The organism is Kitasatospora sp. NPDC033851, assembly GCF_055576085.1.
The window spans coordinates 172,388-227,636 of record NZ_JBVIRL010000007.1 but is presented as its reverse complement, the minus strand read 5'-3'; the positions used below and the strand labels follow the sequence as shown (position 1 = coordinate 227,636).

Here is a 55,249-nt window from a genome sequence, read left to right as displayed (position 1 = left end):
CGCGGCCCCCGCCCTCGGCGCCGGCGCCTTGCCGGGCGCCGGGGCCCCCCCCCCCACCCGCGCCCGCCGGGCCCCGGGGGGGGGGGGGCCGGCCCCCCCCCCCGGGGGGGCCCGGGCCCCCCCCGTCCCAGGCGAACACCCGCGCGTCATCCCGTCCACTGCGCACGTCCCCCACCGTTCCCCACCATCCACCCCCCACCCGCCTGCCGGCGGGTGCCCGCCCCCGCCCTCGGTGCGACAGGCGCCACCACACAACTCCTTCGACCGATGGAGAGGTTCGCTCGGCAGCAGGTTGACGGCCTCTACCCAATCAGGGCGAGCTCTGCCTCCACTGCCGTAGAGGTAGCACGCCGTGCTCCCGGTGCAGCCGGACGGCCGTACCCCCTCATTCGCCGCCCTCGGACCGCCCGGGACACACGGGCGGACCCTGTGGCGCCGGGGCCCCGACGACACCGAGTCGAACGGCGCGTCGGCTGTAACCGGTCCCGCCCGACGTCCACCGCTCGATCGACGAGGAAGCGGCCCACCAGCGGAGCATGCGCGACGACGGCGCTCCGTACCTCCTCAACTTCGGCTACAGCTACGGCTTCGCGTTCGTCAGCCCCGAACACCGCGAGGGCCGCTTATTCCGGGAGTGCCCGCAAGAGTCCGGCCAGTGCCGAGAAGAGGTCGGCACAGGAGTTCGGCCAGTTGCTGCGGCCCGTAGGCGGTGAGCGCGGCGACCGCGCTCATTCGGGACGCGCCGACCCACAAGCCGCCGTTCGGGACTGCGAAAGGCCGAAGCTCGATGGCGGCGCGGTCGAAAGCAGCAGGCTCGATGTAGCGCATTCCGCCCGTCCCGCAGAGATAGGTGCCGGCACCGACCGCCGAGCAGAGTTCTGCCAGGCGCTGGGAGCGGCCGGCACTCGCGTCAAGGTCGCTGCTGACCACTACCCGGCCGGTCCAGCCGACCATCGACAGGAGCAGAAGTGTGGATTCCTGCGCCACGATCCCCGTCCGGTCGGTGCGTTCGAAGACGTCGAAGAATCGATCCAGCCGTTCCTTGAACCCCGCCCAGTACGGAGCGGTCCGGTAGTGCTCGCGCAGCAGGTCCGCGGTTCGACGGCGGCTGCGCACCGGTTCGGTCATCCGGGCGTCCCGGATCAGGGTCGCCCGCCCTGCCGGAAGGTGAGTGGGGACACTCAGCCACCGGGTCGGGCCCGGCACGCCTACGGCCCGTGCGAGGCGGGCGCGGTGCTGGTAGTCGCGGCGGGCGAACTGCACGTCGTCCAGGACGATCCACACGTCCGCCGTGAACAGCTTGGCGAACGTGGACAGGCGGGGAAACAGGTTCGGCTGATGGACGGCACACACCAGCCCGTCAGATGATTCAGCCTCAGGTGAGCAACTTGCTGTCGAATCCGTCGGCCAGAAGCCGCTGATACGCGCCACGGACTGTCTCCGGAACATCCTGGGCGACGGCGAACCCGAGCCCCGGGTACTCGATCACCCGCTGGAGGTCGCCCACGAGGCCGTCGATCACGAGGGCGTCGTCGCCGATCGTCTTCACGTAGTCGTTCAAGTTCATCGGGGTCGAGGCGCACACCGCCTCGACCTGCGGCCACACTTGGCGGCACGTGGCGTACGCTCGGCGCTCCATGTACGGCATGCTCACCAGCAGTACCGAACGCACGTCGAGACCAGCAACCTCCAGAACCTCCCGGGAGAACTGGATGTTCTGCCCGGTGTTGCGGGCCCGCGGCTCCTGGAGGATCGCGTGACCGGGCACGCCGAGCGCGAGGGCGTGCTCGGTGAAGTGCGCGGCCTCCCCCCGGGGGAAGTGATCAGGCCGGGAGGGGTTCGGCCCGCCGGTGAACACGATCCTGGACACCAGACCGTCCAGGTACAGCGCGGCCGTCTCGGCGGCGACCCCGAGGTCGTGGCAGCCGAGGCCGATCGCCACATCGCACGGTTGCCGCCGGTGCCCCATCTGGTGGTACTCCCAGATCAGCGTGGCGTCCGCCCACTGCCGGTCGGTGATCTCGCGCTGCCGAGTGTCCGCCACGTCGTTCTCCTGCTCAATGGAGGCACGGTGCCCGCTGGAAGCCGGTCCGAATGCCTTGGATGCTCCTCTGCTGGTGGGTCATACCGTACTTGGCCGCCAATGCCTCGGCCCGGTCCAGCAGGGCGAGCCCCTCCCCGGCCGTCGCACGGTCGCTGAGCAGGATGTGCCCGTGAGCAGTGGTCAGCCGAACGTCCTGCATCGGAACCGCAGCGGTCGCGTTCAGCCGCGCGATCTCTATCTGTCGCACCGCCTCCCCCAGGTTCCCCGTCCCCCGGTGCGCAAGCGCAAGTTTCTGGTGCGCTGTCGCCCAGTCCTCCACTTCGCCGAGGTTCTCGAACGCCAGGATCGCCGACTCCGTGATGCCGACGGCCTGCTCGTGCCGCCCTTGCTTGTCCAACGCGGTGCCGACCCAAAGTGCCGCCCTCGCCCGGTCCCGCGGACTGAGCCGGAAATCGCCGGCCAATTCCGAGTACCGGGACGCCGCCGCATCGAGCTTCCCCGACATTTCCGTGACGACTGCCAGCGATAAGTCCAGCTGCGCGATCCGCCTCGGAATATCGAGTTGAGTGAACAACGACCGCGCCTGGCTGTACGACGTCGAGGCCGACAACGGGCCGAGCAGCACCCCTTGGTCGCGGCGCAGGTCACCCACGAGCGCGCTCGAACGGGCCAGCAGATAGAGACCTCGCTCGTCGAGCTCCCGCACGGCCCAGCGCGATCGCCAACGTTCCAGCAGGCTTCCGGCGAACACGAAGTCCTGCCGAGCCGCAGCAAGGACCGCTCGCTCGATGTCCTCCGTCCACGATTCGTACTCCCATGCCCGAGGCCCTGCCTGCATCTCCGCATGCATCGGAGCACCGGTCTGCTGTGCTACGAGAGTTTCGAAGCGTATCCGGGCTCCCGGATCGCACTGCCGCAGCACGGTGTCAAAAATCGCCTGAGTGTCCGGCCGGGGCTGGGTTCCCGCCCCCAGCCTCTCCCAGTTCGTCACCGCCCGCACCGACATGCCGAGGAGTGCAGCGAAGTCCCGCACGGACTTGCGGCATGCCACCCGCAGAGCCTTCGCTTCGAGCCCGGTCCACACGATCACTGCTGCCATCGCCACCTCCTGCTCCGGAAGTCATGGAAGCACCAGAAGCGGTGACTGTGCGCCAGAACTGCCACGGAACTGCCACGGCACGCGATTCCGTGACGTCCCGGGTTCGGGCAGCCTCAAAGCAGACACCCTCAGTGACCCGGAAGGAAGCGGATGCTGACCGAGCAACTCTCCGTCCCTCAGCCCGTGGTGGTCGGGCTCCTACGTGAAGCCGTCGCTGCGGGACTGCCGCGTCGGCGGGCGCTGGCCGGGGTCCTCGGCGACTTCTGTGAGCGGCGGGAGCTTCGTCTCGCCGAGGTGATCACGGATGACGGCACCGGGCCTGATGCCCTCCTCGCCCGCATCGAGGCGCGAGCCGACCTGTACGCCGTGGTCCTGCCCACGATCGCGCACCTGGGCAGCCACGCCGACGCCGACCGCCGACTCAGGTGCCTGGCCGACGCCGACATACGGCTCCTCGTCGCACGAGGCCCCAGGACCCTTTTCCGCCCCCGAGCAAGTGAGGCGCCCCATGGAACCACGAACCATCACGATGAGGTTTCCGGCCGACCGGGCGAGTATCGGCTCCCTCCGCCGCTGGGCGCAGCAAGTGATCGATGAACTCGGCCTGGGTGACGATGAGTTGGGTGACTTCGTGGGCGATGTGAAGGTCGTGCTGTCCGAGCTCGCCACCAATGCGGTCGTTCACGGCTGCGGGGGCGGACGGCCGGGTCTGGCGCTGAGTGCGGCACTGGGGCTCACCGAGGACGGTGCGCTGCGGGCGTGCGTCAGCGACCCCGGGCCCGGGCGGCCCGAATTGCGGGCGGCGGACGGGGAAGCCGTCGGCGGGCGTGGGCTCGCGCTCGTCCTCGCTCTGACGGACCGGTCCGGCGTCGACTCCCTTGCCGGGGGCGGGAAGTCGGTGTGGGCGGAATTCGACCTGTCCGCCCCGACCCGGGCCACGCCGTTCACTGTGGCCACTGCGGCTGCCACGCGGGCGGACCGGCGCCGGCGGGCGGTGTCGGCGCCGTTGCAGGGCCCGGTGGCGCTGGAGCGAATACCGGCGGCGTGACCGCATGACCCCAGTACCCCCGCCTCGGCAACCACCGCACGCCGGCCCGAGGCGGGACCGGCGGCTCCGGGTGAACCCCCGCAGCTGGAGCCGCCCACATTTCGCCGGCCTCGGCGACCCGCCAGGCCGGAAACCCGTCACGCCAAAGGGAGATTCGCCGTGCCGCGAACCGCCGCTCCGATCCTGGAGGCTCCCCAGCCTCCGCCGACCCCGCCGCCTCCGCCCCCGGCCCCGCCGACCCCGCAGCCGCCGTACCCGGGCCGTTAGCCCGATCCGGCTCTCGGCCGGGCGCCCCGCGGCGTCCGGCCGAGAGCCGCCAAGTGCCCCACCGTCGTTGTGCACCACCCGGAGGAAATCGTGTCCGTCTCCCCTGAGCACGACCCCACGTACGCCTCCGACGTCCGGGCCGCCGAGGCGGCCGAGCACGGCATCGTGCTCCTTCACGACGACGACCCGGTGATCGGCACTTCCCGAAGCCTCTCCCACGAGCGGCACGTCACCCCGGCCTACGCCGACTACCAGCGGCACCTCCACCTACAGATGCACCAGCTCGTTGCCGAGGGCAGGTGGGCGGAGACCGTCGTGGTCGGCGAGCACCGGGTCATGGCCGTCCAGGACGCCATCCGCCAACACCTGCACCCGATCGCCCCGCTCGTGCCGCCCCGAGCCCTGCCGGGGGTTCGGGTGGTCGCGCTCGGGGGCATGTCGGAGAGCGGCAAGAGCACGGCGGGCGAGTACCTGCGGGTCAGGCACGGATACGCCCGCCTCAAGATCGGCTACCTGATCGACGATGCCGCCCAGCGCGCGGGCATCGCCGACCCGTACGCGATCCCGGCCGTGGTGCGGGCCGAGCTGCTGGTCGACGGCCTCGACCGGTTCTGCGCGGCCCACCAGTTCCTCGAACACGTCACCATCGAGTCGCTGCACGACCAGGACGCGGCCGCCGAGTTGCGACGGATGCTCGGCGAGCAGCTGACCGTCGTGTATGTCGACGCGACGCCTGAGGTCCGCGCCGAACGCGGCACCGCCGGGCACGAGGACGTGGTCGAGCGCGACGCCGTGAAGGCCCGCCGTGGCGCGGCCGGGATCGCCTCGCTCGCGCAGGAGGTCATCGACAACAACCACAGCCGCTCGCACCTTGAACGTCGCCTCGACGGGATTGCCCTGGCTTGCCGATGGCCGCTGCGCAGGCCGTCCACGACGCCGGTGAACACCCTGGGCCTGCCCGTCCACCTGGAGTCCTACCTGTCCGAGTTGCTGGACCGCACCACCCTCCAGGTGCCGCCCGTCATCGACCTCCTCGCCGTGACAGGCAGCGGAGCCCGAGGCAAGTACCAGCACGGCTGGTCCGACCTGGACGTCTTCGTCATCGCCGAGCAGGACAGCCTTCCCGAGCTCCGACGGGCCCTCGCCGACCTCGAAGCCGAACTCGGTGGCGTCAAGCTCGGCCTGACCGTGCTGACACAGGAGGAGTGCTGCACCGGGGCGGTCACCTCCCGCCTGCTGCACGTCCTCATGCTGATCGGCTCCGGTGCCCTCGCGCCGCTGTGGTGCCGCCCCGGCCTGGGCCTGCCTGCTCCGGACGCGGCCGACGACGTCGCGGCCAGTGTCGAGGCCGGAGTGCAGGCCGCCATCGAGATCCGTCGCCAGCTCCTCAAGGGCGCTCCCGACCTCCGTGCCCTGTTCAAAGTCACCGCCCTGTTGGCCAAGGTGATGCTGCGCTTCGAGGACACCGAACGCGCTTCCGACGACGACGCGCTGGGCGTCTTCCTCGACCGCGAGCCCGACATCGACGCCGACCTACGCCCCCGGGCCCGCGAGGACCGCGAGAAGGCGGTGGAGCTGGCCAACACCGTCCTGGGCCACTGGCTGGCCACCATCTCCCTGCCGACGAGCCGCGCATGAACGGCCCCGCCGCCCCGGGTCCGGTCTTCCGCAAGATCCTCTCCCCCGCCGCAGCGGAGGCCGAGGTCCAGGGCTGGCAGGTCGCCGCCCGCACACTGCCGGTGCCCCGACTACTGGGCCGCAGCCAGGCGGCAGGAAAGCACGTCGTGGCCTACGAGGACGTGTTCGCCACCGGCCGGTGCAGCATGCTGCTCGGCGACGTCATCGCCACCGCCGACCGGCACCCGAGCGCCCTGCCCCGGGTCACCGCGCTGATCGACGCTGTCCGCGACAGCCTGCTGGCCGCAGTCGCCGACAGCGGCCGAACCGAGCCGCTCTCGTCCTGCGTGCCCGGCCTCTACCTGGACCGCATCCGCCCCGGCGGACGGATCGACAACTGGTACCTGTCCGGCGACCCCGCCGTCCCTGCCCCACGCACTGACCGGCCGATCCCCGTGCACGCCCTCACCGGCCACCTCTTCGTCGTCAACGGCATCCCGATGCGCCTCGACCTGCCCGCCATCATCTGGGAAGTCCGCGAAGCACTCTGCTCCGCCTGCACCTGGATCACCGCGCTCACCCAGGGCGACCCGACCGAACCGAACATCGCCGACCCGCTGTGCTGGCTCGACTTCCAGTACGCCGGCCGCAACACGCTCGCCGGGGAAATCGCCATCCTCCTCTGGTACTTGCTGGGCATGGGCGGCTGGCTCGTACCGACCTACCAGCCCGACGTGTACACCCGCACCCTGCCGCTCCACCTGCCACCGGTCACCACCCCGCACCTCGAACAGGTCGACCACGACGAGCGCCACCGCCGACTGGAAGTCCGCTACACCTGGCCCGTAGGCGCCGGACGCCAGGCCGCAATCACCCGCCTGTTGAAACGTGTTCGTGCTGACCTCGCCCCCGCCGCCGGGCTGGACCCGGACCGGTTCCTCACCCAGATCCGCCACTTCCTCACCCTACGAATCCTCGGTGTGATTCCGCCCGACCGCCTCAGCGGCCACGACCTCCTCCTGCTCCTGGCCAAACTCGCCGAAACCCAGCAGCCCGAGACCGTCTGCGAGACCTTCACCCGCGCCCAGCCTGTGCCGGCCACCAGCCCCGACGATCGGACCGACGATGACCACACCCACGCCGCTTGAACTGCCCATCGCCGCCCTGCTGCTCCAAGGCCGGGTGGCCCTGGTCACCGGCGGCGCCACCGGGATCGGAGCCGCGATCAGCCGAGCCCTGGCCGCCGCCGGAGCTGCCGTCGCCGTCAACCACCTCGCACAGATCCACCAGGCCCGCACCGTGCTCGCCGACGTACGACGCGAGGGCCGCAACGGCATCGAGGTCAGCGCCGACCTCACCGACGAACGCCGTCGCCGCGCTGGCCAGCCAGGTCGAGTCCGAACTCGGGCCGGTCGACGTTCTCGTCAACAACGCGGGCGCCTACCCGCGCATCCCATGGGGCAAGCTCGGCGAGGACGAGTGGGCGCGCGCCATCGAGTCCAACCTGACCATTCACTACCGCACTTGCCGGGCAATCAGCCCCGGTATGAGCTCCCGTCAATGGGGCCGGATCGTCAACATCGGCAGTGTCAACGCCCGCGCCGGCCGCGCCGGACTCACCGCCTACAGCACCGCCAAGGCCGGACTCCTCGGCCTCACCAGGTCGCTGGCCAGGGAACTTGGACCGGCCGGGATCTGCGTGAACACTGTCGTACCCGGGGCCATCCAGGTCGAGGCGGAGAACGACCTGCCCACCCACCACCGCGCCCGGCCCGAGGACCAGATCCGTCGCCAGTGCGTCCAGCGCCGAGGCCGACCCGAGAACGTCGCCGCAGCGGTCGCCTTCCTGGCCGGCCCCAGCGCGTCCTTCATCACCGGCCAGTCGTTGCACGTCGACGGCGGCTGGCTCCTCCACTGACCCGCCCATCCTACCGAACAGGAAGCAGGCCACCATGCAGCACCGCGTCCGCGCCGTCCTCCTCACCCCGAACGACACCATGCTGCTGATCAAGCGCATCCGCCCCGGCCTCGACCCGTACTGGGTGATCGTCGGCGGCAAGACCGAACCGACCGACGCCAGCCCCAAGGAGGCCCTGCTGCGCGAGGTCCGCGAGGAGATCGCGGGCGAGGCCGAGATCGTCAGCCTCCTCCACACCATCGAGACCGCCGACGAGCGCCAGGACTTCTACCTCGCCACCATCGAGAAGTGGAGCTTCGAGGACCGCACCGGGCCCGAGTTCACCCAGGAGGGCCGAGGCGAGTACCTCCTCGAAGAGATCCCCCTGACCGCCGACGCCCTCGACGCGGTCAACCTCCTGCCCCAGGGCTTCGCCACCGTCCTGCGCGCGGCCGTCGAGTACGGGGAACTCCTCCCGGCCCGGTAACCACGGGAGCGGCAGTAGGGAAGGCGTCAACACCGAGCGGGCGGCCCCCACCCCAGCAGGCCCGCGAATTCTGACGCCGCACCATCGCCTGGTCACGTTGCAACCGCGACCTGACCACCCGCGAGGTCGACCGACCCGGCCTACGAGGACTTCCGGGCGGGGAACGTCCTGGAGTGGAACATCGGCTCGATGCTGGACCGCGCCCATCCCAACAGGCCCTGGCCACCGCCCTGTCCGATACCGTCCGCGAGGAAAAGCCGCATGGCCCTGGGCGAACTGCTGGCCGCCAGCAACACGGCCGTCGTCGCCCATCTCACCGGCGTCGCCACCGTGACCGGCCCCACCGCCGGGCCGTTCGACAAACGGCCTGCCTGGGACAACTGGTCGAACAAGGGCAAGTAGCGCCACCCCCGAACACCCTGGGCCTGCACCAGCGGTGCAGGCCCGGCCCGACCATCGAGAGAGCGGAGCCCCTCATGGACAGCATCACCTTCGGCCGTATCACCGTGACCCTGCCCCACCTGGACGAGCCCGGCCTGTACCTGTCCAACGTCACTACCCTCGACTCCGCCCGCGGTATCGTCCAAGACTTCCAGTACGGCGACGCCGACCTGCGGGACCTGGATCTCGCCGAGACCCGTCTCATCACCGGCCGCGTCTCCAACCTGCGGGTCAACCGCATGCAGATCGACCAAGTCCGCCTCGACTCTGTCGAGTTCGACACCTGCGACCTCGCTGCCGCCCGCATCACCGACAGCAAACTCTCCCGGGTCGTCTTCCGTAACTGCAAGATCATGGGCGCCGGGCTCATCGACGTGACGCTGGACAACGTCCTCTTCGACAACTGCAGGCTCGACTACGCGACCTTCGAGCAGACCCGCGCCACCGGCCCGGTCGCCTTCTCCAAGTGCGCGCTCACTGAGGCGTCGTTCACCGGTTGCGACCTCGGCGGCGCAGTCCTCGACACCTGCAACCTGCGGCTGACCGAGTTCGGCCGGGGTAAGTACCAGGACCTGGATCTGCGGGGCAACGACCTCACCACACTGCGGGGCGTCGCCAACCTCGGCAAGGTCCTCATCGACCGCACCCAGCAGGCCGAACTCGCCGAAGCCCTGGTCGCCGAGCTGGATGTGACCTTCGCCGACGACCTCGACGACCTGTGAGCCCAGCCCGGGAGGAATGGAGGCAGCAGGCTCGAATCCCGGGGCCGGCCCAGCCGGGTTTCCCCGCACTGGCCACGCACGGAATGTCGCGAACGGCTCACACTGTGTCAAATGCCGTGGTACGTTTCGTAATCCAACCAAAAACAGGTGACCCCGGCAGCGCGCCAACGCTCCGGGGTCCGGCAACAGGAGTCCACCTCCCGATGCGAGTACATCGTAGCGCCCACGTGCGCAACTTCACCGTGCTACCCAACGCCCTACTCCAGTACCGGCGGCTGTCCTACACCGCTCGCGGCCTGCTCGCCGACCTCCTCTCCCGCCCCGACGGCTGGCGCGAGGACGGGCGGCACATGGCCGATACCAGCCCCCAGGGGCGCGGCGCGGTCCGTAAGGCGCTCAAGGAGTTGACCGACGCCGGGTACTACCGGGTCGAGAAGATCCGGTTGCCGGACGGCACGATCATCACCGAGACCCACGTCTACGACACCCCGCAACTCCCGCGACCGAGTGCCACCCCTCCGGCCTCCGGCGGAGGGGCCACCGGTCACGCTGACGGCCCTGTAGTAAAGAACCGGCAGCAAGAACCCACCCTCCCCGCACCTCCGGATTCCGAGAGCGAAGCGGTCACCACCCTGTTCCGGGCGATCCAGCCCGAGCCCCGACTGCGTCTCGGCGAGGCCGAAGCGCGCGAACTCGCGCCCCTCGTCGCGTAGTGGCTGCAACGCGGCGCGACCCGGGCCGACCTCGCCCACGCCCTGCTGCCGGGCCTGCCCGTCCCGATGCACTCAGCGGTGGCCGTGCTGCGCTACCGCCTGGAGCACAAGATGCCTCCCGTCCCGGGCGCAGCGGCACCCAGGTACTCCGAGTGCACCAGGTGCCACGATCCCGTGCCCCGGCCCGGCATCTGCCGCCCCTGCGCCGGTCTGACCACCCGACCCCCCACGGCCGGCCAGGGCGCGGACGTGGCAACCGCAGGCGCCGCCCGAGTCCGAACGGCCCTGCACACCGCACTTACCGGCAGCCGGCCCGCACACATCGCCGCCTGAGACACCCTGCCGTGTGCCGCCTGGCCCGGCGGCACACGGCCAGGCCCAGGGGTGGGGGGCGGATGGTGGGGAACGACGGTGAACCTAGTCAACGAAGCAGATCGAGCGCGGGTGGCCACCCGCCCGAGCAGTGCTCGGCGCCTACGGACTCCAGGGCTTCCAGGCGTCGGTGTCGATCTCGACGCCGAACGGCTCCGGCAGGCGGACGGATTCACCGAACTTCCATTCGCCCAGGGATTCGTACGTGCCCTTGGCCTTGTCAGGCGCGCCGAACAGGGTGACTCCGGGCTGCCGCGGGTCACGGTCGACCAGGAGGTAGTACGGCACTCCTGTCCTCGCGTACCCGCCCCACTTCGTGGGCTTGACCTGGCGACCGAACATGGGCCGACGGTCGTGACGGGCGTTGGATGCGGAGGTCACCTCGACGACGAGCGCCAGATCGTGCGGGTGCAGGTGCAGGACGTCGTCTGCACGCTTCTCCGCGTCGATGTCCTTCTGCACGACCACCAGGTCGGGGACGTAGCCGTCGCCGATCTCCAACAGATCCAGGTTGACGGCCTGCACGGCTCGCCACTGGAAGCTCGCATCGACGAACCACGCACGCTCGTAGCCTCGCTGGATGTCCGAGAGGATTCCTGCGTGGGCGTACACCGGCGCCGGTGACCCAACGATCTCCCCTCCGATGACCTCAGCCCGCGTGTCGTCGTCCGGGAGCCGGAGGTACTCCTCCAGTTCTCCCCGGACCCACATGGCGTACGGCGAGTCAGGCAGGAGCAACTGCGCAAACGCAATGACCGACATGACTTCGCTCCCTCCGAGGTCGCGGCACCAGCCTGGCCGCCCAGTCGCAGATATACCACTGCCGCACAAACCTTTCCCCCGAAGGAGAGGTTTGCGCGGCAGCAGTTGACGCGTCAGGTTGCCCTGCTACCCGGCCAGGACCAGCACGGACGTGCAACGCGTCACCGACGCCGTCCACCCGTTCGGACCTGACCGCGCTGGACCGGCCGTCAGAACACGGGCGGTCGGCCCAGCTTCGCCATCCGCCACACCGTGCTCCACCGCATCGGACGACGCGGAGGACACGCGGTGCGAACTCCCTCGAAGAAGCCGGACCACCACGCCTTGAGACCGGACAGCGGCGGCCGGCGGACCAGCGTGTACAGGGCCCAGGAAGTGAGGTAGACAGGCACGAGGACCGCAGGAAGGTGGCGCTTGGCCAGCCAGACCCGGTTCCGCGCCGTCATCCGGTAGTAGGCGGCGTGACGAGCCGGGTCGGTGCGAGGATGCTGCAGCACCATGTCAGCGCGGTAGTCGATGCGCCAGCCCGCGTCCAGCGCGCGCCAGGCGAAGTCGGTCTCCTCGTGCGCGTAGAAGAACTCGGCGGGGAAGAGCCCGACCTGGTCGATCACGTTCATGCGGATGGCGTGGCCGCCGCCCAGGAACGTGGTGACCGGTCCGGACTGCATCGGGTCGCTGGCGCCGAGGCGGGGCACGTGGCGGCGCTGGGTGCACCCGGTCTCGTCCGCGATCCGGAAGGACACGATCCCCAGCTGCGGGCCCTGCTCGAAGGCTTCCCGGATCAGCCGGAAGGTGTCGGTGCGAGGCAGCAGGCCGTCGTCGTCCAGGACGACCAGCACGTCCGTGCCGCCCAGCTCGCGCAGCCGCTCGACGCCGGCGTTGCGGCCCCCGGGGATTCCGAGGTTCTCCGGCAGTTCCACGGCGTCCACCCAGTCCGGCAGCTCGGGCAGCTTCACGCCTTGCCCAAGCACCACGGTCCGAACGCCGTTGTCGCCGCCGACCTGGGCCCGCACCGAGTCCAGCAGGGCCATCAGCTCCGCAGGCCGGTTCCCCATCGTCAGCACCACCACGCCCAGCGTGACGCCCATCGCACCCGACCTCATCAGGAATCGTTCATGATCTCGTCGACACCGCAGCCCGGGAAGACGCCGCTGCGCGTGCTGGCCGACGCAGGCCGACTCCCAGACCACCAGTACATGGACCGGACCACGCTGGCCTGGATCGCCGGCAACCGTCCCACCGGTCCGGGTGTCCGGGTGTCCGGGTGTCCGGGTGTCCGGGCCACCCTGCCACACCGTCCGCTCCTGCTGGTACCCGAAGGCTCTTGGTTCGCCCGCAGGGAGGCGGTCGACTGCATCCACGGCGTCCGGGTCGCGCTCCTGGTGCAGTTCATCGCCCACCACAACAGCATCGACCCCAGCCGCTTGCGGGCCCTCGCCGTTGCGGCGGCCTACCACGACTGCCGCCGCCACCACGACCGCGACGACCCGGGCCACGGACAGCGTGCGGCCCGCCGGCCCGCCGCGAACACCACCACCGTGGCGGCCCTGTCGCTTCCGGCAGGTACGTCGCCCTGCCCATCGCTCCGGCCAGTACGTAGCTCTGCCATCTCGCCGCGCGTGCCACCCGGTTGGCCGGGCAGCACGCGGCCACGCCCGGGGCGGGCACCCGCCGGCAGGCGGGTGGGGGGTGGACGGTGGGGAACGGCGGTGGACTTACCCAACGCACCAGATGACGCGCGGGTGTAAACGCCGCTGCCCGGGACTTCCGAAGAAGTCCCGGGCAGCGGCGTTCGTACGGACGGACCTCAGACGTTGAAGCCCAGCGCCCGCAACTGTTCGCGGCCGTCGTCGGTGATCTTGTCGGGGCCCCACGGCGGCATCCAGACCCAGTTGATGCGCAGGTCCTGCACCAGGCCGTCGGTGGCGGTCTTGGCCTGGTCCTCGATGACGTCGGTCAGCGGGCAGGCCGCCGAGGTGAGCGTCATGTCGATGGTGGCCACGTCGGACTCGTCGATGTGGATGCCGTAGATCAGGCCCAGGTTGACGACGTCGATGCCCAGTTCGGGGTCGACGACGTCCATCAGGGCCTCGGTCAGGTCCTCGACGGAGACGGTGCCGGCGGTGGTGCCGACGATGAGGCCGGTCGGCTGCTCCTCCGCAGCGGAGGGGGTTTCGTCAGTCATGGTCATTCCTCCTCTGCAGGATCAGTCGTTCACGACGGGGTGCTGGGCGAGCGCCTGGGCGGTCGCGTCCTTCCAGGCCATCCAGCTGAGCAGGGCGCACTTGACCCGGGCCGGGTACTTGGAGACGCCGGCGAACGCGACCGCGTCCTCCAGCACCTCCTCGTCGCCCTCGCCCTGGCCCTTGCTCTGCATCAGCTCCAGGAAGGCCTCCTGGACGGCCTGGGCCTCGCCGACGGTCTTGCCGACCACCAGGTCGTTGAGCACCGAGGCGCTGGCCTGGCTGATCGAACAGCCCTGGGACTCGTACGAGACGTCGGTGACCGTCGCGCCGTCGAGCTTCACCCGCAGGGTGATCTCGTCGCCGCACGTCGGGTTGACGTGGTGCACCTCGGCGTCGCCGTCCCGCAGCCCCTTGCCGTGCGGGTTGCGGTAGTGGTCCAGGATGATGTCCTGGTACATCGAGTCGAGCTTCATGGTCGTCCTGCCCTGTCCCGTCAGCCGAAGAAGTTCCGGACGTGGTGCAGGCCGTCGATCAGCGCGTCGACCTCGCCCGGCGTCGAGTACAGGTAGAAAGACGCCCGCGTGGTCGCCGGAATTCCGTACCGGAGGCAGACCGGCCGCGCGCAGTGGTGTCCGACGCGCACGGCGATGCCCTGCTCGTCCAGCACCTGACCCACGTCGTGCGGGTGGATGTCGCCGAGGGTGAAGGAGATCGCCGCACCGCGGTCCACGGCCGTGCGCGGGCCGATGATCCGCAGGTCCGGGACCTCCAGCAGCCGCTCGACGGCGTACTCGGTGATCGCGTGCTCGTGCGCCGCGATCTTCTCCATGCCGACGCCCTGCAGGTAGTCGATGGCCGCGCCGAGCCCGACCGCCTGGGCGATCGGCGGGGTGCCGGCCTCGAACTTGTGCGGTGCCGGGGCGTAGGTGGACGAGCCCATGGTGACGGTCTCGATCATCTCGCCGCCGCCGAGGAACGGCGGGAGGTCCTCCAGCAGCTCCTGGCGGCCCCAGAGCACGCCGATGCCGGTCGGGGCCAGCATCTTGTGGCCGGTGAAGGCGACGAAGTCGGCCTCCAGCGCCTGCACGTCCAGCACCATGTGCGGGGCGGCCTGCGAGGCGTCGATGACGACCAGCGCGCCGACCGACTGGGCCTTGCGGACGATCGTCTCGACCGGGTTCACCGTGCCGAGCAGGTTGGAGACCAGGGTGAAGGAGACCACCTTGGTCTTCTCGGTGATCAGCTCGTCGATGTTCGACAGGTCCAGCCGACCCTCGTCGCTCAGCCCGAACCACTTGAGCTTCGCACCGCTGCGCTGCGACAGCAGCTGCCACGGGACGATGTTGGAGTGGTGTTCCATCTCCGTGATGACGATCTCGGAGTCGGCGTCCACCCGGTACGGCTCATCCGCCCAGGCCAGCATGTTGGCCACGAGGTTGAGCGACTCGGAGGCGTTCTTGGTGAAGATCACCTCGTTGCGGCTCGGCGCGTTGACGAAGGCCGCGACCTTGTCCCGGGCGCCCTCGTACAGCGCGGTGGCCTCCTCGGCGAGCACGTGCACGCCGCGGTGGACGTTGGCGTTGTGCCGCTCGTAGTAGGCGGTCAGCGCCTCCAGCACCTGGCGCGGCTTCTGCGAGGTCGCCGCGTTGTCCAGGTAGACCAGGGGCTTGTCGTCGTGCAGCAGCCGCTGCAGGACCGGGAAGTCCTTGCGGATCGCGTCGGTGTCGAGCAGTCCCGTAAACGTATGGGTCACTCGGAAGCGCCCCCCTTCACGTACGCCTCGTAGCCCTCGTTCTCCAGCTTGTCGGCCAGCTCGGCACCGCCGGACTCGACGATGCGGCCGCCCGCGAAGACGTGGACGTAGTCGGGCTTGATGTACCGCAGGATGCGGGTGTAGTGGGTCACCAGCAGGGTGCCGACCTCGCCGGTCGAGCGGACCCGGTTGATGCCCTCGGAGACGATCCGCAGCGCGTCGACGTCCAGGCCGGAGTCGGTCTCGTCGAGGATCGCGATCTTCGGCTTGAGCAGCTCGAGCTGGAGGATCTCGTGGCGCTTCTTCTCGCCGCCGGAGAAGCCCTCGTTGACGTTGCGCTCGGCGAAGGCCGGGTCCATCTGGAGGGCGGCCATCGCCTCCTTGACCTCCTTCACCCACAGCCGCAGCTTCGGGGCCTCGCCGCGGACGGCGGTGGCGGCGGTGCGCAGGAAGTTGCTGACCGAGACGCCCGGGACCTCGACCGGGTACTGCATGGCCAGGAAGACACCGGCCTTGGCGCGCTCGTCGACGGACATCTCCAGGACGTCCTCGCCGTCCAGCAGCACCGAGCCGCCGGTGACGGTGTACTTGGGGTGGCCGGCCAGCGAGTAGGCCAGGGTGGACTTGCCGGAGCCGTTCGGACCCATGATGGCGTGGGTCTCGCCCTGCTTCACGGTCAGGTCGACGCCCTTCAGGATCTCGCGCGGGCCGTTCTCGGCCTCGACGGAGACGTGCAGGTCGCGGATTTCAAGGGTTGCCATGTGTACTCAGGACTCCTGGTTGACGGAGACGAGCACATCGTCCCCTTCGATCTTTACGGGGTAGACAGCGACCGGCTTGGTGGCGGGCAGGCCCGAGGGCTTGCCGGTGCGCAGGTCGAAGCTGGAGCCGTGCAGCCAGCACTCGATCATGCAGTCCTCGACCTCGCCCTCCGAGAGCGAGACGTTCGCGTGCGAGCAGATGTCGTTGACCGCGAACACCCCCTCGTCGGTGCGGACGACGGAGACCGGCACGCCGTTGAGGTCCACGCGCCTGGGCACGTCTTCCTGGAGGTCGCTCAGCGCGCAGGCACGGAGGAAGGTCATCGTGTTCAGACCGCCGCTTCCAGCTCGGCGTCGATCTTCTCCATGAGCTGCTCCTGGACCTCGGGCACGCCGATCTGCTGGAGCAGCTCGGCGAAGAAGCCGCGCACCACCAGGCGGCGGGCCTCGTCGGCCGGGATGCCGCGGGCCTGCAGGTAGAACAGCTGCTCGTCGTCGAAGCGGCCGGTCGCCGAGGCGTGGCCGGCGCCGACGATCTCGCCGGTCTCGATCTCCAGGTTCGGGATCGAGTCGACCCGGGCGCCGTCGGTGAGCACCAGGTTCCGGTTGAGCTCGTAGGTGTCGGTGCCGAGTGCGGCGGCGCGGATCAGCACGTCGCCGACCCAGACGGCGTGCGCGTCCTGGCCCTGCAGCGCGCCCTTGTACGCCACGTTCGACCGGCAGTGCGGCGTGTCGTGGTCGATCACCAGGCGGTGCTCCAGGTGCTGGCCGGCGTCGGCGAAGTAGAGGCCGAACAGCTCGGCCTCGCCGCCGGGGCCCGCGTAGTTGACCCGCGGGTGCAGGCGGACCAGGTCGCCGCCGAAGGTCACGACCACGGACTTGTACGTGGCGTCCCGGCCGACCAGCGCGTTGTGCTGGGCGACGTGGACGGCGTCGCGCTCCCAGTCCTGGACGGAGACGAAGGTGAGCTTGGCACCGTCGCCGACCAGCAGCTCGACGTTGGCGGCCCGGGTGCCGGTGCCCGTGTGGTTGAGCACCACGACGGCCTCGGCGAACGGCTTGACGTCGATCACCACGTGGGCGAAGCGGACGCCGCCCTCGCCGCGCACGTCGATCCTGACCGGCTCGGTCAGCACCGCGTCCTTGGGGACGGTGACCACCAGGGCCTGCTCGAAGGCGCTGAACGCCTGCGCGGCCACCCGGTCCACCGGCGTGCCGGCCTTGCCCAGGCGGGCGTCGTCGCGGCCGACGGTCTCGGCGGTGACGCCCTCCGGCAGCGTGAACTCGACCTTGTCCTCGCCCCGCTCGGCGGCGGCGGCGGTCCCGTCGTGCAGCCCGCCGAGGCGGTGCAGCGGGGTGAACCGCCAGTCCTCCTCGCGGCCGTGCGGCACCGGGAAGTCGTTCACGTCGAAGGACGGCTTGACCGCGACGCGCGCGTCGATGGGCTGCTGGACCGTGGCGCGGCCGGTGCCGGGGCCGGCGAGCTGCGCGCCCGCGCCGGCGGTGCCGACCTCGATCGAACCGGCGGTGGTCGAGCCGGTGGTGTTCTGAACGTCAGCCATGGCTGTCGTGTAGCTCTCTTCCTCGAAAGTCGGTTGGGCGGTCGGTGGCCGGGGTCAGCCGACCGCGCCCTCCATCTGCAGCTCGATCAGCCGGTTGAGCTCCAGCGCGTACTCCATCGGCAGTTCGCGCGCGATCGGCTCGACGAAGCCGCGGACGATCATCGCCATGGCCTCGAACTCGGTCAGACCGCGGCTCATCAGGTAGAACAGCTGGTCCTCGCTGACCTTGGAGACGGTCGCCTCGTGGCCCATGGACACGTCGTCCTCGCGGACGTCCACGTACGGGTAGGTGTCCGAGCGGGAGATCGTGTCGACCAGCAGCGCGTCGCACAGCACGTTCGACTTGGCGCCGTGCGAGCCCTCGCCGATCTCGATCAGACCGCGGTAGGAGGTCCGGCCGCCGCCGCGCGCCACCGACTTGGAGACGATGTTGGAGGAGGTGTTCGGCGCCATGTGCACCATCTTGGCGCCGGCGTCCTGGTGCTGGCCCTCGCCCGCGAAGGCGATCGACAGGGTCTCGCCCTTGGCGTGCTCGCCCATCAGGTAGACGGCCGGGTACTTCATGGTGACCTTGGAGCCGATGTTGCCGTCGACCCACTCCATGGTCGCGCCCTCGTACGCCACGGCGCGCTTGGTGACCAGGTTGTAGACGTTGTTCGACCAGTTCTGGATGGTCGTGTAGCGGCAGCGGCCGCCCTTCTTGACGATGATCTCCACGACCGCGGAGTGCAGCGAGTCGGAGGAGTAGATCGGCGCGGTGCAGCCCTCGACGTAGTGGACGTAGGCGTCCTCGTCGACGATGATCAGCGTCCGCTCGAACTGGCCCATGTTCTCGGTGTTGATCCGGAAGTAGGCCTGCAGCGGGATGTCGACGTGCACGCCCTTCGGCACGTAGATGAACGAGCCGCCGGACCACACCGCGGTGTTCAGCGCGGCGAACTTGTTGTCACCGGCCGGGATGACGGTGCCGAAGTACTCCTTGAACAGCTCCGGGTGCTCGCGCAGCGCGGTGTCGGTGTCCAGGAAGATGACGCCCTGCTCCTCCAGGTCCTCACGGATCTGGTGGTAGACGACCTCGGACTCGTACTGGGCGGCGACACCGGCGACCAGGCGCTGCTTCTCCGCCTCCGGGATGCCCAGCTTGTCGTAGGTGGCCTTGATGTCCGCCGGCAGGTCCTCCCAGGACTCGGCCTGCTTCTCGGTGGAGCGGACGAAGTACTTGATGTTGTCGAAGTCGATGCCGGTCAGGTCGGAGCCCCAGGTCGGCATGGGCTTCTTGCCGAACAGCTTCAGGCCCTTGAGACGCAGGTTGAGCATCCACTCGGACTCGCTCTTCTTCGCGGAGATGTCGCGCACGACCTCCTCGCTGAGCCCGCGCTTGGCCGTGGCGCCAGCGGCGTCCGGGTCGGCCCAGCCGTACTCGTAGTTGCCCAGGCCTTCGAGCTCGGGGTGCGAAACGGTGTCAGTCATGCGAGCTTCCTAACGCGCGGACGCAGAATCTTCGGTGGACGTACCGGCAGTCGGCGCTGCATCGGAGTCGCGGCCCGCGGAACCACGGGCGGACGACGATGCGGCACCGGGTGCCGGCACATAGGTGGTGCAGACCCCGTCGCCGTGGGCGATGGTGGCCAGCCGTTGCACATGGGTGCCCAGGAGCTGGGAGAAGACCTCGGTCTCCGCCTCGCAGAGCTGGGGGAACTGCTCGGCGATGTGCGCGACCGGGCAGTGGTGCTGGCAGAGCTGGGCGCCCGCCGGGGCCTTGGCCGCGGCCGACGGGACACGCCGCACCGTGGCAGCGTACCCGTCCACGCTGAGCGCCTGGGCGAGTGCCTCGGTGCGATCCTCCACCCCAGCCTCGCGCAGCGCCTCCCGGTACTTCTCGCCCTGCTTGCCGAAACGGGCCCGGGCGAAGGCGGCGACCGCCTCCTCGCCCGCCTTGCCGCCGCCCACCGCGTCCGAGATCCAGCGCAGCGCGTCGGCGGCGAGCTGGTCGTACGCCTGGTAGAAGGCGTCCCGGCCGCCGTCGGTGAGGGCGAAGACCTTGGCCGGACGGCCCCGGCCGCGGCTGCCGTAGACCCGCTGTTCGCGGGACTCGACCAGGCCGGCGGCGGCCAGGCCGTCGAGGTGGCGGCGGACGGCGGCGGAGGTGAGGCCGAGCCGGTTCGCCAGGTCGGCGGCGGAGGAGGGGCCGTGGTCCAGGATCGAGCGGGCGACCCGGTCCCGGGTGGCACGGTGGCCGTCCAGCAGTACCTCGGCCGCCGTCACGGGCACGTCGCAGTGGGAGGCCGACTCGGCCTCCTGCTGCTGGGCGTGCTCGCGCATGTTTTTCACAACACCAGTGTTGCGTAATTACTTCCGTTGGGACAACCCGTGATCCAGGCCTCACCGGTGTCATCGATCACGCAGGTAAGCCTTACCTGACCTGGGGAAACGATCACCGAGGCGCCGTCCGCTCGAAACGTGAGGCCCTCTTACACTCGCCGGTATGCACTCCGAACCCGCGGTCCAGGTCGCCGGGCTGGTCAAGCGCTACGGCGACAAGCAGGCCGTGGACGGTCTCGACCTCACCATCGCGACCGGCGCGATCACCGCCGTCCTCGGCCCCAACGGCGCCGGCAAGACCACCACCATCGAGACCTGCGAGGGCTACCGCCGCCCCGACGCCGGCACCGTCCGCGTCCTCGGCCTCGACCCGGTCACCCAGAGCGCCGCCCTGCGCCCCCGGATCGGCGTCATGCTGCAGTCCGGCGGCGTGTACGCGGGCGCCCGCGCCGTCGAGATGCTGCGGCACACCGCCAAGCTGCACGCCCACCCGCTGGACGTGGACGCCCTGGTCGAGCGCCTCGGCCTCGGCTCCTGCGGCCGCACCACCTACCGGCGGCTGTCCGGCGGCCAGCAGCAGCGGCTCGCCCTGGCCATGGCCGTGGTCGGCCGCCCCGAGCTGGTCTTCCTGGACGAGCCCACCGCCGGCCTCGACCCGCAGGCCCGCCGCGCCACCTGGGAGCTGGTCCGCGACCTGCGCCGGGACGGCGTCACCGTGGTCGTCACCACCCACCACATGGACGAGGCCGAGCAGCTCGCCGACCGCGTCGCCATCGTGGACCGCGGCAAGGTGATCGCCGACGGCACCACCGAGGAGCTGTGCCGCGGCGGCGCCGAGAACGCCCTGCGCTTCGACGCCCCGCCCGGGCTCGACCTCGGCCCGCTGCTCAAGGAGCTGCCCGAGGGCGCCACCGCCGTCGAGACCGCCCCCGGCAGCTACCGCGTCGAGGCGCCGGTGGACCCGCAGCTGCCGGCCACCGTCACCGGCTGGTGCGCGGCCGTCGGCGTCCTGCCCGAACGGCTGTCCGTGCAGCGCCGCAGCCTCGAAGACGTCTTCCTCGACCTGACCGGACGGGAGCTCCGCGCATGAGTGAGCGAAGCGAGCGGGACTACTCGCCCGAGCCCGGTGCCGCCCCCGTCGGCCGGATGCTGCTCGCCCAGACCGCGTTCGAGACCCGGATGCTGCTGCGCAACGGTGAGCAGCTGCTGCTCACCGTCGTCATCCCGACCGTGCTGCTGGTGCTGTTCTCCGCCGTCGACATCGTCACGGTCGAGGGCCCCGGCAAGCGGGTCGACTTCCTCGCCCCCGGCCTGCTCGCGCTGGCCGTGATGTCCACCGCCTTCACCGGGCAGGCCATCGCCACGGGCTTCGAGCGCCGCTACGGCGTGCTGAAACGGCTCGGCGCCAGCCCGCTGCCGCGCTGGACGCTGCTGACGGCCAAGACCGGCTGCGTCCTGGTGACGGAGGCGCTGCAGGTCGCGCTGCTGTCGGTGATCGCGCTGGCGCTCGGCTGGTCGCCGCACGGCAACCCGCTGGCCGTCGTCGCGCTGCTGGTCCTCGGCACCGCCGCCTTCTCCGGGCTCGGCCTGCTGATGGCCGGCACGCTGAAGGCCGAGGCCACGCTGGCCGCCGCCAACCTGGTGTTCATCCTGCTGCTGCTCGCGGGCGGGGTGATCGTGCCGCTGAGCAAGTTCCCCGACGCGGTGCGGTCGGTGCTGGAACTGCTGCCGATCTCGGCGCTCTCGGACGGCCTGCGGTCGGTGCTGCAGACCGGCGCCGGGGTGCCCTGGGCTGACCTCGGGATCCTGGCCGGCTGGGCCGTGCTCGGCCTGGCCGCGGCCGCCCGCTTCTTCCGCTGGGAGTAGCCGCCGAGGTGGCCGCACTTGCGAGCAGCCACCCCCGTACGAACGTCGAACGCCCCCCGGCCTCAACCGGCCGGGGGGCGTTCGGCGTTCGTACCGCCCTGCGTCAGCTCTCGCTGCCGCCACGGCGCTTGCGGGCGAGCAGGACGAGCGCGCCACCGACCAGCAGCACGCCGCCGCCGGCCGCCGCGATCATCGGGGTGGCGTCGTTGCTACCGGTCTGGGCGAGCGCCGGCGCGCTGGTGGCGGGCGCCGGGGCGGGCGGGCTGACCGGGGCCGGCGTGGTCGGCGGGGGCGTGGTCGGCGCCACGGTGGGCGTCGTCGGCACGGGGGTCGGGGTCTTCGTCGGCGTCGGGATGGGCGTCGGCGTCGAGGTGGGGGTGGGCGTGGGGGTGGGGGTCTTGGTGGGAGTCGGGGTCGGGGTCGGAGTCGGCGTGTGGCACGGCTCGATGGTCTTGGTCTCGTTGATGTTCCAGCCCTTGTCGTTCGGGTTCTCCGTGGTGGTGACCACCAGGTTCGCCTTGATCGGGGCCGTGTGGTCCTTCACCGGAAAGGTGCCGTGGAACTCGGCGGGAAAGGCCTTGGCATCCAGGACCTTGTCGCCGTCGATGGTGAGGCTGACGGTGTTCTTCACGTCGGCCTTGGGGCTGTAGTTGATCAGGTCGATCACGACCTTGTCGCAGGTCACCGACCAACTCGGCACGTGCGCCGAGGCGTTGGTGGCCAGCGCCAAGGGCAGTAGAAAACCGGCCGCTGCCGTGCCTGCCAGTGCCGCCGCGCCGATCCCGATGTGCCGCTGCTGTCGCGCCATTACGCTGTTCCCCTCCGAACGGTCTTGTGCAGCAGGCGTGTTGAGTGGTTCGCGGTGGCCCGCTACGACTGTCCGGGGGACTCTACCGGCACTCCCGCATCCCGCCACACCCCGCCGTACGACCGGATTTCGTCTGTGCGTCCGTTCTCTGATGTGCATGACCAGCCCATCACAGCTGCCACCTCGCAGAACGCGGATTCGGCAAACTTGAATGAACTTCGTCACCTTCAAGACAGAACGGCGCCCCCGGCGATCCGGTTCAATCGCCGGGGGCGCCGCTTCCATCACCTGACGAGCACGTCGCTTCACCGCGTGACGTCAGGCCTTCCCGGCCGCCTTGCGCCGGGCGGCCACCACGATCGCACCAGGCGCGGCGAGCCAGCCCCGCCCCAAGATCGCCCGTAAAGCCACCTACCATGGACGTCGTGCTGAAGACCACCCCCTTCTCCCTGCTCGCCGAGCGCTGGCAGCCCTCCGCCGTCATGGTCCGGCGCGCCGCGTTCGCCGCGCTGGTGATGAGCGTGGTGATCGTCGTCACCGGCGGCGCCGTCCGGCTCACCGCCTCCGGCCTCGGCTGTACGACCTGGCCCCGCTGCACCGACGAGAGTCTGACGCCCACCGCCGAGATGGGCTTCCACGGCGTCATCGAGTTCACCAACCGGATGCTCACCTACGTGCTCAGCGCCGCGGTGGGCTGGGCGATCCTGGCCGCCCGCTGCCACCGGCCCTGGCGGCGCGGCCTGACCAAGCTCGGCTGGGCGCAGTTCTGGCTGGTGATGAGCAACGCCGTGCTCGGCGGCATCACCGTGCTGACCGGCCTCAACCCGTACACCGTCGCGCTGCACATGATCGCCGCGATGGCCCTGGTCTGGGTCGCCCTGCTGATGTGGGAGCGCAGCAAGGAGGGCGACGGCCCGGCGAAGCTGTCCGTGGCCCGCCCGATCCACCAGCTCTCGTACGTCCTCGTCGCCGTGATCGGGCTGCTCGTCGCAGCCGGCACCCTGGTGACCGGCGCCGGCCACCACCCGGGCACGCCCAAGGACAACAAGATCGTCCCGCGGATCCCGATCGACTACGACAGGTTGGCCCAGTTCCACGCCGACTTCGCCTTCATCTCCGTCGGCCTCACCATCGCCCTGATCTTCGTCTTCACTGCGATCAAGGCCCCGCAGGCAGCCAAGTCCCGCACCAAGGAACTCCTCGCAGTCCTGTTGCTCCAGGGCGTCCTCGGCTTCATCCAGTACTTCACCGACGCCCCCGAGCTGATGGTCGGCCTCCACATGCTCGGCGCCTCGCTGACCTGGATCGCCGCCCTGCGCATCCCCCTCGCCCTCCGTACCCGCGAGGACGCACAGGCCTCCGAGCACCTGCCCGCGCAGACCCCGCAGACCGCCACCGTCTGAGCGCAAGCCCAACGTACGGCGAAGGCCCCCATCCCGCGATGGGGGCCTTCGTCATGCGGTCACAGCAGTTGTCGGCCGTCGTGGGTCCGGATGCTCGGTACCGTTTCGTCCTGAAGCGCGTCCAGGACACGTACGGCATAGACCTCAGCCATGCGGTCGGAGACCCCGGCCGGCGTGAGCCAGTCGACTTCGACCGACTCGTCAGAGAGCCGGCCGGTCCCGCCCTCAGGTCGACAGCGGAAAACAAGAGCGACAACCCCTCGGCTCATGTTCTTGTAGACGCCGGTCAGCCGCTCCACGCCGACCACGATCCCGGTCTCCTCGTAGACCTCCCGGCGCACGCCGGCCTCGACACCCTCGCCCAGCTCCAGCACGCCCCCCGGAGGCTCCCAAGCCCCGCTGTCAGCCCGCCGGATCGTCAGCACCCGCCCGTCCTCCCGCACCACCACCCCCGCGACGGACACGGAGTGGAGTGGCAGCAGCGTTGCCTCCTGCGGCGTACCACCTCTCACGCTGCCGGCTCCGAACGGTTAGTGCGGGCAGGCCGAAGCAGGTCGAGGACATGGGTCCAGCTGTACTTGTCGCGCCCTCCGCCGGACTTGGGCTTGTGGGGCACGTAGTCGCCGATCAGAACGCCCATCGAGCGCAGTCGGGCCAAGCTGTCCGAATAGGCCGGGTGGGAAGCCTGGGCTGAGTTGACATAGGGCTGGACCGCAACGGGGATGCCGAGCCCGTAGGCCTCGCAGAGGATGCCGAGCGCCAGCGTGTCGGAGATGCCGGCGGCCCACTTGTTGATGGTGTTGAACGTCGCGGGAGCGACCGCAATGGCGTCTGCCGGAGGCAGCGGTTGCGGGATGCTCGGCGTGCGCCACGCGGAGCGGAGCGGATAGCCGGTCTGGGCTTCGATGGCTTCCTGGTCTATGAAGCCGAGAGCGCTGGGAGTAGCAATCACACCGACCTTCCAGCCCTCGGCACGGGCTGCGGCGATCAGCTCAGCCACGCCGTCAGCGATTCCCGAAGCGCAGACGATGACGTGAAGGAACGGCTCGTGGTTCTCAGTCAAATCCGAACTCCCAACTCATGGCAGAAACGGCGGAGTTCCGGGACACTGCCACGTCGGTCCCGCGCGGCCATGTCACCGACCAGTTCCAGCACGCTGGGGCGGCGTCGAATGTCCTCAGAAGCACAGCTCTCCGCGATCCTGAGTGCTTGGTACCCCTCAGCCAGTCTGCCTTGTTGGCTGTAGGCCCGTGCAGCATCCACCCACAGTGCGGCCCGCCGCTCCGGAACGGGGATGCGCCGCCGCATCAGGGGTTGAGCAGCTTCCAAGGCCGCGCCGGCGTCACCGAGAACCGCCGGGTAGCCGACGAAGGACACCTACCGCAATGACGACCCCTACAACCGCAGCACACATCCTCCGTCACGCTCTGGCACAGGCGGCGGTCACCGGCGCCGATACGATCACGAACGACGCACGACTGCAGCACGATCTCGGGATCGACAGCCTCGCCCTCCACGAGCTCGTCGTCACCCTGGAGACGCGCCTGAACACGGTCATCCCGGACGAGGAGGTCGGCCGCCTGCACACCGTCGGCGACCTCAGCGACCTGCTCGCCCGGCACGGCCACCCCACCGGAGAGGGCACCACCGCGTGAGCACGCAGCAGATCACCCCCAAGCAGCGGGGCTACCTGATCGTCAACTCCCACCCCAAGGGCAGCCAGGCCACCGTGCACCAGCTGTGGCAGTCCATCACCCCCGCCACCCCCACCGGGCGGGCCCCGGTCGCCCTGGTGCTGGGCTCCAGCGCGGGGTACGGTCTGGCGATCCTGCTGGCCGGGCTGCGCCGCCACGGCATCCGCGGCATCGGCGTCGCCTACGAGACACCGGCCGGCGAGCGGCGCACCGCCACCGCCGGCTGGTACCGAACCGCCGCGACCGCCGCCCTGCTCGAAGAGGCCGGAGGCGACTTCACCTTCGTCAACGCCGACGCCTACGCGGACGCCACCCGTGCCGAGGTGCTCAAACTCCTCGCCGACCGGTACGGCCCCGTCGACTACCTCGTCTACTCCCTCGCCTCGCCCAGGCGTACCGACCCGGCCACCGGCGAGGTCCACCACTCGGTGATCAAGCCGATCGGCCGCCCCTACACCTCACCGTCCCTCGTCTTCGAGGACGGCGTCCCGCAGATCGGCAGCATCGACCTCACCCCGGCCGACGAGGCCGAGCGCGCCGCGACCGTCAAGGTCATGGGTGGTGAGGACTGGCGGCTGTGGGTGCAGTCCCTGGCCGACAACGACCTCCTGGGCCCCGACTTCACGACTGCCGCGCTGTCCTATGTGGGCTCCGAGATCACCGCGCCGGTCTACCGGCAGGGCACCATCGGCGCCGCCAAGGAACACCTGGAGGCGACCGCCGGCCAGTTGCAGAGCGGGGTACTGGCCGGGCGGGGCCGGGCGTTCACCGTCGTCGCCGGCGCCGCCGTCACCCAGGCGTCCACCGCCATCCCGTCCATCGCCCTCTACACCTCGCTGCTGCGCAAAGCCCTCAGCGAGGACGGCTGGCGTACCACCGCCGACCAGGCCGTGGACCTGTGGGAGCAACTGAGCGGCGCGAAGTCGCTCGTGCTGGACGGGCAGGGTCGCATCCGTCTGGACGGCTGGGAACTCGACCCCGCCGTGCAGGACCTGGTGCGGGAGCTGTGGACGGACCCCGAGGCAGCGCTCGACGCCGACCCGGCCGCGTCGGCCTGGTTCTACGGCCAGTTCCGGCAGCTGTACGGCTGGGACGTCCCCGGCGTCGACTACACGATCGAGGCTGAGACGTCGATCCCCTGGCCCGCCCAACCGCGGTAGCAACGCTGGTGGCCGGTGAAAAGGCCCGGCTCCCCCGTACGAGGGGAGCCGGGCCTTCGCGGTGTCCGGAGGGTGCTCAGCCGCCGAGCTGGATCCCGGCCATCCGCTTCCACTCGTACGGGCCGGTCTTCACCCGGAGGCCCAGCTCGCCCTCGAAGTCGTCGTGCAGGGTCAGCCCGGCCAGCTCCGCGGCCCGGCGGCCGACGGCGTAGCTGGGGGCCACCTGGTCGCCCCAGGCGCCGTCCGCGCCGACCACGACGATCCGGGTGGCCACGGCGCCGACGTACTCGACGACCGCGTCGGCGCTGCCCCCGTGCTGCCGGGCGAAGCTGGTGAGGTTTTTGGCGATGCGCTTGGCGCGGCGCTCGGTGCGGGCGTCCGGCGCGGCGGTGGCGGTCTCTGCGCTGCTCATGCCCGCATGCTACCCACCGGTAAGCGCGCTGGCGACGGGAGCACCCTGTGCACCGGGACACATACTGGACGTGTGACCTTCTCCGGCTGGCCGACCGAGGCGCTCGACTTCTACGAGCACCTGGAGGCCGACAACTCGAAGACCTTCTGGCAGGCCCACAAGGGGCGGTACGAGGACGCCGTGCGCGCGCCGATGGAGCAGCTCCTCGCCGATCTGGAACCGGAGTTCGGGCCGGGGAAGATCTTCCGCCCGAACCGCGACGTCCGCTTCAGCGCCGACAAGTCCCCGTACAAGACGCACATCGGCGCGCACCTGGAGAGCGGCGGCTACATCCAGCTCTCCGCCGACGGCCTGGCCTGCGGCAACGGCATGTACCAGCTCGCCCCGGACCAGTTGGAGCGCTACCGCGCCGCCGTCGCCGAGGACGTCACCGGCGCCGAGCTGGAGCGGGTGATCACCCGGGTGGAGAAGGACGGCCCGCAGGTGGTCGGCCGGGACTCCCTGAAGTCGGCCCCGCGCGGCTACCCGAAGGACCACCCCAGGATCGAGCTGCTGCGCCACAAGGGCCTGGTGGCCTGGCAGGAGTGGGAGCCCGCGAAGTGGCTGGGCACCCGCGCCGCCTACACCCGGATCACCGGCTTCCTGCACGCCTCCCGGCCGCTGCGGGACTGGCTGGACGGCCACGTCGGCCCCTCCGAGCTGCCCGCCCGCTGAGCCGCCGGCCGAGCGGTCGGCCGAGCGGCCCGCCCCGAACGCGAAAAGCCCCCGAATGCGGGAGAGCCCCGGTCCACCGGACCGGGGCTCTCTCAGCGAGTCTGCCTACTTCACGAACGGGTCGACCGCGCACACCACCATCAGCAGCGACAGGTAGGTGATCGACCAGTGGAACAGCCGCATCTCCTTGAGCTTCGCGCCCACGACGCCAGCCTTGGCCCGCGCGTACAGCGCGTGCGCCTCGCGCAGCCAGGCGGCGCCCAGCACCACCGCGGCGACCGGGTACAGCCAGCTCATGTGCCCGAGCGGCCAGAGCGCCAGCGAGACGGCGACCATCACCCAGGAGTAGATGACGACCTGCTTGCCGACCGCCACGTTGCCCTTGATGACCGGCAGCATCGGCACGCCGGCCCGCAGGTAGTCGTCGCGCACCTTCATCGACAGCACCCAGGTGTGCGGCGGCGTCCAGAAGAACACCACCAGGAACAGCACCACGGCCGCCCAGGACATCGAGTTGGTGACCGAGGACCAGCCGACCAGCACCGGCATGCAGCCGGCGATGCCGCCCCAGACGATGTTCTGCGAGGTGCGCCGCTTGAGCCCCAGCGTGTAGACGAACACGTAGAACAGCAGCGCGCCCAGCGCCAGTCCGGAGGAGAGCCAGTTGACGCCGAAGCCCAGCACCAGCGTCGACACCACGGCGAGCACGATGCCGAACACCAGCGCCTCGCGCGGCGACACCATCCCGGTGACGATCGGCCGCCGCTCGGTGCGGGACATCACCGCGTCGATGTCGCGGTCGATGTACATGTTGAGGGCGTTGGCGCCGCCCGCCGAGAGGTAGCCGCCGACCACGACCTTCAGCACCAGCAGCATGTTCGGCACGCCCTGCTGGGCCAGGAACATCACCGGCACGGTGCTCATCAGCAGCAGCTCGATGATCCGAGGCTTGGTCAGTGCGACGAACGCGCCGACACGGGCCCCGATCGGCCGGTGCGCAGGAGTCGCCCCGGTGACCCCGGCGGGACGGGTTTCGACGGCGGTCACTAACACCCCAACTGAAGATGAATCTTCGCAGGCGTCCACAGGAACGAAGGGTCCCGAATCGTCCGCTCTGCGCGTACCACGACACCATAGACGCTCCATATATCCCATCCGGCTTCGGGGTCCCCCGGCGAGGCGGAACCGCACACCCCCGGGTGAACCGCCTGGGTGATGCCACGAACCGCCTCCGGCGGGTCCTGCTAGCCCGTCCTGACCACCCCGGCGGCGGGCGGGCGCGAATCGGGAGAACCTGGGACAAAAGCACTCACACCGGCCTAGTGGGAATCACCATGCGGAAATCCCGGTTGTCTCAGCACGGAGGGTGAGCCCCGGCCCAAACGGTAGGCTCGCACGCAGAAGCGGGATCTACCCTCCGTGACCGGCACCACCCAGCGTCGGGACCACAGCGCCGTGGCCGACCCGGTCCCCATTCACGGGGTCACTCTTCAATGGAAGGAGCCCTGAGACAGGGTGAGCACTGCGCCGACGAACGCATTCGAGTGGACCGATATGGACGAGCGCACGGTTGACACCGCGCGAGTCCTCGCCATGGACGCTGTCCAGAAGGTCGGCAACGGACACCCCGGGACGGCCATGACGCTGGCCCCGGCCGCGTACCTGATCTTCCAGCGGTTCCTGCGCCACGACCCGACCGACCCGGCCTGGGTCGGCCGCGACCGCTTCGTCCTCTCCCCCGGGCACACCAGCCTGACCCTCTACACCCAGCTGTACCTCTCGGGTTACGGCCTGGAGCTGGACGACCTCAAGGCCTTCCGCGTCGCGGGCAGCCGCACCCCCGGCCACCCCGAGCACGGCCACACGGCCGGCGTGGAGACCACCACCGGCCCGCTCGGCCAGGGCATCGCCAACGCGGTCGGCATGGCGATGGCCGCCCGCTACGAGCGCGGCCTCTTCGACCCCGAGGCCCCGGCCGGCGAGTCCCCCTTCGACCACACCATCTGGGCCATCGTCTCCGACGGCGACCTGGAGGAGGGCATCTCCGCCGAGGCCTCCTCGCTGGCCGGCCACCAGAAGCTGGGCAACCTGGTCGCCCTGTACGACGACAACCACATCTCGATCGAGGGCGACACCGAGACCGCCTTCTCCGAGGACGTCCTCAAGCGCTACGAGGCGTACGGCTGGCACGTCCAGCGGGTGACCCCGAAGTCCAACGGCGACATCGACGTGGCCGTCCTCGCGGACGCGCTGGCCGCGGCCAAGGCCGAGACCTCCCGCCCGTCGATCATCGCGATGCGCACCATCATCGCCTGGCCGGCCCCGGACGCCCAGAACACCGCCAAGGCGCACGGCTCCGCGCTCGGCGCCGCCGAGATCGCCGCCACCAAGAAGGTCCTGGGCTTCGACCCGGAGAAGACCTTCGAGGTCAGCGACCAGGTCATCGAGCACGCCCGGCTGGTCATCAAGCGCGGCAAGGCCGCCCGCGACCAGTGGCAGCAGTCCTTCGAGGCCTGGCGCGCCGCCAACCCGCACCGCGCCGCCGACTTCGACCGGATCCAGGCCGGCGAGCTGCCCGAGGGTTGGAAGAAGGCCGTCCCCTCCTTCCCGGCCGGCAAGGACGTCGCCACCCGCAAGGCCTCCGGCGACACCCTCAAGGCGATCGGCGCGGTGATCCCGGAGCTGTGGGGCGGCTCGGCCGACCTCGCGGAGTCCAACCTCACCACCATCGACGAGGACAGCTCCTTCCTCCCCGAGGGCAACCCGCTGAAGTCGGCGAGCCCGTACGGCCGGACGATCCACTTCGGCATCCGCGAGCACGCCATGGGCTCGATCATGAACGGCATCGCGCTGCACGGCAGGACCCGCGTGTACGGCGGCACCTTCCTGGTCTTCGCCGACTACATGCGCCCGGCCGTCCGCCTGGCCGCGCTGATGAAGCTGCCGGTCACCTACGTCTGGACGCACGACTCGATCGGCCTGGGCGAGGACGGCCCGACCCACCAGCCGGTCGAGCACATGGCCTCGCTGCGCGCCATCCCGGGCCTGGCCATGGTCCGCCCGGCCGACGCCAACGAGACCGCCGTCGCCTGGCGCACCATCATCGAGCGCCAGACCAGCCACCCCGGCCCGGTCGGCCTGGCCCTCACCCGCCAGGGCGTCCCGACCTTCGACCGTGAGGTCTTCGGCTCCGCCGAGGGCACCGCGAAGGGCGGCTACATCCTGGCCGAGGCCTCGAACGGCGACCCGCAGCTGATCCTGCTCGGCACCGGCTCCGAGGTCCAGCTGGCCGTCAAGGCCCGCGAGGTGCTCGAGGCGGAGGGCATCGCGACCCGCGTGGTCTCGCTGCCGTCCTTCGAGTGGTTCCAGGAGCAGGACCAGGCCTACCGCGACAGTGTGCTGCCGCCGTCGGTGAAGGCCCGCGTCTCGGTCGAGGCCGGCATCGCCCAGGGCTGGCGCGAGCTGGTCGGCGACCACGGCCGGATCGTCTCGCTGGAGCACTTCGGCGCCTCCGCCGACTACAAGGTGCTCTTCGAGGAGTTCGGCATCACCGCCGAGCGCGTGGTGGCCGAGGCCCACAACGCCCTGCGCTCCCTCGAAGCCGTCAACCGCTAGCGGCCCCGAGCACGAGCCAAAGGGAGCGCCGATGCCGAAAGCGACGAGCGACAAGCGAGCGCTGGAGCGAGGAACGTCGGCATCGGGTACGAGCTCCCGGCGGCGAGTGCGGGACAACGGGCCGGGGCGGCCGACCGCACATCGGCGCCCCGGCCCCTCTGACTACCCCACGAAGCAGAAGAACAAGGGACTGAAGCACCATGACTGACGCACTGAAGCGCCTCAGCGACGAAGGCGTTGCGATCTGGCTGGACGACCTCAGCCGCAAGCGGCTCAACTCCGGCAACCTGGCCGAGCTGGTGCAGAACAAGCACGTGGTGGGTGTGACCACCAACCCGACCATCTTCCAGAAGGCCATCGCCGGCAGCGGCGACGACTCCTACGACAGCCAGCTGCGCGACCTCGCCGTCCGCAAGGTCACCACCGAGGAGGCGATCCGCATGATCACCACCTCCGACGTGCGCGACGCGGCCGACGTGCTGCGCCCGGTCTACGACGCCTCCAACGGCCGCGACGGCCGGGTCTCCATCGAGGTCGACCCGCGCCTGGCGCACGAGACCGCCCCCACCGTGGCCGAGGCCAAGCAGCTGTGGTGGCTGGTGGACCGCCCGAACGTCTTCATCAAGATCCCCGCCACCAAGGCCGGCCTGCCCGCGATCAGCGAGGTCATCGGCAAGGGCATCAGCGTCAACGTCACGCTGATCTTCTCGCTGGAGCGCTACAAGGCCGTCATCGACGCCTACCTGAGCGGCCTGGAGGCCGCCAAGGGCAAGGGCCTGGACCTCTCCCAGATCGAGTCGGTCGCCTCCTTCTTCGTCTCCCGCGTGGACACCGAGATCGACAAGCGCCTGGACAAGGTCGGCGGCGACGCCAAGAACCTGCGCTCCAAGGCCGCGCTGGCCAACGCCCGCCTCGCCTACCAGGCGTACGAGGAGGTCTTCGGCAGCGTCGACGGCAAGACCGCCGGCAACGCCCGTTGGCTCTCCCTGGAGGCCGCCGGCGCCAAGCCGCAGCGCCCGCTGTGGGCCTCCACCGGCGTCAAGGACCCGGCCCTGCCGGACACCCTGTACGTCACCGAGCTGGTCGCCCCCGGCACCGTCAACACCATGCCCGAGGCGACCCTGGACGCCACCGGCGACCACGGCGTGGTCACCGGCAACACCATCGTCCCCAACTACGCGGACGCCAAGGCCGTGCTGGACGCGATCGCGGCAGCCGGCGTGGACTACGACGACGTGGTCCAGGTCCTGGAAGACGAGGGCGTCGAGAAGTTCGAGCAGTCCTGGAACGAGCTGCTCGACACCGTCACCGCCTCGCTCGCTTCCTTCGCCGACGAGAAGTGACCCCCGCTCACAGCCAGCGCACGAAAGCGGAGCCCATCAAGTGAGCACTGATTACCCCGAGTTGACGTCGGAATCGGACGCGGACGACCTCCCGCCCGCCCCGGTCAACCCGCTTCGTGACCCCTCCGACCGACGGCTCCCGCGCATCGCGGGGCCGTCCGGTCTGGTCATCTTCGGGGTCACCGGCGACCTGTCCCGCAAGAAGCTGATGCCGGCCATCTACGACCTGGCCAACCGCGGTCTGCTTCCGCCGGGCTTCTCCCTCGTCGGCTTCGCTCGCCGCGAGTGGGACGACGAGGACTTCGCCAAGGAGGTCCACGACGCCGTCCGGGACCACGCCCGCACCCCCTTCCGGGAGGAGGTCTGGCAGCAGCTCGCCAAGGGCATGCGCTTCGTCCACGGCACCTTCGACGACGACGAGGCCTTCGACAAGCTGCGCGAGACGATCGTGGAGCTGGACAAGGCCCAGGGCACCGGCGGCAACTTCGCCTTCTACCTGTCCGTCCCGCCGAAGTTCTTCCCGACGGTCGTCCAGCAGCTCAAGAAGCACGGCCTGGCCGACCCGCCGCAGGGCTCCTGGCGCCGCGCGGTCATCGAGAAGCCCTTCGGTCACGACCTGGAGAGCGCGCAGGAGCTCAACAAGGTCGTCCACGAGGTCTTCCCCCGGGACGAGGTCTTCCGGATCGACCACTACCTGGGCAAGGAGACGGTCCAGAACATCCTGGCGCTGCGCTTCGCCAACCAGATGTTCGAGCCGATCTGGAACCGGTCGTACGTCGACCACGTACAGATCACCATGGCCGAGGACATCGGCATCGGCGGCCGGGCCGGCTACTACGACGGCATCGGCTCCGCCCGTGACGTCATCCAGAACCACCTGCTCCAGCTGATGGCGCTCACCGCCATCGAGGAGCCGGCGTCCTTCCACCCGAAGGCGCTGGTGGCCGAGAAGCTCAAGGTGCTCAGCGCCGTCAAGCTCCCGGCCGACCTCGGCCGGCACACCGTGCGCGGCCAGTACGCCTCCGGCTGGCAGGGCGGCGAGGAGGTCGTCGGCTACCTCGACGAGGACGGCATCGACCCGGACTCCAAGACCGACACCTACGCGGCCATCAAGCTGGAGATCAACAACCGCCGCTGGGCGGGCGTCCCGTTCTACCTGCGCACCGGCAAGCGCCTGGGCCGCCGGGTCACCGAGATCGCGGTCGTCTTCCAGCGCGCCCCGTACCTGCCCTTCGACTCCTACGCGACCGAGGAGCTGGGGCAGAACGCCCTGGTCATCCGGGTCCAGCCGGACGAGGGCGTGACGGTGCGGTTCGGCTCCAAGGTGCCGGGCACCTCCTTCGAGGTCCGGGACGTCACGATGGACTTCGCCTACGGCGAGTCCTTCACCGAGTCCAGCCCGGAGGCGTACGAGCGGCTCATCCTCGATGTGCTGCTCGGCGACGCCAACCTGTTCCCGCGCCACCAGGAGGTCGAGCTGTCCTGGCAGATCCTCGACCCGATCGAGAAGTACTGGGACACCCACGGCAAGCCCGCCCAGTACGCGGCGGGGACCTGGGGCCCGGTCGAGGCGGACGAGATGCTCGCACGAGACGGCAGGAGCTGGCGCCGACCATGAAGATCGACCTCACCAACACGACGTCCAGCAAGATCAACGCCGCGCTCATGGAGGCGCGCCGGGCCAGCGGCTCCACCGCCGCCGGCATGGTGCTCACCCTGGTGATCGTGACCGACGAGGGCAGCGCCTACGACGCCCTCAAGGCCGCCAACGACGCCTCCCGCGAGCACCCGATGCGCACCCTCGCGGTGATCAAGCGCGCCGGGCGCTCGCCACGGGCCCGCGCGGAGACCCGGCTGGACGCCGAGATCCTGGTCGGCTCGGACGCCGGCTCCGGCGAGACCGTCGTCCTGCGCATGCACGGCGAGCTCGCCGCGCACGCCCAGTCGGTGGTCCTGCCGCTGCTGCTGCCGGACGCCCCGGTCGTGGTCTGGTGGCCGGACAACGCGCCGCTGCACCCGGCGCAGGACCCGCTGGGCTCGCTCGCCCAGCGCCGGATCACCGACGCCGTCACCGCCGAGTCCCCGGTCGGCCAGCTCGCCCAGCGGGCCCAGAGCTACACCCCGGGCGACACCGACCTGGCCTGGAGCCGGATCACCGGCTGGCGCTCGATGCTGGCCGCCGCGCTGGACCAGCGGCCGTCCGCCATCGTCTCCGCGGTGGTCGAGGGCGAGTCCTACAACCCCAGCGTCGAGCTGCTCGGCCTGTGGCTGACCAACCGGCTGCACGTGCCGGTCGAGCGGGTCGTCACGGGTGGCCCCGGCATCACCGCGGTGCACCTGCGCACCAAGGACGGGGACATCACCCTGGACCGCCCGGACGGCCTGCTGGGCACGCTCTCCATGCCCGGCTCGCCGGACCGCCAGGTGGCGCTCAAGCGGCGCGAGACCTCGGAGCTGATCGCCGAGGAGCTGCGCCGCCTGGACCCGGACGACATCTACGCGACGGCCGTGCGCACGCCCGTCGACCGGCTGCACGAGCCGGCCAACGCCGAGACGGCGGCGGCCGAGCGGGTCGCCCGCGCGGTCGAGGACGCCGCCGAGGAGGCCGTGGCCGACCCGGAGGCGGTCACGGCCGACGTGTCGGAGAGGAAGCCCGCGAAGAGGGCCGCCGGCAAGCGCACCACCAAGGAAGGCGCATGACCAACGCGACCCCGCAGCTGGTCGTCCACCGGGACAAGGAGCTGATGGCCCAGGCGGCCGCGGCCCGGCTGATCACCCGGATCGTGGACGCCCAGGCCGCCCGCGGCGCCGCCTCGGTGGTGCTCACCGGCGGCCGCAACGGGAACGCCCTGCTGGCCGCGATCGCCGCCTCCCCGGCGCGCGACGCGGTCGACTGGGGGCGGCTGGACCTCTGGTGGGGCGACGAGCGCTTCGTGGCCGCCGCCGATCCGGACCGCAACGCCGTCCAGGCCCGCGCCGAGCTGCTGGACTCCGTCCCGCTCGACCCGGCGCGGGTGCACGAGATGCCCGCCTCGGACGGGGTGGACGGCTCGGACGTGGAGGCCGCCGCGGCCCGCTACGCGCAGGAGCTGGCGAAGGCGGCCGGGCCGGGCGACCGGTTCGGCGTCCCCGCCTTCGACGTGTTGCTGCTCGGCGTCGGCCCGGACACCCACGTCGCCTCGCTCTTCCCCGAGCACCCGGGCGTCCGGGAGACCGAGCGGACCGTGGTCGGCGTGCGCGGGGCCCCCAAGCCCCCGCCGACCCGGATCTCGCTCACCCTTCCGGCCATCCGGGCCGCCCGCGAGGTCTGGCTGCTGGCCGCCGGCGAGGACAAGGCGGGCGCGGTCGCGCTGGCCCTGTCCGGTCCCGGCGAGCTCCAGGCGCCCGCGTCCGGCGCGTACGGCCGCAGCCGCACCCTGTGGCTGCTGGACCGCGCCGCCGCGGAGCGGATCCCGCCGCAGCTCTACCCGCCGGCCTCGGCGTAACGGCCGGACGGGCCCTGCGGTCCGCAACGCCGAAGGGCGCCACCGTCGTTCGACGGTGGCGCCCTTCTCGTTCGGGTCGCCTCAGAGGTCGGGTCGCCTCGGATCTCGCCTCGGATCTCGCCTCAGATCTCGCCTCGGAGCTTCGCCAGCGCCTCGGCCAGGATCGCCTCGCCGTCGGCGTCGGTGCGCCGCTCACGGACGTAGGCGAGGTGCGTCTTGTAGGGCTCGTTGCGCGAGGGCGCGGGCGGGTTGTGCTGGTCCTGCCCGGCCGGGAAGCCGCAGCGCGGGCAGTCCCAGGTGTCCGGGATCGCCGCCTCGGCGGCGAAGCTGGGCCGGGTCTCGTGCTTGTTGGCGCACCAGAAGGAGATCCGGTTGCGCGGGGCGGACTCGCCGCGCTCCGCCTCGCCCATCGGGCCGGCCCCAACCCTGCTGCCACGGATGGCATTGCCACTTGCCACGGTCTGACTCCCTGCGTACTGGTGCGCCGACCCGCCGCGGTGCGCGTCGGTGGCGAAAGTCGTCCTAGTGTAAGCAGGAGTTAAGCCTCCGCCACCACTGCCTCCGCACCCGACCGTCCCAGGATAGGCGCTCGGGCGACGGGCCGTCAGGGTTGTGTCAGCCCTTGTACTTCAGCAGCAGGCCGAGCACGATGATGCTCGCGAACCAGCCCAGGCCGACCACGACGGTGATGCGGTCCAGGTTGCGCTCGGCCACCGCCGAGCCGCCGCCGGTGGACATCGCGCCACCGCCGAACATGTCCGACAGGCCGCCGCCCTTCCCCTTGTGCAGCAGCACCAGGAGGATCATCAGCAGACTGAAGATGATCAGGGCAATCGAGAACCCGAGAACCACGGCGGGACCAACTCTCTCGTATCTTCGGCGAAGGGGCCGGACCGCGTACGGCGGTCCGACCCCAAAGCCTACGTTGCTGCGGCGGCGTTAGCCTACTGCCTGCTCACGGTAGCGCACGATCTTGACGAACTCCTCGGCGTCCAGCGAGGCACCGCCGATCAGGCCGCCGTCGATGTCGGGCTTGGCCATCAGGCCGGCCGCGCTCGACGACTTGACCGAACCGCCGTACAGCACGCGGACCTTGCCGGCCAGCTCGGCGTCGTACAGCTCGGCGATCCGCTTGCGGATGGCGGCGCAGACCTCCTGCGCGTCCTCCGGGGTGGCCATCTCGCCGGTGCCGATCGCCCAGACCGGCTCGTAGGCGACGACGACGGTCTCGGCCTGGTGGGCCGGGACGTCCGCGAGGGCACCGTCCAGCTGGGCCAGGGTGTACTCGACGTGGGTGCCGGCCTTGCGGATGTCCAGCGGCTCGCCGATGCACAGGATCGGGGTGATCCCGGCGCGGTAGGCGGCCTTCACCTTGGCGTTGACGATCTCCTCGTCCTCGCCGTGGTACTGGCGGCGCTCGGAGTGGCCGATCACCGCGTAGGTGCACTTGAGCTTGGCCAGCATCGGGCCGGAGACCTCGCCGGTGTAGGCACCGGAGTCGTGCCGCGAGATGTCCTGCGAGCCGTACTTGATCTTCAGCTTGTCGCCGTCGACCAGGGTCTGCACCGAGCGCAGGTCGGTGAACGGCACCAGGACCGCGACCTCGACGGCCTCGTAGTCCTTGTCGGCCAGCGCGAAGGCCAGCTTCTGGGTGTGCTGGATGGCCTCGAGGTGGTTGAGGTTCATCTTCCAGTTGCCCGCCATGAGCGGGAGACGGTCGGTCATGCTGTCAGCCTTCCAGGGCGGCGAGACCGGGAAGGGTCTTGCCCTCCAGGTACTCGAGGCTCGCGCCACCGCCGGTCGAGATGTGTCCAAAGGCGTTCTCGTCGAAGCCCAGGATGCGGACGGCCGCGGCGGAGTCCCCGCCGCCGACCACGGTGAACGCGTCGCTGTCCAGCAGGCCCTGCGCGACGGCCTTGGTGCCGTTCGCGTAGTCCGGGTGCTCGAAGACGCCCATCGGGCCGTTCCAGAACACCGTGCCGGCGTCGGCCAGCTTGGCCGCGTACAGCTCGCGGGTCTTCGGGCCGATGTCCAGGCCCTCCTTGTCGGCCGGGATCGCGTCCGAGGCGACGACCTCGAAGCTCGCCGGGGCCTTGGTCTTGAGGTCCGGGAACTCGGCGGAGACCAGGACGTCCTTCGGCAGCACGAACTCGACGCCGCGCTGCTCGGCCTCGGCCAGGTAGCCCAGGACGGTCGGGATCTGGTCCTCCTGCAGCAGCGAGATGCCGACCTCGTGGCCCTTGGCCTTGAGGAAGGTGTACGCCATGCCGCCGCCGATCAGGATCCGGTCGGCCTTCTTCAGCAGGTTGTCGATCACGGCGAGCTTGTCGGAGACCTTGGCGCCGCCGAGCACCACCACGTACGGACGCTTGACGTCCTCGGTGAGCTTCTTCAGGACGCCGACCTCGGTGGCGATCAGGTCGCCCGCGGCGTGCGGCAGCAGGCCGGGCAGGTCGAACACCGAGGCGTGCTTGCGGTGCACGGCGCCGAAGCCGTCGCCGACGTACAGGTCGGCCAGCGCGGCGAGCTGCTCGGCGAAGGCCTTGCGCTCGGCGTCGTCCTTGCTGGTCTCGCCCGCGTTGAAGCGCAGGTTCTCCAGCAGCGCGACCTCGCCGTCGCCGAGCGCGGCGACGGTGGCCGCGGCGCTGTCACCGACGGTGTCGGTGGCGAAGGCGACGCCCTTGCCGATGATTTCGCCGAGCCGCTCGGCCGCCGGCGCGAGCGAGAACTGCGGGTCCGGCGCGCCCTTGGGGCGGCCGAGGTGCGAGGCGACGACGACCTTCGCGCCGGCCGCCGCCAGCTTGGCGATGGTCGGGGCGACGGCGCGGATCCGGCCGTCGTCGGTGATCGTCGTGCCGTCCAGCGGGACGTTCAGGTCGGCGCGCACGAACACGCGCTTTCCTTCGACACCGGCTTCGATGAGCTCTTCGATGGTCTTCACGGGGATTCGGTTCTCCTGGGGAGATGGTTGATGCGCAGTGAGGCGGCACGGCGCAGGGGCCGCCTGGGAAGTACTGGAAGCGCGGAACGAGGGCCCGGTCGGCATGGTGCGCCGTCCGGGCCCTCGCCCCTACATCACGTCAGCTCCCGCAAGGTCAGAGCTGCTCACCGACGAGGGTGGTCAGGTTGACGAGGCGGTTCGAGTAGCCCCACTCGTTGTCGTACCAGCCGAGCACCTTGACCTGGTTGCCCTGGACCATGGTGAGCTGGCTGTCGAAGATGCAGGAGGCCGGGTCGTTGACGATGTCCGAGGAGACGATCGGGTCCTCGGTGTAGGCCAGGATGCCCTTGAGCGGGCCCTCCGCGGCCTTCTGGAACGCGGCGTTGACCTCGTCCTTGGTGACCTCGCGCTCCAGGGTGACGACCAGGTCCGTGATCGAGCCGGTCGGGACCGGGACGCGCAGCGAGGTGCCGTCCAGCTTGCCCTTCAGCTCCGGCAGGACCAGGGCGGTCGCCTTGGCGGCACCGGTCGAGGTCGGGATGATGTTCTGCGACGCGGCGCGGGCGCGGCGCAGGTCCTTGTGCGGGAAGTCCAGGGTGACCTGGTCGTTGGTGAACGCGTGGACGGTGGTCATCAGACCCTTGACGATGCCGAAGCTCTCGTTCAGCACCTTGGCCATCGGCGCCACGCAGTTGGTGGTGCAGGAGGCGTTGGAGATGATGGTGTGCTTGGCGGCGTCGTACTTGTCGTCGTTGACGCCCATGACGATGGTGACGTCCTCGTCGGTGGCGGGCGCCGAGATGATGACCTTCTTCGCGCCGGCGGCGAGGTGCTTCTTCGCGGCCTCGGCCTTGGTGAAGATGCCGGTGGACTCGACGACGATGTCGGCGCCCAGGGCGGCCCACGGCAGGTTCGCGGGGTCACGCTCGGCAGTCACCTGGAAGGTCTTGCCGTCGACGGTGATGCTGTCCTCGGTGTGCGAGACCGTACCCGGGAAAGTGCCCAGCGTGGTGTCGTACTTGAGCAGGTGAGCCAGGGTCTTCGTGTCGGTGAGGTCGTTGACACCGACGATCTCGATGTCCGCGCCCTGGGCCTTGACCGCCCGGAAGAAGTTGCGGCCGATGCGGCCGAAGCCGTTGATGCCTACCCGGATCGTCACGAACCGATCTCCTCGTTAGGTACGCCGGGCCGGAGCCCGACGGGGGTGAGATTTGGGAAGTCCCCGACCGCCTATGACCCTACCCCTCCGGGGCGCGGGAGGGCACATCGCGCCGCCTGGTGAGACTGGGCGTGGCGCCCCTCAAACCCCATTTCAGGCCGTCCGGCCTTGGTCCGGCGGGCAGTTGCTCTCGGGCCAATGGTCTCTACCAATTGGGGAGTCTCGCGGACGCCCGGAAACGCCGACGGCCGGTGCCCGGAATTCCGGGCACCGGCCGTGTCGCGATCACGGACCGCGAGGGTCAGTTCATCGCCATCTCGTCGGTCAGGCTGGCCTCGGTGCTCGGCAGGCCGAGCTCGGAGGCGCGCTTGTCGGCCATCGCCAGCAGACGGCGGATCCGGCCGGCCACCGCGTCCTTGGTCAGCGGCGGATCGGCGAGCGCGCCCAGTTCCTCCAGCGAGGCCTGCTTGTGCTGCATCCGCAGCTGGCCGGCCGCGGCCAGGTGCTCGGGCACCTCCTCGCCGAGGATCTCCAGCGCGCGCTGCACCCGGGCGCCGGCCGCCACCGCGGCGCGGGCCGAGCGGCGCAGGTTGGCGTCGTCGAAGTTGGCGAGGCGGTTGGCGGTGGCCCGCACCTCGCGCCGCATCCGGCGCTCCTCCCAGGCGAGCACCGACTCGTGCGCGCCCAGCCGCGTCAGCAGCGCGCCGATCGCGTCACCGTCGCGGATGACCACCCGGTCCACGCCGCGGACCTCGCGGGCCTTGGCCGGGATGCCGAGCCGGCGGGCGGCGCCGACAAGGGCCAGCGCCGCCTCGGAGCCGGGGCAGGTGATCTCCAGCGAGGAGGAGCGGCCCGGCTCGGTGAGCGACCCGTGCGCGAGGAAGGCTCCGCGCCAGGCCGCCTCGGCATCGCAGGTGGCGCCGGAGACGACCGCCGGGGGCAGGCCCCGGATCGGGCGCCCGCGCCCGTCCACCAGACCGGTCTGGCGCGCGAGCAGCTCGCCGTCCTTGACCACGCGCACCACGAAGCGGCTGCCGCGGCGCAGCCCGCCGGGGGCCATCACCACGAGGTCGGAGGAGTGCCCGAAGATCTCCAGCAGGTCCTTGCGCAGCCGCCGTGCCGCCGCTCCGGTGTCCAGCTCCGCCTCGATCACGATGCGGCCGCTCACGATGTGCAGCCCGCCCGCGAACCGCAGGATCGCCGACACCTCCGCCTTGCGACAGCAGGCCCGGGTGACCGGGAGCCGGCTGATCTCGTCCTTCACCGCTGGAGTCATCGCCATGGCCCGATCCTTCCATGTGTCCGGAAAATCCGGTCGTACGCTGCCGCCAACAGCTCCGGGTCGTGTCGCGGCGTACCGTCGGTGCGGGCCACCGAACCGAGCACCAGGGCGGCGCCCATCCGCTCGGCGGCCTTCTCCAGACCGTCGAGGTCAGCCTGGCCGAAGGCGCCGCCGGTGACGGCGCGCTCGTCCACCAGGATCGCATCCACCGCGAGCTCCGGGGCGTGGTCGGCGATGACCTCCAGGTGACGCTGCGGGGTGAAGCCCTCGGTCTCGCCGGGCTGGGGGGCCAGGTTCAGGGTGAGCAGGCGGCGGGCGCGGGTCTCGGTGAGCGCCTTGGCCAGCTCGGGCACCAGCAGGTGCGGCAGCACGCTGGTGAACCAGGAGCCGGGGCCGAGCACCACCCAGTCCGCCTCGCGCACGGCGGTGACCGCCTCCGGGACGGCCGGCGGCCCGTCCGGCAGCAGCCGGATCGACTGCACGGTGCCGGGGGTGACCGCGACGTTCGCCTGGCCCCGGACCGCCGACACCTCGCCGGGCAGCGCCGGGTCGTGGCCGCGGACGGTCGCCTCGATGTCCAGCGGCACCGCCGACATCGGCAGCACCCGGCCCTGGACGTTGAGCAGTCGGCCGACCCAGTCCAGGGCCGCCACCGGGTCGCCCAGCTTCTCCCAGAGCGCGACGATCAGCAGGTTGCCGACGGCGTGGCCGCCGAGCTCGCCGTTCCCGGTGAAGCGCTGCTGGATCACCTCGGACCAGGTGCGGCCCCAGTCGTCGTCCCCGCACAGCGCGGCCAGCGCCTTGCGCAGGTCGCCCGGGGGCAGCACGCCCAGCTCGGTGCGCAGCCGTCCGCTGGAGCCGCCGTCGTCGGCGACGGTGACCACGGCGGTGAGGTCGCTGGTGAGGCGGCGCAGCGCGGACAGCGAGGCGGACAGGCCCTGGCCGCCGCCGAGCGCGGTGATCCGCGGGGCCGGGTTGGTCCGGGCGGGACCGCTGCGCGGACGGCTCGGCGCCGGGAGCCGGGCCGGGCTGCCCGCCCGGTCACCGGTCCTGCTCTGCGGCTGCCGCCCGGGCACGTATCCCGCCACACATCACCTCGCGTTCCTCTGCCCCGCCACCGGTTCCGCCGGCGGCCCGGCAGGGAAAGCGGCGGTTACTCCCGTCCCATGTCACGGTGAACGAGCACCGTCTCGACTCCGTCGGCGATGAGACGCTTGGTCAGTCGCTCGGACATGGCGACGCTGCGGTGCTTGCCACCGGTGCAGCCTACGGCAAGCGTCATGTAGCGCTTCCCCTCGCGTCGGTACCCCTCGGTCACGATGCGCAGCAGCTCGGTGTAACCGTCCAGGAACTCGTTGGCGCCGGGCTGCTGGAACACGTAGTCGGCGACGTCCGGGTCGGTGCCGGTACGGGCACGAAGCTCGGGCACCCAGTGCGGGTTGGGCAGGAAGCGGCAGTCCACCACGAGGTCGGCGTCGACCGGCAGGCCGTACTTGAAGCCGAAGGACATCACGGTGGCGCGCAGCTCGGGCTCGTCGTGGTCGGCGAACTGGGCGTCCAGCTTGGCGCGCAGCTGGTGCACGTTGAGGTTGGAGGTGTCGATCACCAGGTCGGCCTCGCCGCGCAGGTCGCGCAGCAGGTCGCGTTCCTGGGCGATGCCGTCCACGATCCGGCCGTCGGCCTGCAGCGGGTGCGGGCGGCGGACGCTCTCGAAGCGGCGCACCAGCGCGTCGTCGGAGGAGTCCAGGAAGACGACCCGGAGCCGGACGCCGCGCTTCTCCAGCTCGTCCAGCGAGGTCAGCAGGTCGTCGAAGAACTGGCGGCCGCGGACGTCCACGACCACGCCGATCCGGGCGACGTTGCCCTGGGACCGGGCGCCCAGGTCGACCATGGTCGGGATCAGGGCCGGCGGCAGGTTGTCCACCACGAACCAGCCGAGGTCCTCCAGGCACTTGGCGGCGGTGGAGCGGCCGGCTCCGGACATGCCGGAGATGATCACCAGCTCCGGCGCGTTCTCGGCCACGTCTGACACGGTCACTTCGGTTCCCCGTTCTCGGTCTTTCTGCTGGGGAGAACGCGCACGGCGCGGCCGCCCTTCCCCGACCCGGGCAGGCGGGCGGGGTCGGGGCACACCGGCTGACGGGCGGCGTCGGCCGTCATGGCGTCTCCTGGGATGGTGCGGTCTGGGGTGCTGCTGCCACCGGCTCGGTGGCGTGGTCGGCCCCGTCCTCGATGATCTCGCCGGTCGCGGTGTTGACCGCGGGTGCGGCGGGTGTACGGGACGACAACGCCGCCGCAACAGTCTCCGCGGTGCGGCGTCCGATGCCGGGTACCGCGCAGAGCTCGTCCACGGTGGCGGCCCGGAGCTTCTTCAGCGAGCCGAAGTGCTTGAGCAGCGCCTGGCGGCGAGTCTCGCCGAGGCCCGGGACGGAGTCCAGTTCCCCTGCGGTGAGTCGCTTGGAACGCTTGGTGCGCTGGTAGCCGATCGCGAAGCGGTGGGCCTCGTCGCGCACCCGCTGGAGCAGGTAGAGGCCCTCGCTGGAGCGGGGCAGCACCACCGGGTCGTCCTCGCCGGGCAGCCAGACCTCCTCCAGGCGCTTGGCCAGGCCGCACAGCGCGACGTCGTCGATGCCGAGTTCGTCCAGGGCGCGCCTGGCGGCGGCGACCTGCGGCTGGCCGCCGTCGACCACCAGCAGCTGGGGCGGGTAGGCGAACCGCTTGGGGCGGCCCTCCTCGTCCCGGACGGCGCTGCCGGGTTCGCCGTTGCCGGGTTCGGTGGCGCCGGGCTCGTCCTCCTCGGGGACGGCCCACTCGCCGGTCTGCTCGCGCTCCCGGAGGTAGCGGCGGAAGCGGCGGCTGATCACCTCGTGCATCGAGCGGACGTCGTCCTGGCCCTCGAACCCCTTGATCTGGAAGCGCCGGTACTCGCTCTTGCGGGCCAGGCCGTCCTCGAAGACGACCATGGAGGCGACCACGTCCTCGCCCTGCAGGTGGGAGATGTCGTAGCACTCGATCCGCAGCGGGACGGAGTCCAGCTCCAGCGCGTCGGCGATCTCCTGCAGGGCGCGACTGCGGGTGGTGAGGTCGGAGGCGCGCTTGGTCTTGTGCAGCGCGAGCGCCTGCTGGGCGTTGCGCTGCACGGTGGCCATCAGGTCCTTCTTGTCGCCGCGCTGCGGGATGCGCAGATCGACCTGGCTGCCGCGCAGGCCGCTCAGCCACTCCCGCACCGGCTCGACCGGGTCGGGCAGGGCGGGGACCAGCACCTCGCGCGGGACGGACTCGTTCCGTTCGTCCGCGGTGGCGCCGCCGTAGAGCTGCTGGAGGGCGTGCTCGACCAGCCCGGCCGTGTCGACGTCCTCGACCTTGTCGGTGACCCAGCCGCGCTGGCCGCGCACCCGGCCGCCGCGGACGTGGAAGATCTGCACGGCGGCCTCGAGTTCGTCCTCGGCGACGGCCAGCAGGTCGGCGTCGGTGGCGTCCGCGAGCACGATGGCGTTCTTCTCCATCGCGCGCTTCAGGGCGCCGATGTCGTCCCGCAGCCGGGCCGCCTTCTCGTACTCCAGCTCGTCCGCGGCCTCCTGCATCTGCTCTTCCAGCCGGCGCAGGTAGTTGCCGGTGCGCCCGGCCATGAAGTCGCAGAAGTCCTCGGCCAGCGCCCGGTGTTCGTCCGCCGAGACCTTGCCGACGCAGGGCGCGGCGCACTTGCCGATGTAGCCGAGCAGACAGGGCCGGCCGACCTGCCGGGCGCGCTTGAAGACGCCGTTGGAGCAGGTGCGGACGGGGAAGACGCGCAGCAGCAGGTCGACCGTCTCGCGGATCGCCCAGGCGTGCCCGTACGGGCCGAAGTAGCGCACGCCCTTCTTGTGCGCCCCGCGCATCACCTGGACCCGCGGGTACTCCTCGTTGAGGGTGACGGCGAGTTCCGGATAGCTCTTGTCGTCGCGGTACTTGACGTTGAACCGCGGGTCGTACTCCTTGATCCAGGAGTACTCCAGCTGGAGCGCCTCGACCTCGGTGCCGACCACGGTCCACTCCACCGAGGCGGCGGTGGTGACCATGGTCGCGGTGCGCGGGTGCAGACCGGCCAGGTCCTGGAAGTAGGACGACAGGCGCGGCCGCAGGCTCTTGGCCTTGCCGACGTAGATGACCCGGCCGTGGGCGTCACGGAACCGGTAGACGCCCGGGGAGGTCGGGATCGCGCCGGGCGCCGGGCGGTAGGTGCTCGGGTCAGCCATGGGTCCACCGTACCGACAGCGGGTGGGGGTGCGAAGGGGAGATCAACTCGGCGGGGCTCAACTGCTTCAGCTCGGGGTCACCTTGAGGTTTCCGCCCTCGACCGTGACGGTGTAGGCGGGCAGCGGGGAGGGGGCCGGGCCGTCCTGCACGGCGCCGTCGGCGATGCCGAACCGGCTGCCGTGGCAGGGGCACTGGATCTGCTGGTTCTTCACCTGGTCCACGATGCAGCCGGCGTGGGTGCACTTGGCACTGAACGCCTTGTACTGGCCGGCAGCCGGCTGGGTCACCACGATCTTCTGCTCGCGGAACACCTTGCCGCCGCCCTCCGGCACGTCCGAGGCCGGGCCGAGGTCCACCGGGCCCTTGGGGGCGCCGCTCGAACCGGAGGAGCCGGAGGAGCCGGAGGAGCCGGAGGAGGAGCTGCAGCCGCTGACCGCCACGGTGCCGCCGGCCGCGAGGACGGCCGCGGCCCCGCAGAGCAGGGTGCGGCGGGTCGCGGTGGGGCTGGTCTCGAGGGCCTCGGACATCGGTGCGCTCCTACGGTTGCTGCTGCTGCGAGGGACCACGGAAGTCTATGCCGCACCCGCCCCGCCGTTCCCGGGAGTCCCGGGAACGGCGGGGCGGACAGGACTACTTCTTCGCCGCGGCGGCCCGCTTGCGCGGCGCCGCCTTCTTCGCCACCGGGGCGGCCGGGGCGTCCGCGAAGTCGCTCGGCAGGATGTCCCGCAGGAACTTGCCGGTGTGGCTCTCCGCGACGGCGGCGATCTGCTCGGGGGTGCCCTCGGCGACCACCATGCCACCGCCGGAGCCGCCCTCGGGTCCCATGTCGACGACCCAGTCGGCGGTCTTGATCACATCGAGGTTGTGCTCGATGACGATCACCGTGTTGCCCTTGTCGACCAGCCCGCTGAGCACCTTGATCAGCTTGCTGATGTCCTCGAAGTGCAGGCCGGTGGTCGGCTCGTCCAGCACGTACACCGTCCGCCCGGTGGAGCGCTTCTGCAGCTCCGAGGCCAGCTTGACGCGCTGCGCCTCGCCGCCGGAGAGCGTGGGCGCGGACTGGCCGAGCCGGACGTAGCCGAGGCCGACGTCGTTGAGCGTCCTGAGGTGCCGGGCGATCGCCGGGACGGCCTCGAAGAAGGCCAGCCCCTCCTCGATCGGCATGTCCAGCACCTCGGCGATGGACTTGCCCTTGTAGTGCACCTCCAGCGTCTCCCGGTTGTACCGGGCGCCGTGGCAGACCTCGCACGGCACGTAGACGTCCGGCAGGAAGTTCATCTCGATCTTGATGGTGCCGTCGCCCGAGCAGTTCTCGCAGCGGCCGCCCTTGACGTTGAACGAGAACCGGCCGGGCAGGTAGCCGCGGACCTTGGCCTCCTGGGTCTCCGCGAAGAGCCGGCGGACGTGGTCGAACACCCCGGTGTAGGTGGCCGGGTTGGAGCGCGGGGTGCGGCCGATCGGCGACTGGTCGACGTGCACCACCTTGTCCACCTGGTCGGTGCCGGTGATCCGGGTGTGCCGGCCGGGCACGCTGCGGGCGCCGTTCAGCTCCCGCGCGAGGTGGGTGTAGAGGATGTCGTTGACCAGGGTCGACTTGCCGGAGCCGGAGACACCGGTGATCGCGGTGAAGGTGCCGAGCGGGAAGCCGACCGTGACGTCCTTGAGGTTGTGCTCGCGGGCGCCGTGGACCGTCAACTGGCGCTTCTTGTCCCGCTCGCGGCGGCCCGCCGGGACCGGGATGGACCGCTTGCCGGAGAGGTACTGCCCGGTCAGCGACTCCTTGTTGGTGAGCAGCTGCTTCAGCGACCCGGAGTGCACCACCTTGCCGCCGTGCTCGCCGGCGCCCGGGCCGATGTCGACCACCCAGTCCGCGGTCTTGATGGTGTCCTCGTCGTGCTCGACCACGATCAGGGTGTTGCCGATGTCGCGCAGCCGCACCAGCGTCTCGATCAGCCGGTGGTTGTCCCGCTGGTGCAGGCCGATGGACGGCTCGTCCAGCACGTAGAGCACGCCGACCAGGCCGGAGCCGATCTGGGTGGCCAGCCGGATGCGCTGGGCCTCGCCGCCGGACAGGGTGCCGGCCGCGCGGTCGAGCGAGAGGTAGTCCAGGCCGACGTCGACCAGGAAGCGCAGCCGCTCGTTGACCTCCTTGAGGACCCGCTCGGCGATCTGCTTGTCCCGGGCGTTGAGCTTCATCGCGCCCAGGAACTCGGAGCAGTCGCTGATCGACATCGAGGAGACGTCGGCGATCGACTTGTCCTGGACGGTGACCGCGAGCACCACCGGCTTGAGCCGGGTGCCCTGGCAGGTCGGGCAGGGCACCTCGCGCATGTAGCCCTCGAAGCGCTCGCGGCTGCTGTCGCTCTCCGCCTCGGTGTGCCGGCGCTGGATGAACGGGACGGCGCCCTCGAAGCCGGTGCTGTACGAGCGCTCGCGGCCGAAGCGGTTGCGGTAGCGGACCTCCACCTGGTGCTTGTGCCCGTACAGCAGCGCCTTCTTGGCGCGGGCGGGCAGCCCGGCCCAGGGGATGTCGGTGCGGAAGCCGAGCTCCCCGGCGAGCGCGTCGATCAGGCGCTGGAAGTACTCCTTGGCGTGCCCGGCCGACCACGGGTGGATCGCGCCCTCGTCGAGCGAGCGCTCGACGTCCGGCACCACCAGCTCCGGGTCGACCTCCATCCGGTTGCCCAGGCCCGAGCAGTCCGGGCAGGCGCCGAACGGCGAGTTGAAGGAGAACGAGCGCGGCTCCAGCTCCTCGAACGACACGTCGTCGTACGGGCAGTAGAGGTGCTCGGAGTACATCCGCTCGCGCTCGGGGTCGTCCTCGGGGAGGTCGACGAAATCGAGCACGACCATGCCGCCGGACAGTCGCAGGGCCGTCTCCACCGAGTCGGTGAGCCGCCGCTTGGCGCTGTCCTTGACGGTCAGGCGGTCGATCACCACCTCGATGGTGTGCTTCTCCTGCTTCTTGAGCTTCGGCGGCTCGGCGAGCTGGATCGTCCCGCCGTCCACCCGGGCGCGGGAGTAGCCCTTGGACTGCAGGTCGGCGAAGAGGTCGACGAACTCGCCCTTGCGCTCGCGCACCACCGGGCTCAGCACCTGGAAGCGGGTGCCCTCGGCGAGCTCCAGCACCTTGTCCACGATCGCCTGCGGCGACTGCTTGGCGATCGGGCGGCCGCAGTGCGGACAGTGCGGCTTGCCGATCCGGGCGAACAGCAGACGCAGGTAGTCGTAGACCTCGGTGATCGTGCCGACGGTCGAACGGGGGTTGCGGTTGGTGGACTTCTGGTCGATCGAGACGGCCGGGGAGAGGCCCTCGATGAAGTCCACGTCGGGCTTGTCCATCTGCCCGAGGAACTGACGGGCGTAGGAGGACAGCGACTCGACGTAGCGGCGCTGGCCCTCGGCGAAGATCGTGTCGAAGGCGAGCGAGGACTTGCCGGAGCCGGAGAGGCCCGTGAAGACGATGAGGGAGTCGCGGGGCAGGTCGAGCGAGACGTTCTTGAGGTTGTGCTCGCGAGCACCGCGGACGATGAGGCGGTCGGCCACTGCTTCTGGCGCCTTTCTCCGGGGCGAGATGGCTTGCGGTGAGATTCGGTACTTCTTCCAGGATGCGGCAGCCAGCCTATAGCTCAGACGTTCGAATCTCGACTCTGTCCAGTGGAGACCACCCGAACGAGTGAGGACCACCCCGGGACCGTCCGTACCCACACTGTCCGCGTACCGAAAAACGCCCTGCTCAGGGCCCGGATTCGGCGATAGCGTCGCCTGGTCAACGAGCGAAGCCCCCCGCGGGCAACGCGCCGTCCCTACCGAAGGCAGATTCGATGACCGACCCGCAGTCCGCCGCCGCCTCCGCCGCCTCCTGGCTGAGCCAGGTCGAGGAGAGCACCCAGCGCCTGCTGCAGACCGTCTCCGCACTGAAGCCCGAGGCCGTCACCGAACCCTCCGCCCTCCCCGGCTGGACCCGCGGCCACGTACTGGCCCACCTCGCCCGCAACGCCGACTCCCTGGTCAACCTGCTGACCGGCGCCCGCACCGGCACCGACATCCCGCAGTACGCGAGCAACGAGGCCCGCGACCAGGACATCGAGCGCGACGCGCCCCGCCCGCTCGACGTCCACCTCGCCGACCTGCGCGCCTCGCACGCCCGCTTCGCCGAGGCTGCCGCGCTGATGACCCCCGAGGCCTGGGCCGCGACGGTCAAGCACCGCTCCGGCTACCTCTTCCCGGCCTCCGACATCCCGCACAAGCGCCTGCTGGAGCTCGAGTACCACCACGTCGACCTCGACGCCGGCCACACCCCCGCACAGTGGCCGCAGGACTTCGCCGTCGCCCAGTTCCGCAAGCTCGCCGGAAACCTGGCCGACGAGGCCGACCTGCCCGCCGTCGAGCTGGTCGCCGCCGACACCGAGGACCGCGCCGTGATCGGCTCGGGCGCCCCGCAGCTCGCCGTCGAGGGCCCCGTCCGCGCCCTCACCGCCTGGCTCTCCGGCCGCTCCGCCGGTGCCGGCCTGAGCCGCACCCCCGACACCGCCCTCCCCCAGCTTCCCCCCATGGGCTGACGGCGCGAGGATGATCCTGAACCCTGTTGCCGGGCCCGGACTAGGACGAGGAGCGGACGGATGACGTACCACGGAGCGGTCAAGGTCGGCGGGCCGCCGGACGTGCGGGAGCTGGCGCACCTGATCATCACCAAGGTGGCCGTCGGCCCGTACGACAACAACGCCTACCTGCTGCGCTGCCGGGCCACCGACGAGCAGCTGCTGATCGACGCCGCCGCCGACGCCCCGGTGCTGCTGGAGACCGTCGGCGACGACCTCGAAACCGTGGTCACCACCCACCGGCACCACGACCACTGGGGCGCGCTGGCCGAGGTGGTCGCCACCACCGGTGCCCGCACCGCCGCCGGCGAGCACGACGCCGAGGGCATCGACGTGCCCACCGAGCTGCGACTCGCCGACGGTGACAAGCTGCGGGTCGGCGACGTCGAGCTCACCGTCCGCCACCTGGTCGGGCACACCCCGGGCGCCATCGTCCTGATCTACGACGACCCCCAGGGCCACCAGCACGTCTTCACCGGCGACTGCCTCTTCCCCGGCGGCGTCGGCAACACCTGGGGCGACCCGGAGGCCTTCAAGAGCCTCTTCCGGGACGTCAACGAGAAGATCTTCGACGTCCTCCCGGACGAGGCCTGGGTCTACCCCGGCCACGGCAACGACACCACCCTCGGCGCCGAACGCCCGCACCTCGACGAGTGGCGCGACCGCGGCTGGTAGCCGGGGCGCCCCGCACACGGCCGAGGCCCCCGCGACCGGATGGCGGTCACGGGGGCCTCGGCTGTTCCGGGCGTCGAGCCTCAGGCGTCGAGCCTCAGGCGTCCAGCTTCGCGGGCTCGGCCTGCTCGGCCTCGGCGGCCTTCTTCGAGGCTCGCAGGCTGGTGAACGTCGTGACGGCCAGCACGACCACGATGAAGCCGAGCGAGAACGGGATGCCGATCTCCGGGACGTTCGCCCCGGCCTCGTGGGCGGCGTGCAGCACCAGCTTCACGCCGATGAAGCCGAGGATCACCGACAGGCCGTAGGACAGGTGGACCAGCTTCTTCAGCAGGCCGCCGATCAGGAAGTACAGCTGGCGCAGGCCCATCAGGGCGAAGGCGTTGGCAGTGAAGACGATGTACGGGTCCTGGGTGAGGCCGAAGATGGCCGGGATCGAGTCCAGGGCGAACAGCACGTCCGTCGTCCCGATCGCCAGCATGACGATCAGCATCGGGGTGATCAGCCGGCGGCCGTTCTCCCTGATGAACAGCTTGGTGCCACGGTAGTCGTCGGTGGACGGGAAGCGCCGCGTGATCGACTTGAGCAGGCGGTTCTCCTCGAACTCCTCGTCCTCCTCCTCGTCGGCCCGGGCCTCCTTGACCAGCTTCCAGGCGGTCCAGATCAGGAAGCCGCCGAAGATGAAGAACACCCAGGAGAACTCGGAGACCAGCGCCGCGCCGCCGGCGATGAACGCCGCCCGGAGCACCAGCGCGATGATCACGCCGAACATCAGCACGCGCTGCTGGTAGATCCTGGGCACCGCGAACTTGCCCATGATCAGGATGAACACGAAGAGGTTGTCGACACTGAGCGACTTCTCGGTGATGTAGCCGGCGAAGAACTCACCCGCGGGCTGCCCGCCGGAGTGCCACCAGAGGAAACCGCCGAAGAGCAGCGCCAGCACGACCCAGACGGCCGTCCAGATCCCGGCCTCCTTGATCGAGACCTCGTGCGGCTTGCGGCCACCGATGAAGAAATCGGCCACGATCAGGGCGATCAGCACACCGATCGTGGTGACCCACATGGTTACGGAAACGTCCACTACTGCTCCTCCGGCAGGTAGGCGCGACAGACATCGTCACTGCCGGAGGTCTCTTCCGCCCATCGGGCCGGCCGCCCCGGGGCGCCGCGATGGGCACCCGTGATGACGGGGTCGGCTGTCGAGGAATACTCCCCTCCGCTGCTCTCGAGAGTAACAGGGAAGACAAAGAAAGGTAAAGAAGGTAAAGAACCGTCAGAGATAGGGCTCGATCGCCGGCAGCAGGTCCTGGAAGGTGCGCCCCTTGGCCGGCGCGCCGATCGCCTGCATCTCCCAACCGCCGTCGCCGTCCCGGACCACCTTCGCCATGATCTGCCCGGTGTGCGGCCCGCCGCCCGCGAGCTCGTAGCGGGCCAGCTCCAGCCCGGTGGTCTCGTCCACCAGCCGGCAGTGCGCCCGCTGCACCTCGGCGAAGGTCTGCCCGGTGTACGAGCTCACCGTGAACACCACCTGGGTGATGTGCGCCGGCACGTGCAGCAGGTCCACCAGGATCGCCTCGTCGTCCTCGGCGCCGGAGCCGCCCTGAAGGTTGTCCCCGGTGTGCCGGACGGAGCCGTCGTTGCTCTCCAGGTGCTGGAAGAACACCACGTCGGACGGGGTCGTCTCGGCGTACAGCAGCGCCGAGGCGTCCAGGTCGATCGTCCGGGTACGGCTGCCGAACAGGCCCCGCTTGGGGGCGGCCTGCCAGCCGAGGCCCATCCGGACCACGGTCAGGGCGCTGCCCGGCCCCTTCTGGAGGCTGACCCGCTGCCCCTTGGCCAGGTTCACCGACACGACGTTGTCCTCTCTGCCGGCCGCGCGGTCGCTGCCGCCCGGCACCACGGTGGAACACCCCGTCGCCGTCCCCCGGCTGAGGCCCCCTCTGCGTAGGCCCGCGCCCGTCCCTTGAGCACGATGCCGCAGGCCAGCCTAGGCCCTGCGGCGCCCCCGTCTCCTCAGGGTTTCCCCGTTTGTGGCAAGGCTGAGACACCTCGGAGCTTGACCGGTGTCATTCCGGCCAAGCCCCGACCGTCCCGTCAGGCCACGCCGGCCTCGCGCATCTGCCGCAGTTCCTTCTTCAGTTCCTTGACCTCGTCGCGGAGCCGGGCCGCGACCTCGAACTGCAGGTCGGCGGCGGCCGTGTGCATCCGGTCGGTCATCTCCTGGATCAGGTCCGCGAGTTCGGCGGCCGGCAGGGACTTGGCGGGCTTGCGGTCCGCGCCCAGCGACGGCACCGGGGCCTTGCCCTTCCCCTGGTTCCGGTACCCGGTGGACAGCAGCTCGTCGGTGTCCACGTCCTCGCGGGCGAGGGTGTCCAGGATGTCGCCGATCTTCTTCCGCAGCGGCTGCGGGTCGATCCCGTGCTTCTTGTTGTAGGCCTGCTGCACCTCCCGGCGGCGGTTGGTCTCGTCGATCGCCTTCTCCATCGACGGCGTGATCCGGTCCGCGTACATGTGGACCTGGCCGGAGACGTTGCGGGCGGCACGGCCGATCGTCTGGATCAGCGAGGTGCCGGAGCGCAGGAAGCCCTCCTTGTCCGCGTCCAGGATCGCCACCAGCGACACCTCGGGCAGGTCCAGGCCCTCGCGCAGCAGGTTGATGCCGACCAGCACGTCGAACCGGCCCGCCCGCAGCTCGCGCAGCAGCTCCACCCGGCGCAGGGTGTCCACGTCGCTGTGCAGGTACCGGACCCGGATGTCCAGGCCGAGCATGTAGTCGGTGAGGTCCTCGGCCATCTTCTTGGTCAGCGTGGTGACCAGCACGCGCTCGTCCCGCTCGACCCGCGTGCGGACCTCGTGCACCAGGTCGTCGATCTGGCCCTCGGTGGGCTTGACGATCACCTCGGGGTCGATCAGGCCGGTCGGGCGGATGATCTGCTCGACCTGGCCGTCGCCGCGCGACAGCTCGTACGGGCCCGGCGTCGCCGACAGGTACACCGTCTGGCCGATCCGGCCCAGGAACTCCTCCCACTTCAGCGGGCGGTTGTCCATCGCGGACGGCAGCCGGAAGCCGTGCTCGACCAGCGTGCGCTTGCGCGAGGCGTCGCCCTCGTACATCGCGCCGATCTGCGGGACGGTGACGTGCGACTCGTCGATGACCAGGAGGAAGTCCTCCGGGAAGTAGTCGAGCAGGGTGTTCGGCGGGGAGCCGGGCTCGCGGCCGTCGAAGTGCATCGAGTAGTTCTCGACGCCCGAGCAGGTGCCGATCTGGCGCAGCATCTCGATGTCGTAGGTGGTGCGCATCCGCAGCCGCTGGGCCTCCAGCAGCTTGCCCTGCTTCTCCAGCCTGGCGAGCGTCCCCTCCAGCTCCTTCTCGATGCCGGTGATCGCGCGCTCCATGCGCTCGGGGCCGGCCACGTAGTGCGAGGCGGGGAAGACGTAGACCGACTCGTCCTGGCTGATGATCTCGCCGGTGAGGGGGTGCAGGGTGTAGAGCGCCTCGATCTCGTCGCCGAACATCTCGATCCGGACGGCGAGCTCCTCGTAGACCGGGAAGATCTCGATGGTGTCGCCGCGCACCCGGAAGGTGCCGCGGGAGAAGGCGACGTCGTTGCGGGCGTACTGGATGTCCACGAAGCGGCGCAGCAGGACGTCACGGTCGATCTCCTGGCCGACCTTGAGCGGCACCATCCGGTCCACGTACTCCTGCGGTGTGCCGAGGCCGTAGATGCAGGAGACGGACGCGACCACGATCACGTCCCGGCGGGTGAGCAGCGAGTTGGTCGCCGAGTGGCGCAGCCGCTCG

Annotated in this window: 53 protein-coding genes and 2 pseudogenes (1 of these 55 only partly in view); 22 read left to right on the top strand and 33 right to left on the bottom strand. The window is 70.6% G+C overall.

Annotation, left to right across the window (positions count from 1 at the left end; translation table 11 throughout):
- Positions 1 to 597: 597 nt before the first annotated feature.
- From ACZ51D_RS16470 to ACZ51D_RS16460, 3 genes are read right to left on the bottom strand one after another with little or no spacing between them, the layout of a single operon-like run.
- A complete protein-coding gene (locus tag ACZ51D_RS16470) occupies positions 598 to 1,431 on the bottom strand; it encodes a WbqC family protein (protein WP_465620983.1) in 834 nt (277 codons plus the stop codon).
- The gene (locus tag ACZ51D_RS16465; protein WP_465620982.1) at positions 1,376 to 2,044 is read right to left on the bottom strand and encodes a YdcF family protein; all 669 of its coding nucleotides are present in this window, start codon (positions 2,042 to 2,044) and stop codon (positions 1,376 to 1,378) included. Before ACZ51D_RS16465 ends, ACZ51D_RS16470 begins: the two co-directional genes overlap by 56 nt.
- Positions 2,045 to 2,057: 13 nt before the next feature.
- Positions 2,058 to 3,143, bottom strand: a complete 1,086-nt coding sequence (locus ACZ51D_RS16460; RefSeq protein WP_465620980.1) for a helix-turn-helix domain-containing protein — start codon at positions 3,141 to 3,143, stop codon at positions 2,058 to 2,060.
- Positions 3,144 to 3,293: 150 nt separating this feature from the next.
- Here ACZ51D_RS16460 and ACZ51D_RS16455 point away from each other — a divergent pair, with 150 nt between their 5' ends.
- The 9 genes and pseudogenes from ACZ51D_RS16455 to ACZ51D_RS16415 all read left to right on the top strand — a co-directional run bounded on the left by ACZ51D_RS16455 (position 3,294) and on the right by ACZ51D_RS16415 (position 10,335).
- The gene (locus tag ACZ51D_RS16455) at positions 3,294 to 3,740 is read left to right on the top strand and encodes a hypothetical protein (protein ID WP_465620978.1); all 447 of its coding nucleotides are present in this window, start codon (positions 3,294 to 3,296) and stop codon (positions 3,738 to 3,740) included.
- On the top strand, positions 3,730 to 4,191 hold the full coding sequence (locus ACZ51D_RS16450) for an ATP-binding protein (RefSeq protein WP_465620977.1): 462 nt from the start codon (positions 3,730 to 3,732) through the stop codon (positions 4,189 to 4,191). Before ACZ51D_RS16455 ends, ACZ51D_RS16450 begins: the two co-directional genes overlap by 11 nt.
- 357 nt (positions 4,192 to 4,548) lie before the next feature.
- Complete coding sequence (locus ACZ51D_RS16445) at positions 4,549 to 6,096, top strand: nucleotidyltransferase domain-containing protein (RefSeq protein ID WP_465620975.1); 1,548 nt, start codon at positions 4,549 to 4,551, stop codon at positions 6,094 to 6,096.
- Positions 6,093 to 7,223 (top strand): hypothetical protein, encoded by a 1,131-nt coding sequence (locus tag ACZ51D_RS16440; protein WP_465620973.1) that lies wholly within the window; start codon positions 6,093 to 6,095, stop codon positions 7,221 to 7,223. The genes ACZ51D_RS16445 and ACZ51D_RS16440 overlap by 4 nt, the downstream gene beginning before the upstream one ends.
- Positions 7,201 to 7,993, top strand: a pseudogene (locus tag ACZ51D_RS16435) (SDR family NAD(P)-dependent oxidoreductase). Before ACZ51D_RS16440 ends, ACZ51D_RS16435 begins: the two are co-directional and overlap by 23 nt.
- Before the next feature lie 34 nt (positions 7,994 to 8,027).
- Complete coding sequence (locus tag ACZ51D_RS16430; RefSeq protein ID WP_360499722.1) at positions 8,028 to 8,459, top strand: NUDIX hydrolase; 432 nt, start codon at positions 8,028 to 8,030, stop codon at positions 8,457 to 8,459.
- A gap of 261 nt (positions 8,460 to 8,720) precedes the next feature.
- Complete coding sequence (locus ACZ51D_RS16425) at positions 8,721 to 8,861, top strand: hypothetical protein (protein ID WP_360499461.1); 141 nt, start codon at positions 8,721 to 8,723, stop codon at positions 8,859 to 8,861.
- Positions 8,862 to 8,935: 74 nt separating this feature from the next.
- Positions 8,936 to 9,622 carry a pentapeptide repeat-containing protein gene (locus ACZ51D_RS16420; RefSeq protein ID WP_465620970.1) on the top strand — a complete coding sequence of 229 codons (687 nt, stop codon included), beginning with the start codon at positions 8,936 to 8,938 and terminating at the stop codon, positions 9,620 to 9,622.
- Positions 9,623 to 9,825: 203 nt separating this feature from the next.
- Positions 9,826 to 10,335 (top strand): hypothetical protein, encoded by a 510-nt coding sequence (locus ACZ51D_RS16415; protein WP_465620968.1) that lies wholly within the window; start codon positions 9,826 to 9,828, stop codon positions 10,333 to 10,335.
- A gap of 474 nt (positions 10,336 to 10,809) precedes the next feature.
- Here ACZ51D_RS16415 and ACZ51D_RS16410 read toward each other — a convergent pair whose 3' ends face one another.
- The 10 genes from ACZ51D_RS16410 to ACZ51D_RS16365 form a co-directional block, all read right to left on the bottom strand.
- Positions 10,810 to 11,469, bottom strand: a complete 660-nt coding sequence (locus ACZ51D_RS16410) for a Uma2 family endonuclease (protein ID WP_465620966.1) — start codon at positions 11,467 to 11,469, stop codon at positions 10,810 to 10,812.
- Positions 11,470 to 11,678: 209 nt separating this feature from the next.
- The gene (locus tag ACZ51D_RS16405) at positions 11,679 to 12,557 is read right to left on the bottom strand and encodes a glycosyltransferase family 2 protein (protein ID WP_465620964.1); all 879 of its coding nucleotides are present in this window, start codon (positions 12,555 to 12,557) and stop codon (positions 11,679 to 11,681) included.
- A 719-nt stretch (positions 12,558 to 13,276) separates the two neighbouring features.
- Positions 13,277 to 13,654, bottom strand: coding sequence for a metal-sulfur cluster assembly factor (locus ACZ51D_RS16400; protein ID WP_360499451.1), 378 nt, complete (start codon positions 13,652 to 13,654; stop codon positions 13,277 to 13,279).
- Between the two features lie 21 nt (positions 13,655 to 13,675).
- The gene (gene sufU / locus ACZ51D_RS16395; RefSeq protein WP_350511661.1) at positions 13,676 to 14,128 is read right to left on the bottom strand and encodes a Fe-S cluster assembly sulfur transfer protein SufU; all 453 of its coding nucleotides are present in this window, start codon (positions 14,126 to 14,128) and stop codon (positions 13,676 to 13,678) included.
- Positions 14,129 to 14,148: 20 nt separating this feature from the next.
- Complete coding sequence (locus ACZ51D_RS16390) at positions 14,149 to 15,408, bottom strand: cysteine desulfurase (RefSeq protein ID WP_360499449.1); 1,260 nt, start codon at positions 15,406 to 15,408, stop codon at positions 14,149 to 14,151.
- Entirely contained in the window at positions 15,405 to 16,169 is a 765-nt protein-coding gene (sufC, locus tag ACZ51D_RS16385) for a Fe-S cluster assembly ATPase SufC (protein WP_030290237.1), read from the bottom strand. Before sufC ends, ACZ51D_RS16390 begins: the two co-directional genes overlap by 4 nt.
- A 6-nt stretch (positions 16,170 to 16,175) precedes the next feature.
- Complete coding sequence (locus ACZ51D_RS16380) at positions 16,176 to 16,493, bottom strand: bifunctional 3-phenylpropionate/cinnamic acid dioxygenase ferredoxin subunit (RefSeq protein ID WP_360499447.1); 318 nt, start codon at positions 16,491 to 16,493, stop codon at positions 16,176 to 16,178.
- A 5-nt stretch (positions 16,494 to 16,498) separates the two neighbouring features.
- A complete protein-coding gene (gene sufD, locus ACZ51D_RS16375; RefSeq protein WP_465620962.1) occupies positions 16,499 to 17,731 on the bottom strand; it encodes a Fe-S cluster assembly protein SufD in 1,233 nt (410 codons plus the stop codon).
- 54 nt (positions 17,732 to 17,785) lie between these two features.
- Complete coding sequence (gene sufB, locus ACZ51D_RS16370; protein WP_465620960.1) at positions 17,786 to 19,201, bottom strand: Fe-S cluster assembly protein SufB; 1,416 nt, start codon at positions 19,199 to 19,201, stop codon at positions 17,786 to 17,788.
- 9 nt (positions 19,202 to 19,210) lie between these two features.
- The gene (locus ACZ51D_RS16365; protein ID WP_396288889.1) at positions 19,211 to 20,053 is read right to left on the bottom strand and encodes a helix-turn-helix transcriptional regulator; all 843 of its coding nucleotides are present in this window, start codon (positions 20,051 to 20,053) and stop codon (positions 19,211 to 19,213) included.
- A gap of 163 nt (positions 20,054 to 20,216) precedes the next feature.
- On the opposite strand from ACZ51D_RS16365, the gene ACZ51D_RS16360 reads away from it, so the two are divergent.
- Both ACZ51D_RS16360 and ACZ51D_RS16355 read left to right on the top strand, forming a co-directional pair.
- Positions 20,217 to 21,143: an ABC transporter ATP-binding protein gene (locus ACZ51D_RS16360; RefSeq protein ID WP_360499439.1), complete on the top strand. Its 927-nt coding sequence runs from the start codon at positions 20,217 to 20,219 to the stop codon at positions 21,141 to 21,143.
- Positions 21,140 to 21,919 carry an ABC transporter permease gene (locus ACZ51D_RS16355; protein ID WP_360499437.1) on the top strand — a complete coding sequence of 260 codons (780 nt, stop codon included), beginning with the start codon at positions 21,140 to 21,142 and terminating at the stop codon, positions 21,917 to 21,919. The genes ACZ51D_RS16360 and ACZ51D_RS16355 overlap by 4 nt, the downstream gene beginning before the upstream one ends.
- 103 nt (positions 21,920 to 22,022) lie before the next feature.
- Here the strand turns inward: ACZ51D_RS16355 and ACZ51D_RS16350 are convergent, their stop codons facing one another.
- The gene (locus ACZ51D_RS16350; protein ID WP_465620957.1) at positions 22,023 to 22,727 is read right to left on the bottom strand and encodes an LAETG motif-containing sortase-dependent surface protein; all 705 of its coding nucleotides are present in this window, start codon (positions 22,725 to 22,727) and stop codon (positions 22,023 to 22,025) included.
- Positions 22,728 to 23,143: 416 nt separating this feature from the next.
- Between ACZ51D_RS16350 and ACZ51D_RS16345 the strand changes: the two genes are divergently transcribed.
- Positions 23,144 to 24,130, top strand: a complete 987-nt coding sequence (locus ACZ51D_RS16345) for a COX15/CtaA family protein (RefSeq protein WP_465662618.1) — start codon at positions 23,144 to 23,146, stop codon at positions 24,128 to 24,130.
- A gap of 59 nt (positions 24,131 to 24,189) precedes the next feature.
- Here ACZ51D_RS16345 and ACZ51D_RS16340 read toward each other — a convergent pair whose 3' ends face one another.
- From ACZ51D_RS16340 to ACZ51D_RS16330, 3 genes and pseudogenes are all read right to left on the bottom strand, one after another.
- Entirely contained in the window at positions 24,190 to 24,594 is a 405-nt protein-coding gene (locus ACZ51D_RS16340) for an NUDIX hydrolase (protein WP_465662616.1), read from the bottom strand.
- A 44-nt stretch (positions 24,595 to 24,638) separates the two neighbouring features.
- Positions 24,639 to 25,193 (bottom strand): flavoprotein, encoded by a 555-nt coding sequence (locus ACZ51D_RS16335; RefSeq protein WP_465620952.1) that lies wholly within the window; start codon positions 25,191 to 25,193, stop codon positions 24,639 to 24,641.
- Positions 25,190 to 25,477, bottom strand: a pseudogene (locus ACZ51D_RS16330) (helix-turn-helix domain-containing protein); the annotation flags it as partial. The pseudogene ACZ51D_RS16330 and the gene ACZ51D_RS16335, both read right to left, overlap by 4 nt.
- Positions 25,478 to 25,515: 38 nt before the next feature.
- Between ACZ51D_RS16330 and ACZ51D_RS16325 the strand changes: the two are divergent.
- Positions 25,516 to 25,785: an acyl carrier protein gene (locus ACZ51D_RS16325; RefSeq protein ID WP_465662615.1), complete on the top strand. Its 270-nt coding sequence runs from the start codon at positions 25,516 to 25,518 to the stop codon at positions 25,783 to 25,785.
- Complete coding sequence (locus tag ACZ51D_RS16320) at positions 25,782 to 26,984, top strand: enoyl-[acyl-carrier-protein] reductase FabV (protein WP_465662613.1); 1,203 nt, start codon at positions 25,782 to 25,784, stop codon at positions 26,982 to 26,984. The genes ACZ51D_RS16325 and ACZ51D_RS16320 overlap by 4 nt, the downstream gene beginning before the upstream one ends.
- Before the next feature lie 76 nt (positions 26,985 to 27,060).
- On the opposite strand, the gene ACZ51D_RS16315 is transcribed toward ACZ51D_RS16320, so the two are convergent.
- A complete protein-coding gene (locus ACZ51D_RS16315; protein WP_465620947.1) occupies positions 27,061 to 27,396 on the bottom strand; it encodes a hypothetical protein in 336 nt (111 codons plus the stop codon).
- A 72-nt stretch (positions 27,397 to 27,468) separates the two neighbouring features.
- Here ACZ51D_RS16315 and ACZ51D_RS16310 point away from each other — a divergent pair, with 72 nt between their 5' ends.
- Positions 27,469 to 28,110 carry a DUF2461 domain-containing protein gene (locus ACZ51D_RS16310; RefSeq protein WP_465662611.1) on the top strand — a complete coding sequence of 214 codons (642 nt, stop codon included), beginning with the start codon at positions 27,469 to 27,471 and terminating at the stop codon, positions 28,108 to 28,110.
- Positions 28,111 to 28,215: 105 nt separating this feature from the next.
- Here the strand turns inward: ACZ51D_RS16310 and ACZ51D_RS16305 are convergent, their stop codons facing one another.
- Positions 28,216 to 29,163, bottom strand: a complete 948-nt coding sequence (locus tag ACZ51D_RS16305; protein WP_360499429.1) for a heme o synthase — start codon at positions 29,161 to 29,163, stop codon at positions 28,216 to 28,218.
- Positions 29,164 to 29,625: 462 nt separating this feature from the next.
- On the opposite strand from ACZ51D_RS16305, the gene tkt reads away from it, so the two are divergent.
- The 5 genes from tkt (at position 29,626) to pgl (ending at position 36,553) form a co-directional block, all read left to right on the top strand.
- On the top strand, positions 29,626 to 31,725 hold the full coding sequence (gene tkt / locus ACZ51D_RS16300; protein WP_465620943.1) for a transketolase: 2,100 nt from the start codon (positions 29,626 to 29,628) through the stop codon (positions 31,723 to 31,725).
- A 200-nt stretch (positions 31,726 to 31,925) separates the two neighbouring features.
- Positions 31,926 to 33,068 (top strand): transaldolase, encoded by a 1,143-nt coding sequence (tal, locus tag ACZ51D_RS16295; RefSeq protein ID WP_360499425.1) that lies wholly within the window; start codon positions 31,926 to 31,928, stop codon positions 33,066 to 33,068.
- Between the two features lie 61 nt (positions 33,069 to 33,129).
- Positions 33,130 to 34,686, top strand: a complete 1,557-nt coding sequence (zwf, locus tag ACZ51D_RS16290) for a glucose-6-phosphate dehydrogenase (RefSeq protein WP_465621175.1) — start codon at positions 33,130 to 33,132, stop codon at positions 34,684 to 34,686.
- Positions 34,683 to 35,768: a glucose-6-phosphate dehydrogenase assembly protein OpcA gene (opcA, locus tag ACZ51D_RS16285; RefSeq protein WP_465662609.1), complete on the top strand. Its 1,086-nt coding sequence runs from the start codon at positions 34,683 to 34,685 to the stop codon at positions 35,766 to 35,768. Before zwf ends, opcA begins: the two co-directional genes overlap by 4 nt.
- Complete coding sequence (gene pgl, locus ACZ51D_RS16280; RefSeq protein ID WP_360499421.1) at positions 35,765 to 36,553, top strand: 6-phosphogluconolactonase; 789 nt, start codon at positions 35,765 to 35,767, stop codon at positions 36,551 to 36,553. Before opcA ends, pgl begins: the two co-directional genes overlap by 4 nt.
- A 122-nt stretch (positions 36,554 to 36,675) precedes the next feature.
- Here the strand turns inward: pgl and ACZ51D_RS16275 are convergent, their stop codons facing one another.
- The 11 genes from ACZ51D_RS16275 to uvrA all read right to left on the bottom strand — a co-directional run bounded on the left by ACZ51D_RS16275 (position 36,676) and on the right by uvrA (position 49,717).
- On the bottom strand, positions 36,676 to 36,963 hold the full coding sequence (locus ACZ51D_RS16275; protein WP_030238413.1) for an RNA polymerase-binding protein RbpA: 288 nt from the start codon (positions 36,961 to 36,963) through the stop codon (positions 36,676 to 36,678).
- A gap of 205 nt (positions 36,964 to 37,168) precedes the next feature.
- Positions 37,169 to 37,405 (bottom strand): preprotein translocase subunit SecG, encoded by a 237-nt coding sequence (gene secG / locus ACZ51D_RS16270; RefSeq protein WP_360499419.1) that lies wholly within the window; start codon positions 37,403 to 37,405, stop codon positions 37,169 to 37,171.
- Between the two features lie 87 nt (positions 37,406 to 37,492).
- Entirely contained in the window at positions 37,493 to 38,278 is a 786-nt protein-coding gene (tpiA, locus tag ACZ51D_RS16265) for a triose-phosphate isomerase (RefSeq protein ID WP_465662607.1), read from the bottom strand.
- Positions 38,279 to 38,282: 4 nt separating this feature from the next.
- Complete coding sequence (locus ACZ51D_RS16260; RefSeq protein WP_465620939.1) at positions 38,283 to 39,494, bottom strand: phosphoglycerate kinase; 1,212 nt, start codon at positions 39,492 to 39,494, stop codon at positions 38,283 to 38,285.
- A 154-nt stretch (positions 39,495 to 39,648) separates the two neighbouring features.
- Positions 39,649 to 40,653: a type I glyceraldehyde-3-phosphate dehydrogenase gene (gene gap / locus ACZ51D_RS16255; RefSeq protein ID WP_360499413.1), complete on the bottom strand. Its 1,005-nt coding sequence runs from the start codon at positions 40,651 to 40,653 to the stop codon at positions 39,649 to 39,651.
- Between the two features lie 301 nt (positions 40,654 to 40,954).
- Positions 40,955 to 41,935 carry a DNA-binding protein WhiA gene (gene whiA, locus ACZ51D_RS16250; protein ID WP_030238424.1) on the bottom strand — a complete coding sequence of 327 codons (981 nt, stop codon included), beginning with the start codon at positions 41,933 to 41,935 and terminating at the stop codon, positions 40,955 to 40,957.
- Complete coding sequence (locus ACZ51D_RS16245; protein WP_360509974.1) at positions 41,926 to 43,023, bottom strand: gluconeogenesis factor YvcK family protein; 1,098 nt, start codon at positions 43,021 to 43,023, stop codon at positions 41,926 to 41,928. Before ACZ51D_RS16245 ends, whiA begins: the two co-directional genes overlap by 10 nt.
- A gap of 65 nt (positions 43,024 to 43,088) precedes the next feature.
- Entirely contained in the window at positions 43,089 to 43,973 is an 885-nt protein-coding gene (gene rapZ / locus ACZ51D_RS16240; protein WP_360509973.1) for an RNase adapter RapZ, read from the bottom strand.
- A gap of 118 nt (positions 43,974 to 44,091) precedes the next feature.
- Positions 44,092 to 46,170 carry an excinuclease ABC subunit UvrC gene (gene uvrC / locus ACZ51D_RS16235; RefSeq protein WP_465620936.1) on the bottom strand — a complete coding sequence of 693 codons (2,079 nt, stop codon included), beginning with the start codon at positions 46,168 to 46,170 and terminating at the stop codon, positions 44,092 to 44,094.
- A 66-nt stretch (positions 46,171 to 46,236) separates the two neighbouring features.
- Positions 46,237 to 46,698 (bottom strand): Rieske (2Fe-2S) protein, encoded by a 462-nt coding sequence (locus ACZ51D_RS16230; protein ID WP_465620935.1) that lies wholly within the window; start codon positions 46,696 to 46,698, stop codon positions 46,237 to 46,239.
- A gap of 103 nt (positions 46,699 to 46,801) precedes the next feature.
- Positions 46,802 to 49,717 (bottom strand): excinuclease ABC subunit UvrA, encoded by a 2,916-nt coding sequence (uvrA, locus tag ACZ51D_RS16225; RefSeq protein WP_465620933.1) that lies wholly within the window; start codon positions 49,715 to 49,717, stop codon positions 46,802 to 46,804.
- Between the two features lie 278 nt (positions 49,718 to 49,995).
- On the opposite strand from uvrA, the gene ACZ51D_RS16220 reads away from it, so the two are divergent.
- Together ACZ51D_RS16220 and ACZ51D_RS16215 are read left to right on the top strand one after the other, a co-directional pair.
- Positions 49,996 to 50,733, top strand: a complete 738-nt coding sequence (locus tag ACZ51D_RS16220) for a maleylpyruvate isomerase family mycothiol-dependent enzyme (protein WP_465620931.1) — start codon at positions 49,996 to 49,998, stop codon at positions 50,731 to 50,733.
- 60 nt (positions 50,734 to 50,793) lie between these two features.
- Positions 50,794 to 51,447, top strand: a complete 654-nt coding sequence (locus ACZ51D_RS16215) for an MBL fold metallo-hydrolase (protein WP_465620930.1) — start codon at positions 50,794 to 50,796, stop codon at positions 51,445 to 51,447.
- A 94-nt stretch (positions 51,448 to 51,541) separates the two neighbouring features.
- Here ACZ51D_RS16215 and ACZ51D_RS16210 read toward each other — a convergent pair whose 3' ends face one another.
- From ACZ51D_RS16210 to uvrB, 3 genes are all read right to left on the bottom strand, one after another.
- Complete coding sequence (locus ACZ51D_RS16210) at positions 51,542 to 52,528, bottom strand: TerC family protein (RefSeq protein ID WP_465620928.1); 987 nt, start codon at positions 52,526 to 52,528, stop codon at positions 51,542 to 51,544.
- Positions 52,529 to 52,720: 192 nt separating this feature from the next.
- Positions 52,721 to 53,299, bottom strand: coding sequence for a TerD family protein (locus tag ACZ51D_RS16205; protein ID WP_360506105.1), 579 nt, complete (start codon positions 53,297 to 53,299; stop codon positions 52,721 to 52,723).
- A 242-nt stretch (positions 53,300 to 53,541) separates the two neighbouring features.
- Positions 53,542 to 55,249 carry the 3' portion of an excinuclease ABC subunit UvrB gene (gene uvrB / locus ACZ51D_RS16200; protein WP_360506108.1) on the bottom strand. Its footprint extends 383 nt past the window's final position, so the window shows 1,708 of its 2,091 coding nt (coding positions 384–2,091); its start codon lies off the right edge, out of view — the gene reads right to left on this strand; the stop codon is at positions 53,542 to 53,544.

Excerpts from the sequence above, each read along its gene's own strand:
- whiA (WP_030238424.1), bottom strand. The coding sequence starts at position 41,935 with ATGGCGATGACTCCAGCGGTGAAGGACGAGATCAGCCGGCTCCCGGTC.
- ACZ51D_RS16440 (WP_465620973.1), top strand. The coding sequence starts at position 6,093 with ATGAACGGCCCCGCCGCCCCGGGTCCGGTCTTCCGCAAGATCCTCTCC.
- ACZ51D_RS16380 (WP_360499447.1), bottom strand. The coding sequence starts at position 16,493 with ATGACCTTCCTCCGTGCCTGCGCGCTGAGCGACCTCCAGGAAGACGTG.
- ACZ51D_RS16405 (WP_465620964.1), bottom strand. The coding sequence starts at position 12,557 with ATGGGCGTCACGCTGGGCGTGGTGGTGCTGACGATGGGGAACCGGCCT.
- ACZ51D_RS16410 (WP_465620966.1), bottom strand. The coding sequence starts at position 11,469 with ATGTCGGTCATTGCGTTTGCGCAGTTGCTCCTGCCTGACTCGCCGTAC.
- ACZ51D_RS16315 (WP_465620947.1), bottom strand. The coding sequence starts at position 27,396 with ATGAGCAGCGCAGAGACCGCCACCGCCGCGCCGGACGCCCGCACCGAG.
- ACZ51D_RS16215 (WP_465620930.1), top strand. The coding sequence starts at position 50,794 with ATGACGTACCACGGAGCGGTCAAGGTCGGCGGGCCGCCGGACGTGCGG.
- tal (WP_360499425.1), top strand. The coding sequence starts at position 31,926 with ATGACTGACGCACTGAAGCGCCTCAGCGACGAAGGCGTTGCGATCTGG.
- ACZ51D_RS16220 (WP_465620931.1), top strand. The coding sequence starts at position 49,996 with ATGACCGACCCGCAGTCCGCCGCCGCCTCCGCCGCCTCCTGGCTGAGC.
- sufB (WP_465620960.1), bottom strand. The coding sequence starts at position 19,201 with ATGACTGACACCGTTTCGCACCCCGAGCTCGAAGGCCTGGGCAACTAC.
- ACZ51D_RS16430 (WP_360499722.1), top strand. The coding sequence starts at position 8,028 with ATGCAGCACCGCGTCCGCGCCGTCCTCCTCACCCCGAACGACACCATG.
- ACZ51D_RS16275 (WP_030238413.1), bottom strand. The coding sequence starts at position 36,963 with ATGGGCGAGGCGGAGCGCGGCGAGTCCGCCCCGCGCAACCGGATCTCC.
- ACZ51D_RS16420 (WP_465620970.1), top strand. The coding sequence starts at position 8,936 with ATGGACAGCATCACCTTCGGCCGTATCACCGTGACCCTGCCCCACCTG.
- ACZ51D_RS16365 (WP_396288889.1), bottom strand. The coding sequence starts at position 20,053 with ATGCGCGAGCACGCCCAGCAGCAGGAGGCCGAGTCGGCCTCCCACTGC.
- ACZ51D_RS16230 (WP_465620935.1), bottom strand. The coding sequence starts at position 46,698 with ATGTCCGAGGCCCTCGAGACCAGCCCCACCGCGACCCGCCGCACCCTG.
- sufD (WP_465620962.1), bottom strand. The coding sequence starts at position 17,731 with ATGGCTGACGTTCAGAACACCACCGGCTCGACCACCGCCGGTTCGATC.
- sufC (WP_030290237.1), bottom strand. The coding sequence starts at position 16,169 with ATGGCAACCCTTGAAATCCGCGACCTGCACGTCTCCGTCGAGGCCGAG.
- opcA (WP_465662609.1), top strand. The coding sequence starts at position 34,683 with ATGAAGATCGACCTCACCAACACGACGTCCAGCAAGATCAACGCCGCG.
- ACZ51D_RS16355 (WP_360499437.1), top strand. The coding sequence starts at position 21,140 with ATGAGTGAGCGAAGCGAGCGGGACTACTCGCCCGAGCCCGGTGCCGCC.
- ACZ51D_RS16360 (WP_360499439.1), top strand. The coding sequence starts at position 20,217 with ATGCACTCCGAACCCGCGGTCCAGGTCGCCGGGCTGGTCAAGCGCTAC.
- ACZ51D_RS16350 (WP_465620957.1), bottom strand. The coding sequence starts at position 22,727 with ATGGCGCGACAGCAGCGGCACATCGGGATCGGCGCGGCGGCACTGGCA.
- tpiA (WP_465662607.1), bottom strand. The coding sequence starts at position 38,278 with ATGACCGACCGTCTCCCGCTCATGGCGGGCAACTGGAAGATGAACCTC.
- ACZ51D_RS16400 (WP_360499451.1), bottom strand. The coding sequence starts at position 13,654 with ATGACTGACGAAACCCCCTCCGCTGCGGAGGAGCAGCCGACCGGCCTC.
- ACZ51D_RS16415 (WP_465620968.1), top strand. The coding sequence starts at position 9,826 with ATGCGAGTACATCGTAGCGCCCACGTGCGCAACTTCACCGTGCTACCC.
- ACZ51D_RS16425 (WP_360499461.1), top strand. The coding sequence starts at position 8,721 with ATGGCCCTGGGCGAACTGCTGGCCGCCAGCAACACGGCCGTCGTCGCC.
- ACZ51D_RS16455 (WP_465620978.1), top strand. The coding sequence starts at position 3,294 with ATGCTGACCGAGCAACTCTCCGTCCCTCAGCCCGTGGTGGTCGGGCTC.
- ACZ51D_RS16460 (WP_465620980.1), bottom strand. The coding sequence starts at position 3,143 with ATGGCAGCAGTGATCGTGTGGACCGGGCTCGAAGCGAAGGCTCTGCGG.
- sufU (WP_350511661.1), bottom strand. The coding sequence starts at position 14,128 with ATGAAGCTCGACTCGATGTACCAGGACATCATCCTGGACCACTACCGC.
- ACZ51D_RS16345 (WP_465662618.1), top strand. The coding sequence starts at position 23,144 with ATGGACGTCGTGCTGAAGACCACCCCCTTCTCCCTGCTCGCCGAGCGC.
- pgl (WP_360499421.1), top strand. The coding sequence starts at position 35,765 with ATGACCAACGCGACCCCGCAGCTGGTCGTCCACCGGGACAAGGAGCTG.
- uvrC (WP_465620936.1), bottom strand. The coding sequence starts at position 46,170 with ATGGCTGACCCGAGCACCTACCGCCCGGCGCCCGGCGCGATCCCGACC.
- ACZ51D_RS16325 (WP_465662615.1), top strand. The coding sequence starts at position 25,516 with ATGACGACCCCTACAACCGCAGCACACATCCTCCGTCACGCTCTGGCA.